At 62.1% G+C, this 57,671-nt stretch carries 48 protein-coding genes and 1 pseudogene; 24 read left to right on the forward strand and 25 right to left on the reverse strand.

The window, feature by feature from the left end; genetic code table 11:
* Positions 1–796: 796 nt before the first annotated feature.
* Positions 797–1,447: a GTP cyclohydrolase II gene (gene ribA, locus OKW35_RS42040; RefSeq protein WP_090805969.1), complete on the reverse strand. Its 651-nt coding sequence runs from the start codon at positions 1,445–1,447 to the stop codon at positions 797–799.
* A gap of 338 nt (positions 1,448–1,785) precedes the next feature.
* Here ribA and OKW35_RS42045 point away from each other — a divergent pair, with 338 nt between their 5' ends.
* Positions 1,786–2,229 carry a CBS domain-containing protein gene (locus OKW35_RS42045; RefSeq protein WP_018420894.1) on the forward strand — a complete coding sequence of 148 codons (444 nt, stop codon included), beginning with the start codon at positions 1,786–1,788 and terminating at the stop codon, positions 2,227–2,229.
* Between the two features lie 267 nt (positions 2,230–2,496).
* On the opposite strand, the gene OKW35_RS42050 is transcribed toward OKW35_RS42045, so the two are convergent.
* Positions 2,497–2,838 carry a DUF4148 domain-containing protein gene (locus OKW35_RS42050; RefSeq protein ID WP_184067221.1) on the reverse strand — a complete coding sequence of 114 codons (342 nt, stop codon included), beginning with the start codon at positions 2,836–2,838 and terminating at the stop codon, positions 2,497–2,499.
* Between the two features lie 302 nt (positions 2,839–3,140).
* Positions 3,141–3,770, reverse strand: a complete 630-nt coding sequence (locus OKW35_RS42055) for a DNA-3-methyladenine glycosylase (protein WP_184067218.1) — start codon at positions 3,768–3,770, stop codon at positions 3,141–3,143.
* Between the two features lie 369 nt (positions 3,771–4,139).
* On the opposite strand from OKW35_RS42055, the gene OKW35_RS42060 reads away from it, so the two are divergent.
* Both OKW35_RS42060 and OKW35_RS42065 read left to right on the forward strand, forming a co-directional pair.
* Positions 4,140–4,499, forward strand: a complete 360-nt coding sequence (locus OKW35_RS42060; RefSeq protein WP_184067215.1) for a BON domain-containing protein — start codon at positions 4,140–4,142, stop codon at positions 4,497–4,499.
* Positions 4,500–4,817: 318 nt separating this feature from the next.
* A complete protein-coding gene (locus tag OKW35_RS42065; RefSeq protein ID WP_429555167.1) occupies positions 4,818–5,900 on the forward strand; it encodes a calcium:proton antiporter in 1,083 nt (360 codons plus the stop codon).
* Positions 5,901–5,935: 35 nt separating this feature from the next.
* Here the strand turns inward: OKW35_RS42065 and OKW35_RS42070 are convergent, their stop codons facing one another.
* A complete protein-coding gene (locus OKW35_RS42070; protein WP_090805978.1) occupies positions 5,936–6,829 on the reverse strand; it encodes a LysR substrate-binding domain-containing protein in 894 nt (297 codons plus the stop codon).
* A 491-nt stretch (positions 6,830–7,320) separates the two neighbouring features.
* Here OKW35_RS42070 and OKW35_RS42075 point away from each other — a divergent pair, with 491 nt between their 5' ends.
* From OKW35_RS42075 to OKW35_RS42105, 7 genes are all read left to right on the forward strand, one after another.
* Positions 7,321–8,415, forward strand: coding sequence for an ABC transporter substrate-binding protein (locus OKW35_RS42075; RefSeq protein WP_429493819.1), 1,095 nt, complete (start codon positions 7,321–7,323; stop codon positions 8,413–8,415).
* Between the two features lie 5 nt (positions 8,416–8,420).
* Positions 8,421–9,404 (forward strand): ABC transporter permease, encoded by a 984-nt coding sequence (locus tag OKW35_RS42080; protein WP_429555251.1) that lies wholly within the window; start codon positions 8,421–8,423, stop codon positions 9,402–9,404.
* The gene (locus tag OKW35_RS42085; RefSeq protein WP_429555168.1) at positions 9,401–10,294 is read left to right on the forward strand and encodes an ABC transporter permease; all 894 of its coding nucleotides are present in this window, start codon (positions 9,401–9,403) and stop codon (positions 10,292–10,294) included. The genes OKW35_RS42080 and OKW35_RS42085 overlap by 4 nt, the downstream gene beginning before the upstream one ends.
* 26 nt (positions 10,295–10,320) lie before the next feature.
* Positions 10,321–11,415, forward strand: a complete 1,095-nt coding sequence (locus tag OKW35_RS42090; protein ID WP_429555169.1) for an ABC transporter ATP-binding protein — start codon at positions 10,321–10,323, stop codon at positions 11,413–11,415.
* 62 nt (positions 11,416–11,477) lie between these two features.
* On the forward strand, positions 11,478–12,299 hold the full coding sequence (locus tag OKW35_RS42095; protein ID WP_090805986.1) for a transporter substrate-binding domain-containing protein: 822 nt from the start codon (positions 11,478–11,480) through the stop codon (positions 12,297–12,299).
* A 62-nt stretch (positions 12,300–12,361) separates the two neighbouring features.
* Entirely contained in the window at positions 12,362–13,129 is a 768-nt protein-coding gene (locus OKW35_RS42100; RefSeq protein ID WP_184067205.1) for an amino acid ABC transporter permease, read from the forward strand.
* A gap of 2 nt (positions 13,130–13,131) precedes the next feature.
* Positions 13,132–13,788, forward strand: a complete 657-nt coding sequence (locus tag OKW35_RS42105) for an amino acid ABC transporter permease (protein WP_184034006.1) — start codon at positions 13,132–13,134, stop codon at positions 13,786–13,788.
* Between the two features lie 25 nt (positions 13,789–13,813).
* On the opposite strand, the gene OKW35_RS42110 is transcribed toward OKW35_RS42105, so the two are convergent.
* From OKW35_RS42110 to OKW35_RS42125, 4 genes are all read right to left on the reverse strand, one after another.
* The gene (locus OKW35_RS42110) at positions 13,814–15,136 is read right to left on the reverse strand and encodes an MFS transporter (RefSeq protein WP_429555170.1); all 1,323 of its coding nucleotides are present in this window, start codon (positions 15,134–15,136) and stop codon (positions 13,814–13,816) included.
* Positions 15,137–15,410: 274 nt separating this feature from the next.
* Positions 15,411–16,715, reverse strand: a complete 1,305-nt coding sequence (locus tag OKW35_RS42115; RefSeq protein WP_429555171.1) for a c-type cytochrome — start codon at positions 16,713–16,715, stop codon at positions 15,411–15,413.
* A 17-nt stretch (positions 16,716–16,732) separates the two neighbouring features.
* Entirely contained in the window at positions 16,733–18,985 is a 2,253-nt protein-coding gene (locus OKW35_RS42120) for a molybdopterin cofactor-binding domain-containing protein (RefSeq protein WP_429555172.1), read from the reverse strand.
* A gap of 1 nt (position 18,986) precedes the next feature.
* Positions 18,987–19,442, reverse strand: a complete 456-nt coding sequence (locus tag OKW35_RS42125; RefSeq protein WP_018420878.1) for a (2Fe-2S)-binding protein — start codon at positions 19,440–19,442, stop codon at positions 18,987–18,989.
* 361 nt (positions 19,443–19,803) lie between these two features.
* On the opposite strand from OKW35_RS42125, the gene OKW35_RS42130 reads away from it, so the two are divergent.
* On the forward strand, positions 19,804–20,202 hold the full coding sequence (locus OKW35_RS42130; protein WP_184034018.1) for a hypothetical protein: 399 nt from the start codon (positions 19,804–19,806) through the stop codon (positions 20,200–20,202).
* A gap of 250 nt (positions 20,203–20,452) precedes the next feature.
* Here OKW35_RS42130 and OKW35_RS42135 read toward each other — a convergent pair whose 3' ends face one another.
* Entirely contained in the window at positions 20,453–21,400 is a 948-nt protein-coding gene (locus tag OKW35_RS42135; protein WP_429555173.1) for a peptidoglycan DD-metalloendopeptidase family protein, read from the reverse strand.
* A 1,321-nt stretch (positions 21,401–22,721) separates the two neighbouring features.
* On the opposite strand from OKW35_RS42135, the gene OKW35_RS42140 reads away from it, so the two are divergent.
* On the forward strand, positions 22,722–23,726 hold the full coding sequence (locus tag OKW35_RS42140; RefSeq protein ID WP_429555174.1) for a hypothetical protein: 1,005 nt from the start codon (positions 22,722–22,724) through the stop codon (positions 23,724–23,726).
* Here OKW35_RS42140 and OKW35_RS42145 read toward each other — a convergent pair.
* Entirely contained in the window at positions 23,642–24,208 is a 567-nt protein-coding gene (locus tag OKW35_RS42145; RefSeq protein ID WP_429555175.1) for a hypothetical protein, read from the reverse strand. The two genes, OKW35_RS42140 and OKW35_RS42145, sit on opposite strands and share 85 nt — an antisense overlap.
* 560 nt (positions 24,209–24,768) lie before the next feature.
* Here OKW35_RS42145 and OKW35_RS42150 point away from each other — a divergent pair.
* Positions 24,769–25,425: a DUF4145 domain-containing protein gene (locus OKW35_RS42150; protein WP_429555176.1), complete on the forward strand. Its 657-nt coding sequence runs from the start codon at positions 24,769–24,771 to the stop codon at positions 25,423–25,425.
* Between the two features lie 30 nt (positions 25,426–25,455).
* Positions 25,456–26,388, forward strand: a complete 933-nt coding sequence (locus OKW35_RS42155) for a hypothetical protein (protein WP_429555177.1) — start codon at positions 25,456–25,458, stop codon at positions 26,386–26,388.
* Positions 26,389–26,573: 185 nt separating this feature from the next.
* Here OKW35_RS42155 and OKW35_RS42160 read toward each other — a convergent pair whose 3' ends face one another.
* On the reverse strand, positions 26,574–29,294 hold the full coding sequence (locus tag OKW35_RS42160; protein WP_429555178.1) for a P-loop NTPase fold protein: 2,721 nt from the start codon (positions 29,292–29,294) through the stop codon (positions 26,574–26,576).
* Between the two features lie 1,323 nt (positions 29,295–30,617).
* Between OKW35_RS42160 and OKW35_RS42165 the strand changes: the two genes are divergently transcribed.
* Positions 30,618–31,190, forward strand: coding sequence for a hypothetical protein (locus OKW35_RS42165; RefSeq protein WP_429555179.1), 573 nt, complete (start codon positions 30,618–30,620; stop codon positions 31,188–31,190).
* A gap of 261 nt (positions 31,191–31,451) precedes the next feature.
* A complete protein-coding gene (locus tag OKW35_RS42170; protein WP_429555180.1) occupies positions 31,452–32,423 on the forward strand; it encodes a hypothetical protein in 972 nt (323 codons plus the stop codon).
* A 338-nt stretch (positions 32,424–32,761) separates the two neighbouring features.
* Here OKW35_RS42170 and OKW35_RS42175 read toward each other — a convergent pair whose 3' ends face one another.
* Positions 32,762–33,721 carry an SOS response-associated peptidase family protein gene (locus OKW35_RS42175; RefSeq protein ID WP_429555252.1) on the reverse strand — a complete coding sequence of 320 codons (960 nt, stop codon included), beginning with the start codon at positions 33,719–33,721 and terminating at the stop codon, positions 32,762–32,764.
* A gap of 278 nt (positions 33,722–33,999) precedes the next feature.
* Positions 34,000–35,049 carry a hypothetical protein gene (locus OKW35_RS42180; RefSeq protein WP_429555181.1) on the reverse strand — a complete coding sequence of 350 codons (1,050 nt, stop codon included), beginning with the start codon at positions 35,047–35,049 and terminating at the stop codon, positions 34,000–34,002.
* Positions 35,050–35,393: 344 nt separating this feature from the next.
* Here OKW35_RS42180 and OKW35_RS42185 point away from each other — a divergent pair, with 344 nt between their 5' ends.
* Together OKW35_RS42185 and OKW35_RS42190 are read left to right on the forward strand one after the other, a co-directional pair.
* Positions 35,394–35,855, forward strand: a complete 462-nt coding sequence (locus tag OKW35_RS42185) for a hypothetical protein (protein ID WP_429555182.1) — start codon at positions 35,394–35,396, stop codon at positions 35,853–35,855.
* Positions 35,852–36,598: a response regulator gene (locus OKW35_RS42190; protein ID WP_429555183.1), complete on the forward strand. Its 747-nt coding sequence runs from the start codon at positions 35,852–35,854 to the stop codon at positions 36,596–36,598. Before OKW35_RS42185 ends, OKW35_RS42190 begins: the two co-directional genes overlap by 4 nt.
* A gap of 130 nt (positions 36,599–36,728) precedes the next feature.
* Here OKW35_RS42190 and OKW35_RS42195 read toward each other — a convergent pair whose 3' ends face one another.
* The 3 genes from OKW35_RS42195 to OKW35_RS42205 form a co-directional block, all read right to left on the reverse strand.
* Entirely contained in the window at positions 36,729–37,721 is a 993-nt protein-coding gene (locus OKW35_RS42195) for an IS5 family transposase (protein WP_429555184.1), read from the reverse strand.
* A gap of 328 nt (positions 37,722–38,049) precedes the next feature.
* On the reverse strand, positions 38,050–39,228 hold the full coding sequence (locus OKW35_RS42200; RefSeq protein WP_184067193.1) for a porin: 1,179 nt from the start codon (positions 39,226–39,228) through the stop codon (positions 38,050–38,052).
* 73 nt (positions 39,229–39,301) lie between these two features.
* Entirely contained in the window at positions 39,302–39,544 is a 243-nt protein-coding gene (locus OKW35_RS42205) for a hypothetical protein (RefSeq protein WP_143037192.1), read from the reverse strand.
* 211 nt (positions 39,545–39,755) lie between these two features.
* Here OKW35_RS42205 and OKW35_RS42210 point away from each other — a divergent pair, with 211 nt between their 5' ends.
* Both OKW35_RS42210 and OKW35_RS42215 read left to right on the forward strand, forming a co-directional pair.
* Positions 39,756–40,865: an OpgC domain-containing protein gene (locus OKW35_RS42210; protein WP_429555185.1), complete on the forward strand. Its 1,110-nt coding sequence runs from the start codon at positions 39,756–39,758 to the stop codon at positions 40,863–40,865.
* Positions 40,866–41,077: 212 nt separating this feature from the next.
* Positions 41,078–41,950, forward strand: coding sequence for an alpha/beta hydrolase (locus tag OKW35_RS42215; protein ID WP_429403210.1), 873 nt, complete (start codon positions 41,078–41,080; stop codon positions 41,948–41,950).
* 57 nt (positions 41,951–42,007) lie between these two features.
* On the opposite strand, the gene OKW35_RS42220 is transcribed toward OKW35_RS42215, so the two are convergent.
* Positions 42,008–43,102, reverse strand: coding sequence for an AI-2E family transporter (locus OKW35_RS42220; protein WP_429555186.1), 1,095 nt, complete (start codon positions 43,100–43,102; stop codon positions 42,008–42,010).
* Between the two features lie 343 nt (positions 43,103–43,445).
* Here OKW35_RS42220 and OKW35_RS42225 point away from each other — a divergent pair, with 343 nt between their 5' ends.
* On the forward strand, positions 43,446–43,733 hold the full coding sequence (locus OKW35_RS42225; protein ID WP_013091570.1) for a DUF3331 domain-containing protein: 288 nt from the start codon (positions 43,446–43,448) through the stop codon (positions 43,731–43,733).
* Positions 43,734–44,016: 283 nt separating this feature from the next.
* Positions 44,017–46,602: an adenosylcobalamin-dependent ribonucleoside-diphosphate reductase gene (locus tag OKW35_RS42230; protein WP_429555187.1), complete on the forward strand. Its 2,586-nt coding sequence runs from the start codon at positions 44,017–44,019 to the stop codon at positions 46,600–46,602.
* Positions 46,603–46,659: 57 nt separating this feature from the next.
* Here OKW35_RS42230 and OKW35_RS42235 read toward each other — a convergent pair whose 3' ends face one another.
* The 5 genes and pseudogenes from OKW35_RS42235 to OKW35_RS42255 form a co-directional block, all read right to left on the reverse strand.
* The gene (locus OKW35_RS42235; protein ID WP_184067176.1) at positions 46,660–47,613 is read right to left on the reverse strand and encodes a dimethyl sulfoxide reductase anchor subunit family protein; all 954 of its coding nucleotides are present in this window, start codon (positions 47,611–47,613) and stop codon (positions 46,660–46,662) included.
* Between the two features lie 19 nt (positions 47,614–47,632).
* Positions 47,633–48,403: a 4Fe-4S dicluster domain-containing protein gene (locus OKW35_RS42240; protein WP_429403213.1), complete on the reverse strand. Its 771-nt coding sequence runs from the start codon at positions 48,401–48,403 to the stop codon at positions 47,633–47,635.
* A 21-nt stretch (positions 48,404–48,424) separates the two neighbouring features.
* Positions 48,425–51,376 carry a molybdopterin-dependent oxidoreductase gene (locus tag OKW35_RS42245; RefSeq protein ID WP_429493802.1) on the reverse strand — a complete coding sequence of 984 codons (2,952 nt, stop codon included), beginning with the start codon at positions 51,374–51,376 and terminating at the stop codon, positions 48,425–48,427.
* Positions 51,377–51,596: 220 nt separating this feature from the next.
* Positions 51,597–51,960 (reverse strand): annotated as a pseudogene (locus OKW35_RS42250) (Ldh family oxidoreductase); the annotation flags it as partial.
* 7 nt (positions 51,961–51,967) lie between these two features.
* Positions 51,968–52,309 (reverse strand): UxaA family hydrolase, encoded by a 342-nt coding sequence (locus tag OKW35_RS42255; RefSeq protein WP_429555188.1) that lies wholly within the window; start codon positions 52,307–52,309, stop codon positions 51,968–51,970.
* Between the two features lie 269 nt (positions 52,310–52,578).
* On the opposite strand from OKW35_RS42255, the gene OKW35_RS42260 reads away from it, so the two are divergent.
* Positions 52,579–53,337 carry a GntR family transcriptional regulator gene (locus OKW35_RS42260; RefSeq protein WP_429403215.1) on the forward strand — a complete coding sequence of 253 codons (759 nt, stop codon included), beginning with the start codon at positions 52,579–52,581 and terminating at the stop codon, positions 53,335–53,337.
* Between the two features lie 123 nt (positions 53,338–53,460).
* Positions 53,461–54,939 (forward strand): diguanylate cyclase domain-containing protein, encoded by a 1,479-nt coding sequence (locus tag OKW35_RS42265; RefSeq protein ID WP_429555189.1) that lies wholly within the window; start codon positions 53,461–53,463, stop codon positions 54,937–54,939.
* A gap of 46 nt (positions 54,940–54,985) precedes the next feature.
* Here the strand turns inward: OKW35_RS42265 and OKW35_RS42270 are convergent, their stop codons facing one another.
* From OKW35_RS42270 to OKW35_RS42280, 3 genes are all read right to left on the reverse strand, one after another.
* On the reverse strand, positions 54,986–55,288 hold the full coding sequence (locus tag OKW35_RS42270) for a putative quinol monooxygenase (protein ID WP_090806017.1): 303 nt from the start codon (positions 55,286–55,288) through the stop codon (positions 54,986–54,988).
* Between the two features lie 101 nt (positions 55,289–55,389).
* Positions 55,390–56,790, reverse strand: coding sequence for a heavy metal sensor histidine kinase (locus OKW35_RS42275; protein WP_429555190.1), 1,401 nt, complete (start codon positions 56,788–56,790; stop codon positions 55,390–55,392).
* On the reverse strand, positions 56,787–57,458 hold the full coding sequence (locus OKW35_RS42280; RefSeq protein ID WP_090806021.1) for a heavy metal response regulator transcription factor: 672 nt from the start codon (positions 57,456–57,458) through the stop codon (positions 56,787–56,789). The genes OKW35_RS42275 and OKW35_RS42280 overlap by 4 nt, the downstream gene beginning before the upstream one ends.
* Between the last annotated feature and the right edge of the window lie 213 nt (positions 57,459–57,671).

Consider the following 57,671-nt stretch of genomic DNA (forward strand, 5'->3'; position numbering starts at 1 on the left):
TTCAGTGCGGCCTTCCAGTCGCGGATCGGCATCGTCCACTTCTTGCTGATGTTGTTCAGGAAGACGACCAGCATCAAGCGCGTAATGCCAGGCGCTACCCAGTTCCATGCGAAGGCGCGAGGCGAGCACCGGCGTCGACCGGTACGACTCGAGGAAATCGAAAGCCTGGGCGCGTGTGACGGCTGTGACGCGCATATCCCCTATAGGCCCCAGCTTCGCCTTGAATATACGTGCGACCTCGACCGCTCCCTTTGTCTTCCGATTTACTTCTACATACCCTTCCAGATAGTCGCGGCACCGCTGTCTGACGGTGTAATCGCCTGGGTGCGCAGCCGCTGATTCCCGTTCTCCGCAGTGTCGAAGGTTCGGCTCCGGAATCGCGTTCGACGCGCTTCGTTTGCCACGCAGCGATCGCTGCAGCAAATGAGGTCGACGGCCACTCACGAGCTTCACCTGTCGCATGCGACCGTCGATCGGCGACTTATAGCGATACGTCCATGACTTGCGGCTCGTTGAAGCCTGGTAGGCGTAGGCCTGGAAATCCCTCAAACGTCATGTGCTTGCCGCTCGGCAGCTTGGCCACGGCACGTGCATCAAAGCGCATTCTTCCCTCGGCGCAGGTTTTCTGCATAACGGCACAAAAACCTATGCCAGCATCACAAGTTTGGGTAAGCGGAGACACGCGTCGACACACCAACCGACGGGCCTGAAGCGTTAATATTTTTCTTAAAATTCAGTTACTTGCGGTATATCCTGGGAAGGCTTTTGGCTTACCGAGACAAGCCTGAAAACATGGCTACTCATTCTCGTCGAAGTAATGCCCGAACTTCAGCTGCTTCGTGCGGATATACCGCTCGTTTTCCTCGCGCATCGGAATCGCGAGCGCGACACGCTCGCACACCGGAATGCCGTGCTTCGACAGCGTGTCGAACTTTTCGGGATTGTTACTCATCAGCCGCACCGACGTGACCTTCAGCGTGCGCAGGATGCCCGCGGCCGAATCGTATTCGCGTGAATCGTCGGGCAGGCCGAGATCGAGGTTGGCTTCGACGGTATCGCGCCCCTGCTCCTGCAGCGCATACGCGCGGATCTTGTTGGACAGACCGATGCCGCGTCCTTCGTGGCCGCGCAGATACAGCAGTACGCCGCAACCCTCTGCCGCGATATAGCGCAGCGCGAGATCGAGCTGCTCGCCGCAGTCGCAGCGATAGGAGCCGAGCACGTCGCCCGTCAGACATTCCGAATGCAGGCGCGTCAGCACCGACGACTGGTTGGCGACATCGCCCATCACGAGCGCGAGATGTTCGGCGCCGCTGTCGACCACGCGAAACACATAGGAAGTGAACGTGCCGTAGCGCGTGGGCAGCGTGGCGGTGGCGTCGAGCACGACGCATTCGCCGGTGACGGCGCCGTCCGCTGCGGGCGATGGATCCTGAGACGTGAGCATGGCGTTGAACAATGGTGCTGGCATGAACCCGGTCGAGCCGGGGATAAGGTGTGGATTGCGAGTTTACCGCTAATCCGCATGCAGCACGTGGATGCCCCTTCGCTTGCACGGGACGCTGCCCCGCGACAAGCCGCACCCGGCAGACGCGCATCACGCGAAACACGAGCCCGAGACCCGAAACAAGCCCGCGCGGACCGCGTCAATCCAGCGCGCATCGTCCGGCGCGCCCGAGGTATTCCCGGTGTACCGCGGGCGCACGTCGCGCCTATACTGGTATCGCCTGTCCCTCACGACAGTGCGCCACTTCGGCGTGCTGCATTGCGAAACGGAGCCGCTCCATGACAAGCGTTGCACAGCTTCTTAAAACGAAACCGAACCCCTCCGACGTCTACACGATCGGCGCCGACGATTCCGTCTACGAGGCGATCCGGTTGATGGCCGAGAAAAGCATCGGCGCGCTGGTGGTGACGGACGGCGACAGCATCGCCGGCATCATCACGGAGCGCGACTACGCGCGCAAGATCGTGCTGATGGACCGGTCGTCGAAGGCGACGCCGGTGCGCGACATCATGAGCAAGGCGGTGCGCTTCGTTCGTCCGGACCAGACGACCGAAGACTGCATGGCGCTGATGACCGAGCGGCGCATGCGTCACCTGCCTGTCATCGACAACGAGAGGCTGGTCGGCATGGTGTCGATTGGCGACCTCGTGAAGGACATCATCGCGGAACAGCAGTTCACGATTCAGCAACTCGAGTTCTATATTCACGGCGAACGGCTCTGACAGGCAGCACGGTTTTCGCTGAGCGACACCGCATCGATCATCCGCGCGGGACCAGGCGCAAAAAAAGCCCAAACCTCTAAGAGCTTGGGCCAAGCTACCTTGCGGCAGCGGAGGTTCCTTCGGAAAGAGGAACGCTACGCGCGCGGATCACACGCTCTCGGGCGCATGAGTGCGGCGCGCTCGTTTGAAACAGTACCGGGTATGAAACGCTGTGTGCGCCGTCAAACGACGCGCACACAGATTCTGCTGCCTGCTTAGTTACCGAAATTAGTTACCGAAATAGACGCTCTTCGGGCCGCTCATCGGCTGCTTCATGCCGCCCGCCTGGGTCGATCCGCTCATCGGCGCGCCGTAACCGCTGGTATCAGCGCTCGGCTGGGTTTGCGCGACGGTCGGATTTTGCGCCTGCACGCGCTGCTCGGCGGCCTGGATGTCGGCCGGATATTTCGGGTCGCTCGAGGTCGCCGGGTTGTAGCCCGCGTGCTCCAGCTGGATCAGTTCGCTGCGGACTTCCGCGCGGGTGACCGGCTGCTGGCTCGACTGCGCGAACGATACGACTGGCGCGGCGACAAGGGCCGCAATGGCAACTGCCTTGATCAGCGATTTCATGGTGACTTCCCTCCAATGTGGTTTTATCTGCATCGCCGACACCTCGGTGTCCAGCGAATGACTTGAGTCTAGTCACCGCACTGCCAAGGGAAAACCCTTAATTTCGAGATAGAAAATTGCTCAGTTCGCAACGATCTCGGGAAATATCGTGGAACCGCCTCCGTTAGCATGATCTTCGGGGTAACAATTGCCCGGATCGTCACCTTTGCGTCTGATGTTTCCGAAATACGTCTGATCGAAGAAAAAATTCGCCCGCACGCACGCCGAAACGTCTGAATCGATGTACGCGCGTAGCTGCGACGTCATGCGCCCGAATGCGGAATCGTCAGTAGCTTGCGCGGGCCGCTGACGAACGCGCTGCCCGGCTCGAAAAATCGCAACGGACGGTGCATCTCGCGCGACAGGCCGATGCGCGTCGTCACGCCGATCGGCGCGTCGCCAGTCTCGATCACGCCGATCCATAGCCCCCGCCCCGTACACAAATCGCGGCCGTCGAGCGCCTGGCCGATGCCGAACGCCACCGTCAGCCGGCCGGGTCCGCGCGCAAGATCGCGCAGCGGCACGCCGGGACGGCGCGCTTCCATCAGCGCGAGTCCTTCGAGCGGTTCGATCGCGCGCAGCAGGATGCCGGCGCCGACCTCCTCCGCTTCGGACGACATGTTGAGCATGTAAGACACGCCGTAGGTGAGCCGCACATAAGCATGACCGCGCGCGAGGAACATCGACCCGTTGTACGGACGACGTCCGATGAACGCATGGCTCGTCGAGTCGCCGAGCGGATACGCCTCGGTCTCGACGATGCGTCCGCTCAGGCGTCCTTCGGGCAGATCGTGCACGAGATATTTGCCGACCATGAAGCGCGCGAGTTCCACGGTATCGATCGGCAGATCCTCGCGGCGCAACGGTCGGATCGGAAGAGCTTCGTTTCGCATGCGCTGGGTGTCCTTGAGTCGGTGCTGAAATCGGTGCTGAAACCTACGGCCTCGCGACAAGCGCGCAGTCGCCCCACTCCCACGTCATCGACCGGTTACGCTCGACAAATTCGTTGTACCGAAGCCTCATTTTCTGCGCCATGGAAGTCAACATGGCACCAATTGTTGTATTGTGTTCATCCGGCCGGTCACACGGCCGTTTGCATGTTTCGGCGCGCGCTTCGCGGCTCGCTGAAACTGCGTGTCGGCTGAAAGCGTTCGCAGACTGCTGTACCTGTTCCATTGGCATTGAATCCCGCCGTACCCGCTGGTGTAAAAAAATCGACCCCATCCGGGGATCGACGTTCTACGACAACAGGAGATGGTTGAATGAAAGCATTCTCGGCAATCAAGATGATCGGCGGCGCACTGGTCGTTCTCGCTTCCCTCAACGCGTACGCGCAAAGCAGCGAGGCGGCCGCGACCGCAGCGCCGGCGGCAATGGCACCGACCGCCAAGCAGACTCGCGCGGCTAATCGCGCGCTGCAGAAGAAGGTCCGCGCGACGCTCGCACGTACGAAGGGCCTGACCGTCGGCAACATCACCGTGCGCGCACGCGAAGGCGCCGTCACGCTGGAAGGCTCGGTGCCGGAACAGGCTCAGATCGAACTCGCGACGAACGCCGCTCAAGGCGTGGCAGGCGTGACGTCGGTGAAGAGCGCGCTGTCGATCCGCGCGATGGGCCAGTAATCCGGTCGAACGGCCGAAGAAGTTGCGGTAACAGCAGCAAGCTGGCGTCGACGGCGGAAAGCTCCGCCGCGACGCCAATTCCCCTCCGATCCAGCGCTCGACACCATTGCCTCACGGTGCGGCCATCGCACCATCCGACGCGGCGATTCCCCGCGCCCCCGAAACCGCGATATTTTCAATGCGCTACGCGCGTCGCGATGACGACCCGACCGCGTGGTGACGGCTTCTCGTAACGAGTTATCCCCGATAATTTAATAGCTTAACGTCACTTGTTAAGATATTACTTCAAGTTCACACACGCACCGAAAGGAAGGCCGCATGACTTCGTCCGCGACCGTCTTGCCTCGTTGGACTCTCGTCGCGCCGATCGTTAGCTGGATCGTGCTCGCCGCCGCCTACGCGATGCCGGGCAACACGCTGCTGCTCGCACTGGCCGGCATGTCGCTATGCGCGGCCGTGTTTGCTGCAGTGCATTATGCCGAAGTGGTCGCGCATCGCGTCGGCGAGCCGTTTGGCACGCTGGTGCTCGCGGTCGCCGTCACGGTGATCGAGGTGGCGCTGATCGTCTCGGTGATGCTGACGTCCGGTCCCGAGAAAGCCGGCCTCGCGCGCGATACGGTATTCGCGGCCGTGATGATCGTCTGCAACGGGCTCGTCGGGCTGTGTCTGCTGGTGGGCGGCATCCGCCATCTGGAACAGGACTTCCAGAGCCGCGGCGCGGCGGCCGCGCTGGCGGTGCTCGCGTCGCTGTCGGTACTGACGCTCGTGATGCCGAATTTCACGACCACCAGCCCCGGGCCTGTCCTGTCGCCGTCGCAGCTCGCGTTTGCCGGCGTGTCGTCGCTGGTGCTGTACTGCGTGTTCGTGTTCGTGCAGACGGTGCGCCATCGCGACTACTTCCTCGCCGGCGTGCCCGACGAAGACGTCCATGCCGAGCCGCCCGGCGCGCGCCTCGCCGCCATCAGCGGCGTGCTGCTGCTCGTGAGCCTCGTCGCGGTCGTGCTGCTCGCGAAAGTGCTGTCGCCGGTGGTCGAGTCAGCGGTGCTGAGCGCGGGCGCGCCGCCGGCGGTGGTCGGTATCGTGATTGCGTCGCTGGTGCTGTTGCCGGAAGGACTCGCGGCGCTGCGCGCAGCGCGCGCCGACCGTCTGCAGACCAGTCTGAACCTCGCGCTCGGCTCGTCACTGGCGAGTATCGGCCTGACCATTCCCACCGTCGCCGGCGTGTTCCTGTACATCGGCCAGCCCATCGTGCTCGGCATCGATGGCAAGGACATGGTGCTGCTCGCGCTCACGCTGGTGGTCGCGACGCTGACGCTCAGCACCGGGCGCACGACGATTCTGCAAGGCGCCGTGCATCTGTCGCTGTTCGCGGCTTATCTGTTTCTGTCGTTCGCGCCTTGACGCGATGCCTTATCCGGCACGGGCGGACGGCAACCTCACTCTTCCCAATGCTCGGCGATCCAGTCGCGGAACAGATTCAGCTTCTGCTGTTGCGCGACTGAGTCCGGATATACGAAGTAATAGCGCCAGCCGGTCTTCAGCACGGTATCGAACGGCCGCACGAGGCGCCGGGCGGCGACGTCCTCGTCGATTAGCGCGAGGTCGCTGATCGCGACGCCGAAGCCCTGCGCGGCGGCGTTGGTCGCCATGTCGAGCGTATCGAAGCTCGGGCCGAGCTCCGCGTCGATCGTCGCGGCGCCCGCCGAATCGGCTTCCGCGACTTTCGCGAGCCACATCTTCCAGTCGCGGTGATCGCGCGTCGGATGCAGCAGCGTGTGGCGCCCGAGATCGGCCACCTGCGCGAGCGGCTTGTCCTTCAGCAGCTCGGGCGTGCAGACCGGCGTCAGACGCTCCTCGAACAGCGACACCGCCTGCACGTCCGCACCGGGCGACGAACCGTAGATGATCGCCGCGTCGAACGGCTCGCTCTGGAAATCGACGTCGTGCTGCCAGGTGGTCGTGATCTGCACGTGAAGATCGGGATAGTCGGACTGGAAGCGCATGATCTTCGGCAGCATCCAGCGCATCACGCAGGTCGGCACCTTGAGCGCGAGATCGGTGCGCTGCCTCGTCAAGCGCAGCGACATTTCCTCGATCCGCGCGAAGCTCTCCTTGACCGCCGGCAGCAGCATTTCGCCCTCGGCGGTCAGCGTCAGCCCCTTTGCGTGACGCTTGAACAGCGGAAACTTGTAGTACTCCTCGAGCGCGATGATCTGCCGGCTGACCGCGCCTTGCGTCAGGCACAGATGGTCGGCGGCACGCGTGAAGCTGCGATGGCGCGCGACGGTTTCGAAAATCTGCAGCGCGTTGAGCGGCGGTAGGCGTCGCATCGGATGTCCAGGATCAGAAAAAATCATTGCGTGGCTGCGGCAGCGCCCCTCGCCGCCCTGCCCGTCAAGCCCACAGCATACGCGATCGGCTATGCGCGCACGAGTGGGCGCGCAGGCAAACCCGCATGCGTTCGACTCATGGCATGCGTGAAAAACGCCCGTACCGAGGAATGTCGCACCGGCGCGGTGCAAAACAACCTTCAGCAATCGCACAGAACCGAGCTTTCCTCATACCTCGACGCACGCTGGGATTCCTCGGGCAGATCTGGACGTTAACCCGCATAAGCCATCGCCCGTAGCTTCCCGGCGCGTCGCCAAATCGCTCGCCACCGCGTTCGCCGGCGGCGAGCCATGAGCGTACGTCATGCGATCCATGCGCATATTTCGATTGTTGCGTGATTTTGGCAAACCTACAGTGCATCCACGCACGGTAGATCCGGCAGCGGTCACGGCGAATCATGGGCAACGGGCGTTCAACACAGGAGACCGCCATGCAGCAGATCAAACGGGGTAGAAGGCAGGCCATCAAGACGATCGGTACGGCGCTCGCGGCATCCGCGCTGCCGATGCCGTTCCTCAACCTGCGCGCGCAGGAGCACAACTTCAGCGGCAAGACGCTGCGCATCCTGACGTGGTCGGACGATACCGGCACGGCCGCGCTGCGCAACATCGCCGCGACCTTCACGGCGAAGACCGGCGCGAAGGTCATCGCCGATCGCGCCGACGGCACCTCCGGCATGGTCGCCAAAGTCAAGGCAGCGGGCGAGCGCCCAACCTATGACGTGATCACGCTCGCCGGCGTCGGCGCCTCCGGCCTCGCCGACGCGGGCCTGCTGATGAAGCCCGACCTCGACCGCCTGCCGAACCTGAAAGAAGTCGCGCCGCCATACCGCACCGGCGCGAACGGCTTCGGCGTCGGCTATCTGCTGTGGTCCGACGGCCTCATCTACAACACCGCGACGGTCAAGACGCCGCCTTCGTCGTACGAGGCGCTGTGGGACCCGAAATACGCCGGTCGCGTTTTCCTGCCGCCGCCCGAGTGGGCCGAAGCGGTCGATCTCGCGATCATCGCCGCGAAGATGAACGGCGGCTCGCAGCAGAACATCGAGCCCGGCTTCAAGAAGCTCGCGCAGCTCAAAGACCGCGTGATGACGCTCGGCGAGAACCCAAACCAGGTGGCCGACCTGTTCCGCACGGGCTCGCTCGACATCGGCGGCATCTACTCGCCCGCGTTTTTCCCGGATCAGATCCGCAAGCCCGAATACAAGATGGGCGTGACCTACGGCATGAAGGAAGGCTTCGCGACGCAACTGATGTTCACGGTGATTCCGAAAGCGCATCCGGGCGACACCGACCTGATCCACGCGTTCATCAATCACTCGCTCGACGCCGGCGTGCAAGGCCGCATGGCCGCCGATGTGCTGAACGGCCCAGTCAATTCGAAAGCGATGATTCCGGCCGAGAGCCGCGCGTTCGTGCCGAGCCCGCAGCAGATCGCCGAGAAAGCCGTGCTGCATGACGACAAGGCGCTCGCCGCCGTGCAGCCGGCATGGATCAAGCGCTACACCGAAATCTTCTCGGCGTAACCACGATGCTCGCGCGCTTCCCGCGGCGTGCCGCGATGATGCCGGACGAAGCCGCGCCGGGCCCAGCGCCCGGCGGCGGCGCCTCCGCTTCCGCAGTTGTTGCGACGGCCGTGACCGACCGCGCTGCTGGCGCAACGACGCTCGCGAAAGCGCGCCCGTGGCTGCTACTTGCGCCGATCCTGCTGTTTCTGGCGATACTCGGCGCGGCCGCACTGGTCGTGCTGCGCATGAGCTTCGGCACGTCCGGCAATGAATGGCGCAGCTTCACGCTGCAGAACTACGCGGACCTGCTCGACGGCTACTTCCTGAAATCGTTGTGGCTGACGCTGCGGCTCGCGTTCCAGAGCATGCTGTGCGCGGTCGTGCTCGCGATTCCGGTCGCGCTCGCGATGGCGCGCACGACATCGCGGCTCGCGCGCCGGCTGCTGCTCGCGGGTGTGCTGCTGCCGCTGCTCGTCAATCTGCTGCTGCAAGGCTATGGCTGGCTCGTGATCCTCGGCCCGGCGGGTCTGCTCAATCACGCGCTGCTCGCGAGCGGACTCGTCGAGCGTCCGGTGATGTGGCTGTATCGCGAGCATGGCGTGCTGCTGGGGCTGATCCAGACCGCGTTTCCGCTCGCCGTGCTGCCGCTGTCCAGCGCGATGCGCGCGGTGTCGCTCTCGTACGAGGAAGCCGCCGCGACGCTCGGCGCGACGCGCTGGCAAACGCTGCGTCACGTGCTGCTGCCGCTCGCGATGCCGGGCCTCGTGTCGGGCGCGCTGCTGGTGTTCGCGTACAACGCGAGCGCGTTCGCGGTGCCGCTGCTGCTCGGCGGCCGGCGTGTGCCGATGCTCGCGGTGCTGGTGCACGATCAGGTCGCACCGCTCTTGAACTGGCCGGCCGCCTCCGCTTCCGGCGTGGTGCTGATGATCGCGACGCTCGCTGTGATGGCGCTGTCGCAACGGCTCGTGCGCCGCACCCAACGTCTGAGCGGGGAGCCTCACGCATGAGCACGCCGCTGCCGACCTCGCGCCTGCCGCGCATCGAACCTCGTTCGCCACGCTTCCCGCGCCTGCCTCAGACGATGCCCGGCCAGCTCGGCCGCGCGACCGCGCTCGTCGCGGGCGTGGTGCTGTTTCTCGCCGCGCTGCCGATCCTGACGATGATCGCGATGTCGTTCAGCGCGGCCGACACGCTCGAATTCCCGCCTCACGCGTACAGCCTGCACTGGTACCGCGCGGCGTGGCACAGCTTCGTGTCACCGGACGCGACCGATACGCTGTCGATGGGCGCCGCGCTGAGCACGAGTCTCGTCGTCGCGCTATCGACGATGCTGATCGCGACGCTGGTCTCCGTGCCCGCCGCGTACGCGCTGTCGCGCTACCGTTTTCACGGCAAGCCGGTGGTCGAGCAACTGGTCGCGCTGCCGCTCGTCTATCCGCTCGTGATGCTCGGCCTGTCGCTGCTGCTGGTGTTCAACGTGCTGCCGGTCGAGCTGGGCGTCGGCCGTCTGATCATCGCGCATGTGATCCTGGCGCTGCCGTTCACGGTGAAGAACTGCGCGGCGTCGGTCGCGTCGATCGGCCCCGAGTTCGAGGAAGCCGCGCTCGTGATGGGCGCGAGCCCCGGCCGCGCGCTCATCGACGTGGTGCTGCCGCTGATGCGCCCCGGCATTCTCGCCGGCATGCTGTTCGCCTTCATCGTGTCGTTCAACGAGTTCACGGTGACGTTCTTTCTCTACAGCATCGACACGATGACGCTGCCGGTATGGCTCTATAGCCGCACGGTGTCGTCGCTCGATCCGACCGTGTTCTGTTTCGCGGTGGTCATCGTCGCGATCGACTTCGCGCTGATCTGGCTGCTCGAAAAGCTGATCGGCGACGAAGGCGTCGCGCTGTGAACCCGCCACCTTTGCTGGAGCCTCCGATGACCCATCTGACCTTGCAGGCCGTCACGCGGCGCTTCGGCGCCGTGCATGCCGTCGACGACGTCGACCTGAGCGTGCCCGACGGCAAGCTCGTGTGCTTTCTCGGCCCATCCGGCTGCGGCAAGACCACGCTGCTGCGGATGATCGCAGGCCTCGAAACGCCGACCGAGGGCAGCATTCATTTCGCCGGCCGCGACATCACGCGACTGCCGGCCAATCGGCGCGACTTCGGCATGGTGTTCCAGTCGCTCGCGCTGTTTCCGCATATGACGGTCGCGCAGAACGTTGCGTATCCGCTGAAGCTGCGCAAGGTCGCGAAAGACCGGCAGGCGCGCCGCGTCGCCGAACTGCTCGAGCTGATCCAGCTGCCGCACATGGCGAACCGGCCGGTCACGCAACTGTCGGGCGGGCAACGCCAACGCGTCGCGATCGCGCGCGCGATCGCTTCGGAGCCGCAACTGCTGCTGCTCGACGAACCGCTGTCCGCGCTCGACGCGAAGCTGCGCGAAGCGATGCAGGTCGAAATCCGCCTGCTGCAGCAACGCCTCGGCATCACGACGATCATGGTCACGCACGACCAGCGCGAAGCGATGACGATGGCCGACGAGATCGTCGTGATGGAGAAAGGCCGCATCGCGCAGGTCGGCAAGCCGCTCGACATCTACCGCGATCCGGTCAGCGAGTTCGTCGCCGACTTCATCGGGCTCGGCAACATTCTGCCGGTGAGGTACGACGGCGCGGGCGTCGTGAGCCTGCCGGGCGGACGGCGCATCGCGGTGACGCCGCACCCGAGCGCGCCGCTCGCCGACGCGCGGCAGCCGGGTGCGGCCGGCGACGCGATCCGCCTGCTGATTCGCCCCGAGGACATCTGCGTGAAGGCGGCCACGGAAGCACCGAACCCGAACCGGCTGCCTGGTACCGTCACGTTCATTCGCGACGTCGGCGCCTCGCTCGAAGCGACGATCGATTGCGTGGGCTTCACGCTGACCGCCGCAACCACGCCGCGCGAAACGCCCGGGCTCGCGCTCGGCATGCCGGTGCTCGCCGAGCTGCCGCCGCACGCGTGCAAGCTGATCGCCGCGCGCGCCGCCTGATACCCGAATCCATCACACGGCTTTGCCTGAATAACTACCGTATTACGACAGAGGAACACATCATGAACCAGCGCCCCGCTCTCCAATCGACCCGCCGCGTGTTCGCGACGCTCGCCGCGACGCTCGCGATGACCGCGCTCGGCGCGCTGTGCGCGCTGCCGTCGGCCGCGCATGCCGACGCGCTCGACGACATCGCGAAGTCGGGCACCGTGCGCATCGGCGTATTCGAGGACTATCCGCCGTTCGGCTCGATCGGTCCGGACATGAAACCGGTCGGCTACGACATCGACGTCGCCAATCTGATCGGCAAGGCGCTCAACGCGAAGGTCGAACTGGTGCCGGTCACCGGCGACAACCGCATGGCCTTTCTCGCCGACCACAAGGCCGACATGTTGCTGTCGGTCGGGCAGACGCCCGAGCGCGAAAAAGTGATCGACTTCTCGCAACCCTACGCGCCGTACTACCTCGCGGTGTTCGGCCCGAAGTCGCTGCCGGTGAAGACCGCCGCCGACCTCGGCGGCAAGTCGATCTCGGTCGCGCGCGGCACGCTCGAAGACCTGAGCGTGACGAAGATCGCGCCGCCGTCGGCGAACATCAAACGTTTCGACGATCCGAACGGCGCTATTTCGGCGTTTCTTTCTGGTCAGGTACAGTTGATGGTGGTCGGCAACGACGTCGGCGCGACGATTCTCGCGCGGCATCCGGCGAACGATCCGGAGCAGAAGTTCGCGCTGTTCAGCTCGCCCGATCACGTCGGTCTGAACAAGAACGAGCCGCGCCTGAAGGCGAAGGTCGACGAAACGATTGCCAAGGCCCGCAAGGACGGCACGATGAACGCGATTTCGCAGAAGTGGCTGCGCGCGCCGCTGCCGGCCGATTTTTGAAACCTGTGGCGTGGCGCCGTGAAGGCCGCGCCGCGATCTGATCCTACGATGGGCACGAGGCCATGACTTACGCGTTCGATTTCAGCGGCTTCGGCCTGTATGCGGGGATGCTCGCGCGCGGCGCCGCCGTGACGCTCGGCCTCACGGCCGTGTCGACCCTGGCGGGCGGGATGGTGGGGATCGCCGGCGCGAGCATCGCGGCGGCCGGGCCGAAGTGGGCGCGCTGGCTGGTCGCGAGCTATGTCGAGCTGATCCGCAACACGCCGTTTCTGGTGCAGTTGTTCTTCGTGTTTTTCGGCCTGCCGAGCCTCGGCATTCATATCGACGAGATACAGGCCGCGATTCTTGCGATGACCGTCAATCTCGGCGCGTACGCGATCGAGATCGTGCGCGCCGGCATCGATTCGATTTCGCGCGGCCAGGTGCAGGCCGCCCAGGCGCTCGGCCTGCATGGGCGCCAGGTGTTCCGCTACGTCGTGCTGCCGCAGGCGCTCGCCAACGTGTTTCCCGCGCTGCTCGGCCAGGTGCTGATCGTGATGCTCGGCTCGGCCGTCGTGTCGCAGATCTCGGTGCCCGACCTGACCTATGCGGCGAACTTCATCCAGTCTCGCAACTTCCGCTCGTTCGAGAGCTACGTGATCATCACGGCTGCCTATCTGCTGATGTCGATCGTGTTGCGGCAGCTGTTGAACCGCTTCGGCCGCGGGCTGTTCGCGGGCCGCGCGGCGCGAGGTAACAACCGCAGCAGTAGCGGCAACGACGGCTTGCCGCGCAACTGGCGCAGCCGCCTGATGTGGCGCGGCGCGCGCACCCTGCCGACGGAGCGCTGATCATGGTCGAATTCACGCTGTGGGACATCGCCCGCAACCTGCTGCTCGCCGCGCGCTGGACCGTGCTGCTGTCGCTGATCGCGTTCGTCGGCGGCGGGATCGTCGGGCTCGTGCTGCTCGCGATGCGCGTGTCGCCGATCGCGTGGCTGCGCCGCATCGTCGTGCTGTACGTCGAGGTGTTTCAGGGCACGCCGCTCTTGATGCAGCTTTTTCTCGCCTTCTTCGGCTTGCCGCTCATCGGCATCGACGTGTCGCCGTGGGCCGCCGCGACCGTCACGCTGACGCTCTATACGAGCGCGTATCTGGTCGACATCTGGCGCGGCTGCGTCGAAGCGGTGCCGCGCGGTCAGTGGGCCGCGGGTGCGAGCCTCGGCATGACGTTCGGCCAGCAGTTGCGCTACATCGTGTGGCCGCAGGCGCTGAAGATCGCGGTCGCGCCGAGCGTCGGTTTTCTCGTGCAGGTGGTCAAGAGCACCGCGCTCGCGTCGATCATCGGCTTCGCCGAACTGACGAAGACCGGCACGATGATCACGAATGCCGCGTTCCGGCCGTTTCCGATCTACGGCATGGTCGCGATGATCTACTTCGCGATGTGTTTTCCGCTGACCTGGTATGCTCGCGTGCTCGAAAAGCGGCAGAAGGTGGGACAGCATCGGTGAGGTGAGGTGATTCGCGCTCTGTAGTTCAAGTCACGGATACGTGCTGCCGGGAAGCAATCTTGATGCGCGAGACGAACCACGCCGCGAGCACGAACCACCCTGCTGCGACGACGAACGCGACGACATAGGCGGGTCCGGCACCGGCAAACGCCTTGACCCATGACAGCATCCACCCGGTCGCGGCAGGGCCGAGGATCTGCGGTAGCACCATCGACACTTGCCAGATGCCCATGTCCTTGCCGCTGGACGCATCGTCTGGCAACACTTGCAGCGCGAGTGCCCAGTCGACGGCTTGATAGGTTCCGTAAGCGGCGCAGAAAACCAGCCCGACTGCGATCACCAGCGACAGGTTTGGATGCAACGCCAGCAGGACAAAGCCGATCGCAGCTCCGGCCATGATCCAGCTGGTCAGGCGGACAACGGGAACGACGCCGTGCCGGTCGGCGAGCCGTGCGCCCAGCAGGCTGGCCGGGATCGCTAGCACCACGCCGACGCCAAGCAGCCCATTCAGGAGACTGGTCGGATGACGAATGCCGATCACGTCCTGCAGGTAGTACAACATGAAGGCGAAGATCGACCAGATTCCCATGTTGCCGAACAGACGGGTTACCAGCACCCAGTAAAAGTTTCGGTGCAGGCGTGGATCGAGATAGAACGAGCGCATGAACGTGACGAGCTCGAACCGTTCTCGGGATCTGACAGGTGTCGGCTCGCGCGAGCCGCGAATCGTCAGCCAAAGGCAGAGCAACATGATCGCAATGAACGCGGCAACCGTAGGATACAGGTGGCCCGGAGAATAGAGGGCAACGAGCACCACGTTGCCAGTGATCGTGCCGAGCACGGTCATCACGTTGAGCCACGCGCTCGCGCGGTTGGTTTCCTGTTTTGGCACGACATCGGGCACCAGCCCGGCGTACGGCCCCGCCGCCCAGTTCCACCAGAACTGGAGATGCAGGAACGCGAGTGTATACATCCCCACGCTGCCCCCGCCGTTGAATGAAGCAAGCCATACCAGTGCAACCGCAATGCCGAACACGCCGGTGACGAGAAACGGTCGCCGACGTCCATGTTTTGCAGAGCAGCGATCCGAAAGAGCGCCGGCCAGTGGCGCCACGATCATCGCAATGAATGCGCCGGACGCAATGACGGAGCCGGCCACGCCTTCCTTCAACGCGGCATCGCGTCCGAGCATCTCGGCGACCTGTGCCGGCACGAGCACCGGAACGACCGTCATCCATTGGGTAAAGAGCGCAAACCACAGCGACGCGATCTGTATGTGACTGAGCGTCGACAGGCGAGAAGCCGACGGAGTGACCGACACGTTTCGGGCTTGACTGGATAGGGTCATGTCGGAAGTCCATGAGCTTCGCGCAGAGACTTCGACGCCGCACGGCGGACGAAGGTCGTGGCCAATTCCGAGAGCCGTTCGAACACGACGGGGACTCCCATAGGACCAATGCGCCTGTATCGGTCGTGGTGCAAATGTCGGCATTGGCCGACGGCGAGTCCATCGACGAAGGCGCGGTGTGGCCGCCCCACGATGATAGCTGCCGTCGGTTGGCCCACAACCTGAAACGGCGCGAGGTCGGCAAGCGCGCTTCTGCGCCGCACTTAGCGACCGATCAACGCCCCGCCTGCGTCGACTGCCGCAACTTCGCCACCTCCGCCGCACCGACCGCCGGCGCGCCGTTGTTCCAGCCAGCCCGCACGAAGCTCAGCACATCGGCGATCTGCTGATCGTCGAGCACCGCGGCGAAGCCGGGCATCGGAAACGGCGACGGCACGCCGTCGATCACGAGATCGCCGGTGCCGTTCAACGTGACGTTGATCAGCGACGACGCGTCCTTCGCGAGCACGTTCGGATTGCCGGCGAGAGGCGCGAGCATCGGCGCGAAGCCGTGCCCGTCGACGCCGTGGCAATGCATGCAATACGCCGTATAGACGCGTGCGCCGGCATCGTTCGCGGGGCGATCGAGCGACACCTTCGTCGCCTGCGGATCGTACGTATAGGCCGCCGCGCCGGTGCCGCCGACCGGCGGCAGCGACTTCAGATACGTCGAGACTGCCGCGACGTCCTGATCGCTCATCGCTTGCGTGCTGTTGTTGATCACGCTCGTCATCGCGCCGAACGCCGATGCATGGCGATTCGCGCCGGTCTTCAGGAACGTGCGCAGATCCTCGTCGCTCCAGCGGCCGAGCCCGGTGTTGTGCTCGCCCGTGAGGTTCGACGCGAACCAGCCGTCGAGCAGCGCGCCGCTCAGGAATGCGCTGCCGCTTTCGTCGAGCGCACTTTCCTGGAACGCAACACCGCGCGGCGTGTGACACGACCCGCAATGTCCGAGCCCTTGCACCAGATACGCGCCGCGATTCCACGCGACGTCCTTGCCCGGCTTGTCGCGATACCCACCCTTCTCGAGAAACGCCATGTTCCAGAACATCAGCGGCCAGCGCATGTTCAACGGCCACTTGATGTCGGACTCGCGATTCGCCTGCTGCACCGGCGCGACGCCGTGCATGAAGAACGCGTACAGCGCCTTCACGTCGTCGTCGTCGACCTTCGCGTAGGACGGATACGGCATCGCCGGATACAGGTTGTGGCCGTCTTTCGCGACGCCCTCACGCAGCGCCCGCGCGAAGTCGGCTTCGGTGTAGCCACCGATGCCGGTCCGTGCGTCGGGCGTGATATTGGTCACGTAGATGCGGCCCATCGGCGTGTTCATCGGCAGGCCGCCGGCGAACGGCTTGCCTTTCGGCGCGGTGTGGCAAGCGGCGCAATCGCCGAGTTGAGCGAGGTAAGCGCCGCGTTGCACGAGCGTTTGATCGGCTGCGCCGGTGGCTGACGCAGTTGCGGCATCAGCAGGCGCCTGGGCGATAAACGGCAATGCGACGCATAGCGCCGCGCCAAGACCCTTCAGCATTTTTTTCATGTCGGGCTCCTTTCGCGTCAGGCGTTGTGCAGTTGGCGGCCAACCGGCAATTGCCGCAGCCGCGTGCCGGTGGCCGCATAGATCGCGTTGGTCAGCGCGGGCGCGAGCGCCGCGGTGCCGGGTTCGCCGATGCCGCCGGGCGCCTCGCCGCTCTTCACGATATGCACGTCGATCGGCGGCGTCTGGTTGATGCGCAGCATCCGGTAGTCGGTGAAGTTGTTCTGCTCGACGCGACCGTCCTTGATCGTGATCTCGCTATAAAGCGCCGCCGTGATACCGAAGATGATGCCGCCCTGCACCTGCGCTTCGATCGTGTTCGGGTTGACGAACATCCCGCAATCGACCGCGCAGTTGACGCGCTTGACCGTCACTTCGCCCTGCTCGAGCGCGACCTCGACGACGATCGCGAAGAAGCTGCCGAACGCGTGCATCACCGAGATGCCGCGCCCTTGCCCCTTGGGCAGCGCGCTGCCCCAGTTGCCCGCTTGCGCGGCCAGGTTGAGTACGTTCAACGCGCGCGGCGATTTGCCGAGCAGATCGCGCCGGTACTGCACCGGATCGATCTTCGCGTGCGCGGCGAGTTCATCGATGAAACTCTCGACGACGAACGTGCCGCGCGTCGGCCCGACGCCGCGCCAGAACGCGGTGGGCACCGCGTGCGGTTCCACGCGCACGTAGTCGACCAGCTGGTTCGGCAGGTCGTACGGCAGATCGGCGGCGACCTCCACCGCATCGGGGTCGAGCCCGTTCTTGAACGCGGGCGGCGCGAAGCGCGCCATGATCGACGACCCGGCGATGCGATGCTGCCACGCGATCGGCTTGCCGTTCGCGTCGAGCCCGGCGGAGATCGTGTCGTAGTAGTACGGTCGGTACATGTCGTGCTGGATGTCCTCCTCGCGCGTCCACAGCACCTTGACCGGCGTCGACACCTGTTTGCCGACCTTCACGGCCTGCGTGACCATGTCGGTTTCGAGCCGCCGTCCGAAGCCGCCGCCGATCAGATGGTTATGCACGATGATCTTGTCGGCGGGCAAGCCCGTGACCGCGACCGCCGCATCGACGACACGCGTCGGCACCTGCGAGCCGAGCCAGATTTCGCAGGCGTCGCCGCGCACGTGGACCGTGGCGTTGACCGGCTCCATCGTCGCGTGCGCGAGGAACGGCTGCTGGTAGACCGCGTCGACGCGCGACTTCGCATCGCCGAACGCGCGGCCGACGTCGCCGTCCTTGCGCGCCACCGCGCCGCCATGTTGCGAGGCCGCCGCGAGATCGTCGACGATGCGCTTCATCGATACCTGCGCGCCCGCGCCCTCGTTCCACTTGATGTCGAGCGCCTGCAGGCCGCGCTTCGCGGCCCACGTGTGAGCGCCGATCACCGCGACCGCGTTGTCGAGCTTGATGACCTCGCGCACGCCGGGGATCGTCTTCGCATGCGTATCGTCGACGCTCGCGAGCGTGCCGCCGAACACCGGACAGTTCGCGATCGCCGCGTAAACCATCTCAGGCAAGCGCACGTCGAGGCCGAACTGCGCGGTACCGTCGACTTTCTCCGGCGAATCGAGACGCTTCGCCGGCGTGCCGATCAGCTTGAAGTCCTTCGGGTCTTTCAACGGCACGTTCTGCGGCGCGGGCAGCGCGGAGGCGGCCTGCGCGAGCTGACCATAGCTCGCGCTGCGATTACTGGCCGCGTGGATCACCTGACCGGCCTGCGCATGACAACTCGCCGGATCGACCTGCCACTGCTGCGCGGCCGCGTTGATCAACATCACGCGCGCAGTCGCGCCCGCGCGACGCATCGGCTCCCACGCGAAGCGGATCGACGTCGAGCCGCCGGTCAACTGGCCGCCGAGCAGCGGGTCCATGAAGAGCTTTTCGTTGGGCGGCGCATGATCGAGCGTGACCGTGCCGAGCGGCACTTCGAGTTCCTCGGCGATCAGCATCGGAATCGACGTATAGACGCCCTGACCCATCTCGACCTTCGGTATCACGAGCGTGACCTTGCCGGCGTTGTCGATCTGGATGAACGCGTTCGGCGCGAACACGCCGTTTTGCGGCGCCTCGTTCGCATCGCCGCCGATCACGCTCTTGCCCGCCTTCTGATCCTGGCTCGCGGCCGGCATGCTGAAGCCGAGCAGCAGACCGCCGCCGGCCGCGGCGCCGACCGTCACGCCGAATTTGAGGAAGCCGCGCCGCGAGATGCCGCGCGCATGCCGCGTGTCGGTGTCAGCCGGCTGCGCGCCGTTCTGTGCATCGAGCAATCCCTGGGACATGTCAGGCCCCCTTCGCGGCGTGCTTGATCGCCGCGCGCACGCGGTGATAGGTTCCGCAGCGGCAGATGTTGCCCGCCATCGCGGCGTCGATGTCGGCGTCGCTCGGATTGGGATTGCGCGCGAGCAGCGACGCCGCCGACATCACCTGCCCCGACTGACAGTAGCCGCATTGCACGACGTCGAGCTCACGCCACGCCTGCTGCACTTTCTGGCCCGTGGGCGTGGCGCCGAGCGCTTCGATCGTGACGATCTTGCGGTCGCCGACCGCCGCCGCCGGGAACACGCACGAGCGCACCGCGACGCCATCGAGATGCACGGTGCATGCGCCGCATTGCGCGATGCCGCAGCCGAACTTGGTGCCGGTCAGCCCGACGAGATCACGCAGCACCCACAGCAGGGGCATGTCGGGCGGGGCATCGACGGTATGGGTTTCGCCGTTGATATTGAGCGTTGTCATGAGCGGCTCCGGGTGGGGACGTTGTTGTGGTCACGCGGTTTAGATCGCGACACCGCACCAGACCGCTGACATGCACCGGTTTTGTTCGGCGTGTCGCGCTAATAAGCCATGAAATGCGGCCTGTGAGCGAGCGGGTGTCGCAAGAAAACCGGCCGATTGTAGTCGTGTCGAAAGAAGTTCGCTTTGGCGGTGTCAGGCGGCACATCGCATGCTGTGCGCGGTGGATCGCATGTGTCGGCTGGAGCGATGCGTTACCATCGACGGATCGATCCGTTAGCGTGATCGCGCGACCCGCTGCATCGCACTGCGTGGTGTTGCGACGCACGATTCCGTCGAATCACCTCAGCCGCTGGAGCCGCCGATGAACGACCCGCAATGCACTCAATTCCTCACGGACATTCGCCGACCATTGCTTGCGCTGCACAAGGCGATTCTCGATCACGAACGCGCCGCGTACGAAAAGGAGTTCGGCCCGGTAACGCCGGCGGCATTCCTGCAGGTGCTGATCAACGGCTCGGGGTTTCGTTGGCTGACGCCGCTGTCGACGGTGATCGCGAGCGTCGACGAAGTTCTCGACGACGCGGAAGCCGAGGCCGGCGACCGTCTCGCGACCGCCGAGGCCGTGGTCGGCCTGTTCTCGCCCGATCAACCGCACAATCACTTCCTGCCGCGTTATCTGCCGCTCTTGCAGGCCGATCCCGCGATCCTGCATTACCACGGTGAGGTATCGCGACTGCTGCGCGGAGGGCAAACGACGTAACGGCGATTCGCACCAGGCACGGCGGCGGCGCGTGCGCTGCCTGCCGGCTCCTGCATTGCCTCACCGTTCATAAACGGCTGCGGGTCGAGGCCGCATGGTTGATCGTCGGTATTCTTGCGCAGATCGAGCGGAATGCTCTGACGTGAAGGTACTTTTGCAACGATTCGTCGACCGCCGGAATGCGCGGTCGATCAAATTACCTGGTTTAGCTGAATAAATTCAAGGTGAGCTTTTGCGGGAACGTGGAAGCTCAGCCGCGCCCCTGCGGCAGATATGACAGCGGATCGACCGGCTTGCCGTCGCGCCGCACTTCGAACCCCACCGACACACGCGAGTTGTTCTCGTCGCCCATCTCCGCGATCTGCTGTCCCTTGCGGACAATGTCGCCCATCTTGACCATCAGCTTGCGGTTGTGCGAATACGCGGTCAGAAAATCCTTATTGTGCTGGACGATGATCAGACTGCCATAGCTGTTCAGTCCGGTGCCCGCGTACATCACCTTGCCGTCGGCGGCGGCTCGCACCGGATCGCCCGCGTTGCCGCCGATTTCGATGCCGCGTGTTTCGCCTGGCTGGAACGCTTCGACGACGCCGCCCGCGGCAGGCCATGCGAGCGTCACGCTGCTCGCGTGCCGGCGGGTTTCCTGCGTGACTTCGCGCACTGCGGTGGCATCCGCAGCCGGCGCGGCGGACTGTGTCGAAGCTTGCGCCGACGTTTGCGCTGTCGCTTGTGACGCACGCTGCGCTGCGGATTGCGCCGCCGCCTTCGCGGCGGCCGCCGCATTGGCCGCCTTCACCGCGCGCACCGTTTCCGGCGACGCAACGTGCAGCACCTGCCCCGGCTTCAGCCGCGCCGACACCTTCAACCCGTTCCATGCCTGCAACTGCTTGACGCTGATGTGATGATGCTGCGCAACCCGCGCGAGCGTGTCGCCGCTCCTGACCCGATACACGAGCGGCGGCGATTTTTTCAGCGGCGCGTTATCGCTGGCGTCGATCGACAGCGGCGCGGCTGCCGCCGGGTCGCCGGACGCCGCTCCCGTCGCATTCGCCGCCGGCACGCCGGACGCCGCGTTGGCGCTGGTTGCCGCACCGTTCTGCGCATTGGGCTGCCCGACGTTCGCACAACCGCTGACGGCCAGCGCGACCCACGCGCCAGCGAGACTGGCCAATAACGTTCTGTCGAAACGCTTTCTCATCCTGTTCGACTCCTGCTGTATGAATGCGCAAGCCGGATAGCCCGATGCCGCGGACGAGGTGCGCGATCTTCGGCCGCGCGGCCTTCCCGACGGCACGGCGAAGCCGCCTCGTATGGCGCTCATTTCCTGCCTGCTTACCGATTGAATTTCTCGCGGAATTCTAAAGTGTCGTTTAATAAAAACGCCCTGCCCACACACTCTGATACATATATAACGGCAAGTAACCGATTTTCCTTTACCCTCAATCACTTGCAGGCGGTTCTTCAACCCAAAATCACGGTCAAAAAGTGGTTTTTGCGGCCATATAAATCAAGGACTTACCGCCCCATTCCGCACAGGGTTTCGAACGAGCAATCGGCATCGAGGCGCCGATTTGACAATTGCCCGGCCACGGCGCACGGTTGATACACTGTGTTTTTATACAGTCTTTCGCCGTGAGCCACTTCCGATACCCTGACGCCGCGACTGACCGCCCCTGCCGTCTTTGCGAACATTGGGGCGGCGACGTTGCGGGCGGATCACATGCCCTATGCTCGTGGAACGAGCAGAAACAGGTGCAAGCACAGCCAGAGCGCGGATGCGTGCATTGGCTCAGAGCGATCGGGGCTGATGATGACCTCGACGAGCGTCCATGTCGACGGTAGCCGGACGCGCGACAATTTTGGAGTTGTCCGACTGCTCGCGACAGGCGGAGATAGGAGACTTCACCGCCGGGTTTCCCGCAAAGAAAAACCCTCGCGACCTGAAAAGGCAATGCGGGTTTTGAGTTTCGAGCAATCAAAGGCTGATTCGGGTGCCGGTGACGACGTTCTAAACGCGAATAGCATGAGCCTCGGCTAAGGTCGAAAAGCGATACTTCGCCGTTGCGAATTGAATGGCCGGTTCCTGAGTGGAATCGACGCCTGAATGTCGGAGCAACGGTGTGAGCGAACGACGCTTCCTGGGCCGCCTGCTCCCGATGCGTTTTGGCTCAAGTCGACCCTGAGCTACCCCCTGACCGCCATGAACTTCGTGCGCCTGACCACATATACCGCAATTTTTGCAAAATGGTTACGTTGCGATTTCCTATCGTTATTTATCGAACAGACCGATCAAACGATAGCGGCCCGATAACGCCATCGTTCTCCAAGTGATCAATGCACACTTCCGGCATCTGCCAGTCAAGGTCCTGGAGAAATTCCGGAGAGGTTCTAGCCATGTGAATGCGAACCCGAACATACGTTGTCTCGGCTCTATCCGGGGAACCTGTCCAATCCCGTGTTACGCGTCTGTTGACCAACTAAACATGCTCGCGGTAACCGGATATCACTGGAGGTCGGCCATGAAGAAATCAGCAAACATCAATACGGTAGAATTGGGCTCCCTAGGTCGAAGGACACAGAAAGGCGCGCGACTGTTTCTTCAGGAGAAGTTTAATTCGATCATAGAACGACGTAGAGCGGACCGCGCAAATCTCGCCGCGGCGACCAAGGCCGCAAGCGCAGCTCTCCAGCGTGTTCTCGCTCACGACGAAGAGTTTGCGGCTTCGATCAAGCCAATCGTCGCAGCGTCACGCAAAGAGTTGCTGAAGATCGAACGGACTGAGGGCAAACTCGGTCGGCCGCTGTCTCGCGAAACCGCCCTCGGTCTGCTGTCGGGGAGCGGCATCCGCGGCTTGGGAGGCTCGCCAGGTGGCATCGTTATGACGATGGCAAAGGATATAAAGATTGATGTGCGGGTAGCGCCGTATAACGACGTCTGGACGAACACGAGCGGCGGCGCCCATCAGCAACAAAGCGTATGGGCGGATAAGAACAACGGCAACTTCGGATTCCTGTATACGGTCGGCAAGGAGGGTGGATCGCTGACATGCGGCGCCGGGGTCGAAGTTCTGTTCATGCGCGATTCCCCGGGATTTCCGCCCGGGCAGGGACCAGCCGGATTCGCGCAGGTGCGGGCCTATACACCCTACAATTACATCTGGCACGATAAGTCGTACTTGGGAACCGCCCATCAACACGCAGGGTTTGGCGTCCTTGTCTGGAGTGCTCCCATTGACGGCGGCCCCTCACGAACGGACTTGGATCACGAGTACTGGGTATGGAACGACGGAACCTCTTGGTATGAAGAGCACAACAACGCTAGCTTTCCCGGGCAAGATTCGGACATTGCGTTGCAGTATGGAAATGAAGCTCCGTATTTTTCGATCGAGCCCGGTCGCATATATGGCGCCTGGGTTTGGTGTTTTGCCGACTGCGACGCTCACGGGGCCGATCTTACTTCTGCGGCGTACGGACAAGCTCTCATCGATGCGACGGCAAAGTTTATCGTAGTGGGACAACAGTAGAGGCGCGGCGAACTTCGGGGTTGCGCCACAACTTGCACTCGACGAGTACGAGTCGGCCGTTCGCGGAAACGCCCAGGATGTCGAGGAAGACGCTCGAGGAGCCACAACGCAGTGGAAGCTCGCTCAGCGTCTGCGAGCCGTTCGCGCTGCCTAAACAACTCCTGCTCAAGCGCCGCGGTCTGCTCCAGATTGAATTGGTCGATCAAAGCCTTGATCTCGCGCTCGATTTCGTTCTTCGGGTCGGCAAACGACGCGTCGACAGCCTTGGGAATCTTGACCTTCTTTTTCTTCGAGCGCTCCCAGTACAGCTGTGCGAACTCGCGGAGGCTGACGTCTGCGCCAAACTCCTTCACATACTTGCGATAGTCCGCTTCTATTTGTGCCGAGTAGCACATAGCGCCACCTCGAATTTTTGAGACATGGCCATGATACTGCCGCCGCGCCCAGTCATACTGTATATCCATACACGATGCGTACTTCATGTCCCACATCCGCTACCCGGACGCCGCGACTGATCGCCCCTGCCGTCTTTGCGAACATTGGGGCGGCGACGTTGCGGGCGGATCACATGCCCTATGCCTGTGGAACGAGCAGAAGCAAGTGCAAGCACAGCCAGAGCTCGGATGCGTGCATTGGGTGCGGGCCCTGGGATGACGCCGACGAAGAAAGAAAGCCGCACACCCCTAAGCCGTGGAAGTTTTGACACCGACGGTGTCAGAACGTCCGCCTCAGTTCGTTAAGGTTTATTCGACGCCTGCCGACATGCACGGAGGCATGCACATTCCTGAGGCCGATGGCAGGCGTCGAATAAACCTTAACGACATGAGCCCGACGCGTCGGGCACGCCGTCGCGGTTAGCAGGACGCTCAAACGGCTGTTTGCCCCCAGGGTCGGTCGTTGACCACCGGTGCGCCCGGCGGTCTATTGACCTATGTTGCAATCGCCCCGCACGGGCTTCCTGCATCCACTTCGCTCAACCTTCGGCGCATAATCAGCAGTGCACTTCGTTCAGACTCCCTGAAAATATGGACATGAGGGTAATGTGGCGCTAACGGAAACCTTCAACCGGCGCTTTGCCGAACTCGACGACCACTTTACGGCGATGCCGTACCACCAGTATTTGCACGGCGACGGTCGCTTCGTGCCCAATGGCTTTTGGAGAAAATGGGCGACGAGCGCGGACAATCTTATTCGGGCGGTCTGCGGGGAGAATTCGTCACATTACAGGAGCTTCACTGCTCAGTTCGCAAAGACAAGCGAGACAGAGAAGTCCGTAAAGGAGCTTTACGCGATCTTTGCTGCCGCAAAGGACGACTTTGACGGCGGCTATGTATTCGATGTTGACTTGCGTGTCTCTGGAGAGGTGTTTGGCGACTTCGTCGCGCTCGCGAGGCAGGCGCTGTCGGATGGCCGAAAAGATGTGGCGGCTGTGCTCGCTAGTGCGGCGCTCGAGGACGCATTGAAGCGATTCGCTGTAGCTAACAGGCTCGACGTCGAAGGCAAGGATATGCAGAACGTGGTGAACGCCTTGAAGGGTGCTAGCCTTGTGGCGGGCGCCCAAAAGAGTTTGCTCGACGCTATGCCGAAGCTGCGAAATGCCGCTTTTCACGCCGAGTGGGGAAAGCTCGGCGAAGCCGATGTGGGCAGCATCATCGGATTCGTGGAGCAGTTCCTTCTTTCGAAGTTCAGTGCGCCATGACGTTGGCTAACAACAATCATAGATGGGAAAATGACAAAAACGCTCGGACAAGCCGCTGCCATCGGACTTCTTGCGTTTCTTTTGGCGTTCGTGGCGCTGAATTTTTGGCGTTCGCATAACCGCGCGAATAGTGCAACTACCGCAGTCCCGCACGGGGTCTCACAAGCTTCGTCAGCGACAGATCACGCTGAAGACGAAAAGAACGTTTGGGACAAGGCGACGACCATAACAAGCATTCTGTTAGCGCTCGTGGCACTGGTCCAAATTATCTTGGTGCTTAATGCGAATGAGTCTGCACGAATATCGGCAAATGCCGCCGTTGCGGCAGCTAGCGCGAGTTCGAAGGCTAATGATTTAAGTCGTCAGGCGCTAATCGCTGATCAGAGACCGTGGATCGCGGTATCGATCGAGCCGGCTGGTCCAATCACGTGGCAAAACGGCGGTATGCAGGTGCCCTTTAAGATCACACTGAAGAACATCGGAAAAACTCCGGCGCTCAGGCTACGGCACATCGAAGCGATGGTTCTCGATATAAATGCCGATCTACCGGGAACGCAAGCCACGTTCCGGAAAATGCTTCCTGCTGGGGGCGGCATCGGCGCAATCAACCTGATGCCTGGCGATCAAGTCCAACTAATCATCAATCAGCAAGCCGATGCGCAAAACGTCGCGCGGTCGTCGGCAGCTTGGGCTGGAAAAGGTCCAAAACTAGTGATGCCTGTAATTGTCGGTTCTGCCGACTACTACACCCAATTCGACACCGATGTGCACACCACAGGATTTATCTACGAGATCGGATTCTGGGACCCCGCAAAGGGAATAACGGTGACAGCTATGGACCCCATTGCGGATGGCGATATTTCTCAGGACAGGGTGCGTATTCGCCGACGCCCGACGTCGATGCGCTGGTTGACTAATTCGGACGCCGCCCGGACGGCCGTAGCGCCCTCGAAGCGGCCGTAGACGCCACAAAGGTCTGAATGGCAGCGATGGGTCGCTATGCAGAGGTTTACATAGCGACCCGATCCGGCCCTTCGGGCTGACCTCAGTTCCACCGGCAGTTCACCGAGCCAAAGCAGTCGTTCACCTGATTCCCTTTGAGAACTTGATATTGGGTGACTACACGCGGCATGGTCGGCCGTACTCGACTAGATACCCAAGTCGTATACGCTCGGTGGCGGTCCATCTGGCTCCCAAACGGCAATTTCTGCCATAAACGAATCGTATTGCCTCAAGACCCTCTCAGCAAGATCGTCACCAAGTATGGCATTCAAAAAAGTTGGCATGTCTTGCTCGGACGATACTTGCTCCAACAAGAAGAACAGATCGTCTGCCTTTATCCGGCTAATCACGCATCGAACGAACGGCCGCGAATCGGACCAGTGAATAGCTAAATCGGATAGAACACCTAGGCACGAATTCTCATTTATTTCGGTCGCCAGCACGTTAACGAAGCGAATATACTCATTAGCATAAGGATTCTTCAATATGCCGAAAATGTATTGAATTCCTTTTCCGCCTCGCTCGTCCAAGGTTTTTTCTGACATTTTTGCAACCGTGAGTAGCAGCAGAAACGCTCTGCTATTGTCATCCCACCATCCGCTGGCAATTTCGTCGAGTAGGAACGGCTGGAGCTGATGGTCTGCGAGTGCTAACCGAAGAGATACCACGCCTTGTCGCTTTGCGATTCCACGCAAAACAGATATTGCTCCTCGAAATTCATCGTCTCCGCTCAAATATCGTCCAACCGAATGTAAGAGTGCATTCAACATTGCTTTGACAGAATATTCTGAGAGGTCCTCAAGCGCTGCACGAGTCACTTCGTCGACCTTATGCGCCCGAATTCGCTCTTCGAGCGCGTCTTCTACGTTGCTCCAACCGCTTCGTGGCATGCATTTTTTCAGATGGCTCTCAATGAACTCTCTCGCCTCCGGGCGAACATACGGTCCGCTCACTCGCTTGTAACGAAGCTCAAGCCACTGTTCGCCTGAAATCGGCAGTTCAAGGGGGCTTGATGCCGCAAGGAGCGCGTTGGAAATCGTAGGAACCGACAATATCGCAAGAAAGTTTTCCTCGAAGTCAATCACATTTGAAACTGCATCTGCACATGCGATTGAATCCAATACAGTCTGTCCCGCATCTGCATTCCCGACGATTTCCACATACGCTGCGAAGCCATCAGGCACGTTAGTTGCCGCGTAGTCGTGGCGGGTCAATGACTTCATAGCTTGCCGGCATGCTCCGTCAACGTCGTGGACGAACGTAATCGGCAGCGCTTCGGCAATAGTTGAGTCCCGATCCTTGACCTGGCTTGAAACCTCACGCAATACGATGAAGGCGTTCATTAGTTGCTCCGGTGTGCTGTAAAGCGTACGAAGTTCACTAATGAGCGAATCCAGCACCCACCCGGCACCTTCCTCACGTAGGGCCACAACCACGTCGTCAGCACGGCCCTCGAACAGCGCGTCTCTGATTTGCGTCCGATATTCGCTTGTCATGGCAGCCGTAGCGTTCCCGACGGATAGACAAAGAGTTCTGAACGCTGGCTTGAACTTCCCACGAGGCAATCCCATAAGCGCCTCGAACCGTTCCCATGGTCGCTGGCCTTGCTGGACTTGCATGACGACTTTGTCCCGCGCCCCGGAAAGAGTAAAAGCGGCCAATTCGGTCAACGAAAACTGTTCGCCCCATTGCAGTCGCAATCCAACCAGATCGTTCACGAACCTCACTAGATCGCGAGGACTAGGCGCACGACCGCCCGTCTCGTTTACATACAGGCGCACAATTGCATCCGCGTCAAGCGAAGAGTTAACGAAGGCAGCACGACAAAGCTTTCTCAGAAACTCAGTCCATCTTTTCAGACTAGGGGGCGGCAACTCAAATTTGACCTGAAACACCTTGTCTAAGAATACGGATTTTGGATTGGCGGACTGGGTAAACGACGTTAGAGGATTCGACACGCTTTCTTCGGCTAATTCATCAGAGTTGCTCGAAACACCAATCTGTTTTGCGACCGGCACGAGAACCCAAACCCGTCTAAACCAAGGCTGGGACTGAAATGCTGGATTATCGAGAAATGAACGGAGGAGCGCCCAGACATCATTCGTTTCCTCGGCTCCTACTCGATCGAGGTTATCAACCACAATCAGCAGTTTGCGCCTACCATCCTCTTCGCCAAGTGCTTCAATCATCAGATCAGAGAAAAATTTTTGGAACTCGATGCTGGTGGCAGTAGGCTCATCCTCTTTCTCACTGGTGAACTCTAGTGGCGTACGAGTCAAAAGAAAGGCAACGCTTTCTTCTTTCAGCGACAGCCAGATTGCGAGCGAGATCGACGTAAGTGCGGCAAACAGAGCGAATCGCGGTCCAATACCCATCCCGCTCAACCATGTGACCGGGGTATCGAAAAACTTTTGCGCAACCCAGAATAAAAGCGGTAGCGACCAAGCCGCCCATGGGGTCAATCTGGCGAATACATTCAGAGTTGGCTTCTTGCGTTCGACTGTGACCTTGAATCTCCCAGCCAGCGTCGCTCTGCGCTTTTCCCAGCGTGCAGCATTCGGACCCAACCATGTTTTGCGCTCAAGCGTATCGAGCAGGCTATCAAGAAATACCCGGCGCAACGGATCCCCGACATGGACCCATGCGTCGTAAACGAACATCGTCGTATCTCGATCAACCAGCTTTTTCCCGAGTAGTCGAACAACGGTCGACTTTCCTGCCCCCCACTCACCGTCGAGACGAATGGTCTTGCCGCCACTCTGACAACGCACGACTTCCGCGATTGCTGCTGCAATTAATTCGTGGGGACCAAGTTGGTCGGTTTCTGACGGTTCGTCGTCGAGCAGCTTTTCCGTTTGGTATCCCAAAACGCACCTCGCATATTTTGTCCACCTGATGTTGGTGCCTTTCGGCTCCGGAGCTTGCTCGATCTTCGCTAACAGAACGTACGGCTGCTATCGGCATGAAACCGACGCTCGAGTGATCAAATGATCGCACAGCCGAGTGGCCGAAACGGGCATCGGCCACCGCATTGACCATCGATCCCAGAAATACCGGACGAACCGTTTTGCATCGGCTGCTGCCATCCGCCAGTCCGCCTGAACCGGCATGCCTCCTCGTCACGAGCGGCTGCTTGAAAGACACGAGCCCCAGAAAGGCGAGACGGAAGCCGACAGTAATGAACGGCTCCCCCGGCCAGACGCTTGTATAGCCTGGGCAGATAAGGGCGATCTGGTCAGATGATGCCTCGAGAAGGGTCTCGGTCGACGCACGCTAGGAGGGCGCAAAACTCCGATCCAGCGAGCCCGGCCGCGCGACGATTTCAGAGTTGTCCGACCGCACATCACGGGGCAAAGATAGGAGACTTTATTGACCGGTTGCCTCCCCTGCGACCAGGTTTCGCTGTTGCCGGCGTTCCGCCGCCCTTGGCCGGGCGGCGGTTTTTTTATTTTTCGGGGAATTTCTGGGCCGACCGACAGCGACCCGTTGCGGTCGTCAGACCATGCGCGACCAACGCGGCAGCTTCCGGAGGTATAACGGCCAATCGGCGCTCGGTCCACTTCATTGGCCAGGATAACGGAGCGCCCAATTCGCGGTACGACTGTGCATTAAAGGTAATTCCACTAACACAAGTTAGCGTCATTGAGGACCACGGCAGTCGGAGCGGTTTCCAGCATGTTGTAGTTTGCCTGCGCCCCGGCCGTCTTATATGGACCACAAGAAATGAAGGACACCGCGCGCGTACACCGCGTATGCTTTGCTTAAAGCGGCTCCTGTCTGTCGGGCAAGGGTGCGCAACCAGGAGCGACCATGCGGAGGCTGATTCTCCGGCGCAAGGCTTCAATCGGGCCAATATCGATCGACGCACTTGCTTGATCACGAGCCGTTTCGAAACGAGCTATCGTGTTGCCCAGGTCGGGTCCGCTTGGTTCTCGCTAACTGTTGTAAATGAGCGGTTCCGAAAGCCGTTGCAAAAATGCGCGCGTACCATCACTAACCGTTAGGGGGCGTCGATGACTAGTTGCAGCGAAATATCAGCAGGTGCTCCACGTCGTCAGCCCGAATACTTACGTCGTCGGTCCATCTTTCTTATCTTCGCAGCCCTAGCGGGGTGTCAAACGAACCCGCAAAATGAAGGCAGTCCGGCCCAAGTATCCGATGTCATTGGCCGCATCAAGGCGGACCTTGGGATGTATCAGGTCTATGATGCGGCGGCGGCCGCGGCAAAGCCTCTCGACGACGCTTGCAAGGGTATAGTCGGGTTCTATATTGACAACGTGAAGGTGTCTCTCACCACCCAGACCGACGATACGTTGACCGGAACCGGATCCGCCACTTTGCCGGTAGGACCGGTTGCGGTGGGCCCAAGCGTAAGCGCGTCACAGGAAAACAAGGGGACACAGACTTTGACATTTACGCTCTACCCTAAAGCGGAGCCGACGCCGCCCACTTCCCAACCGGCACCACCCGCAATTGACGCTAGCGTCTATCCAATCGCCGCGAGTCTTCAGCGCCTGCGCGACGGCCTTCTGGCGGCAAGTCAAAAAGGCCCGTGCGTATCTCTTGTCCCGCCGTCCGGCGTTAAAGACGATGGCGGAACCTATGCGTTCGGATTTACGGTCATCAATCAGGCGTCTGTCGGCGGGACGCTGAAGTTTGTCGTTTTCTCCCTCGGAGCGACCAATACGGCGCAGCGTCAAGCTAGCAACACAATTACTGTTAACTTCAAAGCGCGACCGGGAAGTGCCGCTGCGACGTACTAGGTGGTCGACGGTTTGGATGTTGTTTTGCGTTGAGTCCACCAGTGCGCGCGCCGTTTTGCCTTCTGATGTCTTCGTAAACGTGTGTGAAGTTGCCTACTCGTTTGGGCGTTTCCTGTGCCTCGCAAAGGAAGCGGAAAGGTGTTGATGCATTTGCGGGAAGCTCCCACGCGGGAGATGGAAAGTTTCGTGTGACCGAGTCGGTGCCATTGATATTTCTCTCGTGTGACCTATGCTCAGTACACGTTCTTGAGGAGTGGCGAAATGGAAAACAAACCGTTACTGCGACTTTACGAATTCAATACAACGGAAACAGGGCGCTTCATCTTCGCTTCTGACGAAAAACTCAATGAGAATGCCTTTCCTGTCTCGTCGCTCCGCGAAATCCCGTTGGGTGATGAGCCGGTCGTGTTCCTCGGAAGACATCCATACATTTGGCCGTGGGTCATCACTTTGTTGATGGCATTCGGTACAGCAGTCATGAACGAGCTCGGAACAAAGCTCGTCGACTCATTATTCAACTCAGGGAAGTCAACCGAAGAATTCGTTCAAAAACTCGTCGAAGCGATCGCAAACATCGTGAAGCAACAGTTGGACATGCATTTCATCGATCAATACACAGGGCAGCTTGACGGGTGGGCTAAGATAATGGCGGAGTACAACATTTCCCCAGAAACCCATAAAGGCGACCTGCTTCCCCTTAGTGAGCAAGTCGAAGTCATTCTCTCTGAACTTCAAGGTTTCACTTCAACCTACCAGTCGGCGGCTTTTGCTTATGTCAGTGGCGCGTATCTACGAATGGCTGTGCTAGAACAACTGGCTTTGAATAGTAAGAAGAAAGAGGATTGGACGATTCTAAGCAACTTTGCAAAGGACTCGAGTACCTATACAAGCAGCTGCATCGAACCTCTGCACCAATTAAACGAGCAAAGGGTCACGCCGGTAAGGGAAGTCGAGCCGCCAAGATGGGTTCACATTGGTCCTCCGGCGGAGGGCCAAGGATATTACAGCCATATATTGCAGTATTTCTGCGATGGACAGCCTAAAGGAATTACTTTCAACGACGATGACGGTCCGTCCCCCCATGAGAAGGACGAAGATCCCCGACTTCAACAGATGCGCGCGCAGGACTATGCCATGATCCGCGCGGACTTCGATCAGAACGTGGAACAACCGTTTCGCACTGCGATTTCTCTCATGGATCAGATCAATGACAAGTTCGCTGCAAAAAAGTAAAGATTTGCGATAGTCGGACGATGTTGTGGCGCGACCATAATCACACCGCGCCATCTAGATCCTTGAAGGTTTTACTTTGTTTTTTTTCGTGATCTCTCTTCTCTTTTGTCAGCAAGGCTGACCATTGCCGCAATTGATGGATGCTCGCGCGAGCGGCAGATATGGCCAATGAAGCAAGATTCGTCTTCTCGAGTCGAACGGCAGTTTACTGGGCGGAAGGCGACGTCTGAACGTCCGAAGTACGCGACGGGCGATGACGCTTCATGGCCGCCTCCTGCCGCTGGACCGCCTTCCACCCTAGGCGCACGGTCGATGGTTGCACCCGCACCGGTGTCCCGTCACGCCGCCAATCGATGCTCGTAGTACGGTCGATATCGATCATCCAAGATTGCGTGCAGCGCCGCCAGATTCGCGGGATCCGGCGACAACCACGCGTCGATATTTTCTGGTTTGATCGGCACGATACAGCGATCATGTCCCGCTGCGGCCACCTCGGGCGGCGGCTCGTCTGTGATCGCAGCAAACGACAGCAGATCGGGCTCGCCGGATCCCGTCCAGCGCGACCAGAGGCACGCAACGAGCATTTCGCCTCCAGCGCGCGGGCGGAATTCAAGGACAACGCTCTCGTCTTCCTCGCCCTCCTTCAGTACGCGCCCTTCCATCTTTGCGCGGCTGACGTTCTCATAGAACGCGGACACGATCATCACGCCGTGCGAGTAACCGAATAGCTGCTTCCAGAAGCCTTCGAGATTGTCGCGGCGCGCATTGTATGTTCCGGGATACTTCGTATCGTAGAACGCGGGCTTGCCCGCTGGCCGGCACTGATACCGCATCGGTTTGATGACCCGGTGCCCGTCCTCGATGACCATGACGGGCGCATAGCCGCCGGGGAAAATCCGTGAATCCCGGTCTTTCAGTTCGACGCGCCGGATGTCATCCAGACGGCGCCGGGCCGCGTCGATCTTGTCGGTCGCGATGCGCCTGCTTTCCGTGGCCACCTTCGTGGTTTTGGTTTGGAGAGTACGTTCGGTGTCTGCGAGCCGAGCGCGCTGCTTGAACAGCTCCTGCTCAAGCGCTGCGGTCTGCTCCTGATTGAATTGATCGATCAGCGCTTTGATTTCGCGCTCGATTTCGTTTTTCGGGTCGGCAAACGCCGCGTCGACAGCCTTGGGAATCCTGACCTTCTTTTTCTGCGAGCGCTCAAAGTACAGCTGTGCGAACTCGCGGAGGCTGACGTCCGCGCCAAACTCCTTCACGTACTTGCGATAGTCCGCTTCTATCTGCGCCGAGTAACACATAGCGCCACCTCGGTTTTTTGAGATCACTCCATGATACTGCTGCCGGTCCCAGATATACTGTACATTCATACAGTATCGCGCACGCCATGTCTCACATCCGTTTCCCTGACGCCGCGACCGACCGCCCCTGCCGTTTCTGCGAGCACTGGGGGCGACGTTGCGGGCGGAGCGCATGCGTTATGCGTACGTGAGCGCCAGCAGGTGCGGGCTCAGCCAGAGCGCGGATGCGTGCATTGGGTGCGGGCCACCGGAGCGGACGACGCACTTCTTTCAGATCGTTATGTCGCTGCAGGATATTGGCTGGGGTCGTAATGAAACGGAACACTACTATCATTCGGCCATTCATAAACGGCTGACGGTACTACAGTCGTGTCAGGAGACAGATGCGTCGTCGCAAGCGCCTTAATTTCATCTAAATACGTCGAACTGCCGACACCCCTCACAACAACTTCTGAAATCAGCTCGTGCAAATTGACCGGTACGTACGGAAAATTAGTTAGAAAGTGACCGAGATCTGTCTTAGCAAAACGAGCGGGAGGTCTTTCTTTGAGTAGAGCTTGCCGCCGCTGAGGGTCATCGTATTCCCAGACAAATCCTGGATACTCGTAGACTATGCGTAGCTCATTCTCAAAGCTATAAAAGTGAGACTTGCTATAGATGCGCTCGAAGCCACTGGCGCTGGGGTGCCGCTCATAGGAGCCGTTGGAATAGTCGATGTACGCGACCATGTCCGCATGCACGAAACGCTTGCGGGTGTCGATTGCTCGTTTCAACCTACCAACAGTCGATTTAATAGCTACGCCGGACTTTTCCTTCCCGACGTAGATCTGCCACATCGCGTGATTTTCCACAGGGTTCACGTGCCAGCATGAGATACCGCTCATGTAGAGGTACTTCGCGTCGTCGGTCCATTCCTCGAACGCAAGTCGGTGGGCTAGCTCGTCGCGGTCGCTGATCCAAGAAGACAACCGTGCTACTCGGTGCGCTGCCTCAGTCTCCGCCAAACGTACCGGGACGCGCAACTCATAGTCTTCGCGGTTTCGCAACTTGTAGCCAGGTGTGAAGTAGATAGCTTGCTTCTCAAGAAGGTCTAGAAACCGGACGTCCTCCATATATCGCCACACTACCCTGTCGTCAGGAATGTCCCGCAAGAACCGAACAGACCTCTTCAGTTGAGGCGGCAGATCGTCGCCCTCTTCGTAAATGATGTATTCCTTGCCGTTGCAAAGAACGCCTACGATGTTTTCATCGAGCGGCGGCCATGCTTCTCCCTCCGGCCAGTCTGGTCTTCCGATGCCGTCTTTGACCACCACAGGAACCTTTCTCATTTCCCCTCCGAACTGCCACAAAGGCATAGTACGGTCACCCGCTGACCGTCATCTTAGCCCTGCGTGCGGGCCATGGGAGCGGATGACGGCGACGAAGAAAAAAAGCCGCACACTTCTAAGCCGTGGAAGTTTTGACACCGACGGTGTCAGAACTTCCGTCTCGGTTCGGCCAGCTTTGTCGTTAACGCTAGTCACAAGTAGGCGGCGGCCATGGTGCTATAGCATTCGCCCCCGCACAAATTCGGATGTGTCGGCGGCAGGTCTCCGTGTATCATAAAAGACACCCACACTCGCTTTGCGTCTCTAGCAAACTTCTTATCTGATAGCCAGATGTAGGGATGAGTATGGCGCCACAAACAAGGAAGAAGCTCGCAGCGCCGCCGCCTCCGGAAGATCCGGAGGGGCAAAATCCTTCCGGCGTCGCGCAACGATTCATAAAGTTTGTCGGCGATTCGTGGCAACTTATCAGCGTATTGACGGCTCTTTCAACCGCCCTCGTTGGAGCGTTTACTTACTTCGCAACGCGCCAGGAAGTGACCCAAACGGAATGCCAAATGTCCACGAATTTGCTCGTGAATATTATTCCAACGCAGGTCGAACAACTAACCATGGAGATTGAAACTGCTACTGAGAAGAAGTCAGCGTTACTCGCCCGATCAAGCGATGCGGATAAAATACAAAATCAAATCGATGATTACAAAAAAAGAAAAGCCAAGCTCAATGATGAGTATGATGCTGCGCTAGCAAAGCTAACAAGCCATGCATGCTTCAACAAAGAAGCCGGTAAGACTGAGAAACAACCATGACTCTTGATCTTATGGCAACCACTGCTGTCGCGGCCATTCTTTTAACCACGCCGTCTGTAACTTCTCCAAGTCCAGTGAGAGCCTCGCACGCGTGCTACGTCGATGACGTGTGCCATTCTGACTGCGTTCCGCGTCGCGATTGTTCATTACCTGTTGACAATCGCAACTGCACAATCAAATTATTTGGCTCAATATTCAGCGATGACCCCGCTTGCGAAGCGGCGAAGCAAGTTCAAAATCAAGTCTACGCAGTGCAAAAAGGTGCCTGCGAGGCAAGTAAGGCAGACGAGCATGCACAATGCGAGGTACGGAAATCAACATGTAATACTGTCGCCTCTGCATGCAACGCCGTTTTTAAGGGCGCGGCCGATCCAAACCTCGAAGGAAAGCGGATTTTATGGGTAGATGACAAGCCCGATAACAATACCTACGAGCGACAAGTACTCGCTGAATTCGGGGCCGAAGTTTCTCTGGCAACGAATACAGGTGAAGCTTTGCAGCAAATCCAAACCACCCCATATGCGATCGTCATCTCTAATCTTAGTCGAAACGACGACCCCAAGGCTGGTTATACCCTGTTGGCGCAACTCTCCAAACAGCGAAATTATCCACCTTACATAATATATACTGGATCGACGACTCCGAAGTACGTTCAAGAAGCCAAGCGCAAGGGCGCATTCGGCGAGACTAGTACAGCAAAGGAACTTTTTGAGTTGATCGTCGCAGCAATCAAAAAGCACTAGGGAAACGCTGATTAATGAACTGTCGGATCGGCTTGCAGATCAAGACGCGTCAAATTTTCTGGATAACGAATCGAATCGACGCTCATTTCGGTGAATTTGGCTCGCAAACGAGCCCCTCTTCTCTCATTTTTCATACGCATGACGGATTGCTCCCATGAACCGATCGCAACAGATTTCGCGCAGTCACCAGATTCGCCAGAGCGAACAAGCTGAACAGTTGCGCCGTGTTCTTGGCCAAGCCCTCGTATCGGGTTTTGCGATGGTGAAACAGGTTCTTGACGATATGGAACGGATGCTCAACGCGCGAACGGATTTGCGCCTTGGTTCGCTCAAGCGCAGTCACCAGGTCCTTCAGCGGCCCGTCCTGCATCGCCTTGATCTTTCCGCGCTTGGCAGCGACGTGCCAATTTACTGCCTTGCCTTTCATTTCATCACGCTTGTCTACACCAATGTAGCCTGCGTCGGCGAACGCTTCCTCTTCATGGCCGTGCAGCAGCAAATGGGCTTGCGACACATCCGACACGTTGGCCGCCGTGCCAACCACACTGTGGACCAAGCCCGAATCGGCGTCCACGCCAACGTGGGCTTTCATCCCAAAGTGCCATTCGTTTCCCTTCTTCGTTTGATGCATCTCCGGGTCACGGCTCTTCCCGGCGTTCTTGGTCGACGGTGGCGCTTCGATGATCGTCGCATCAACCAGCGTGCCTTCCTGCATCATCAGTCCACGCTCACACAGCGAGATACCGATCTCGTCGAACAGCTTCCGTGTCAGTTCGTGCTCGATCAACAGGCGCCGGAATTTCAGCAGCGTGGTCGCATCCGGAACGTTCTCGACTGCCAGATCGATGCCGGCGAAGGCGCGCAGCGCAATGCTGTCATACAGCGCGTCTTCCAGCCCTTCGTCCGACAGCCCGTACCACTGTTGCAGGAAATAGATCCGCAGCATTCGCTCCAAGCCAATCGGCGGACGGCCTCGCGTGCCCTTCGGGTAATGCGGTTCGATTGCAGACAGCAAACGCTGCCACGGCACAATCTGCTCCATCTCCGCCAGGAAGCGTTGGCGCCTCGTCACGCGCTTCTTGCCCGCAATTTCCGCTTCCGCGAAGCCGATCTGCCTCTTCATCCTGGTGAGTCCGTTCTGTGAGCTGCCTTCTATAACGTCGTCGGCTACGTGAGCGATGACCGCCGAGCTCCATTAATCAGCGTTTCCCTAGTTCAAACACTCTGATACAGACGTTACGAGCCGTATTTCCGCGTTACGACCGCACGTGTATTGGGACGCCAACGACGCACACATCACCGCTTCGCCGCGGCGCGTTCAGACTTGTTGACATTCGACTTATCGGCAGGCGCGAGGGGAACTTGAATAGCCATGCGTCGCGTCGGAGGGCGCAAAAAAGCCAGCCTTCGAAATCCGAAGGCTGGCCGATCTGCGTTTGAAGGGCAGCGAACTAGAACTTATGCCGGATCGCCGCGCGCACGACGACCTGCTTCGACGTCGACGACGGCGACTGCGTGCCGGGGATGAATGCGAAATCGAGGATCGATAGCGTGGAATCGCCGGTGACCTGTTGATAGGCGCCCTGCAGATAGAGGTCGGTGCGCTTGGACAGGTTGTAGTCGGCCATCAGGCCGAACGTATGGATGCGCGGCTTCACGCCGCCGTTCGATGCGTCGTAGGTTTCCATCGTGTACACGTACTGCGCGCCGACGAACAGCACCGGCGAAATCTGATATTTGCCGTTGATCTCGAAGTTCTGATACTTGAGCGAATTCAGCAGCACGCCCGGCGGTGTGACGGGCACGAGCGGCACCAGCGGCTCGATGCCGAGATAGCCGTTTGCGGTCGGCTCCAGGTAGTTCGAGTTGCTATAGACGAAGCCCGCCGTCGCCGGTCCGAACGTATAGGTGATGCCGCCGCCGAACACGCGCAGGCGCGTCGCGACGAAGCCGGCGTCGTTCGCGGTGATCGCCCCGTTCGAGCCGTTGCCCGGATTGTCGGCCTGCAGATAGGCGGCCGCGACCAGCAGCCCACCATACGTGTACTGGCCGCCGAAGCTGTAGGCGCGATTGTTGGCGAAGTTCGTGTCGTTGCTGAAGCTGTAGGTGCCGCCGAACTGGAAGCCCGAGATCGACGGGGTCGTGTACTTGACGGTGTTGTCGAGGCGGAACGTGTTGTCGGTGTTGTCGTTGTCGTACGGATGCGAGAACAGCTCGCCGCCCCAGTTGCCGTTGGCCGTGGTCTGCGCGAGATAATCGACGACCGAGTCGTATTGCCGGCCGAACGTCAGCGTGCCGTACGCCTCTGAACTGAGTCCGACGAAAGCCTGCCTGCCGAACAGGCGGCCGCCCTGCCCGAGCCGCCCGGAATTCAGATCGAAACCATTCTCGAGCTGGAAGATCGCCTTCAGGCCGCCGCCGAGATCTTCGGAGCCCTTCAGGCCCCAGCGGCTTCCCTGCGCAAGACCGCTGGCGAGTTCATAAACATGGCCGTGGCCGACATTGTTCGTGTAGTTGATGCCTTCGTCGATCACGCCGTACAGCGTGACGCTAGTCTGCGCGGCGGCAGGCGCGGCAAGAACGGCAGACGCAGCAATGGAGACAGCCAGCGCGAACACTTGCTTGTTCATGATGATCTCCCTGCACCGCGAGTGATAGGACAACTCGATCCGGCCGCTTTGTTCTCTTTGCTCTTTATTCTCGTCACTTTTCCAGCAGTTCTGAAGACTGCTCCAATGGCTGCGCTTTTCCGGAAATCCTCACATGACATCGTCCGGGCGTCCATGAGTGGATGCGCCAAGCATCGAGAATGTTGCTAATTCTCCACTGCGTGTTGCTGCCTCTTTTTTCGTAACGTCGCTTCAGGTAAACAGCAGCCGCTGCTGCCCGTCTCGCTGCGTCATTGTCATGAAAAGAAATATAATCCTGCGCCTTGCTGCGATGCAACGGAACTCGGCGTCACAGCGAAGGTCATCTTCACAGCCCGCTGACACGGCCGCCTTGCGATACCGGTCGAGCGTGGCGAGATGGGCCACAGGCGACGCCAGCACGGATCACCTCACCGCCGCAGCACCCAATCCCATATTAAAAAGCCTTGTGAGACGCCCGCCGCGCTGGATCAGCGCGCCGTCGCACGGGGCTGCTTTTGACGCAAACAATGGCCAAGTCATCTTCCCGCCTGATCGAGCTCGACTTTTTCCGCGGACTGGTTCTGCTGATCATCGTCGTCGATCACATCGGCGGCAGCATTCTGTCGCGCGTGACGCTGCACGCGTACGCGCTGTGCGATGCCGCCGAAGTATTCGTGTTCCTCGGCGGCTTCGCGACCGCCACCGCCTATGCGACGCTCGCCGAGCGGCGCAATGAGACGATCGCGCGCGGCCGCTTCCTGCGCCGCTCGTTCGAGATCTATCGCGCGTTTCTCGTCACCGCCGGGCTGATGCTGCTGGTCAGCGCGGTGCTAACCGCATTCAGCATCGACGGGCCGAATCTCGCCACGACCGATCTCGACGACCTGATCGACACGCCGCTTGCCGCGCTGCGCGACATCGTGCTGCTACGCCGCCAGCCGTACCTCGCGTCCGTGCTGCCGATGTACGCGTTCTTCGCGCTGCTGGTGCCCGCGATCCTGCCGCTCGCGCGCAGCAGGCCTTGGCTGCTGGTCGCCGGCAGCGTCGCGCTGTGGGCCGGCGCACCGGCGGTCAGCCAGTACCTTCCCGCCGCGCCCGACATGCACTGGGACTTCAACCCGTTCGCGTGGCAACTGATGTTCGTGCTCGGCGTGCTCGCGCGCTGCCAGCCGGTGTATCAGCGCACCAGCGCGCATCGATCCGGATGGCTCGTCAGCGTGCTGGCGTTCGTGGTGGTCGTGGGCGCCGCGTACTACAAGCTCGTTCTGCTGCATGCGCCACTTGCCGCGAGCCTCAAGCAGAACCTGTCCTACCTGCGCGCTGGGAACTTCCTCGCGATCGCGTGGCTCGTCGCCAATCTGGTCGAGCTCGGCTGGGCGAAGAAGGTCGCGCGGCGGCTGCCGTGGGTCGGCGTGATCGGGCGTCAGGGTTTGCTGTGCTTCATTGCCGGCGCGGTGATTTCGCTGGTGATCGACTCGCTGCTCTACGCGGCGACCGATGGTTACCTGAACTATCCGCTCGGACTGCTCGCCGATGCGGCCGCGGTCGGCGCGCTGTTTGCCGTCGCTTTGGCCGTGGAACCGCTGAAGCGGGTCGTCGGGCGGCTCGTGGACGGGCGGCTGCGGACGTCGGGCTGAAGAACTTTTCGGCAACGTTTCGAGCGCCCTTCGAGCGCGTCCCTGACGCGTCGCGATTTTCGGGGCACTTGACGTACCCTTGGCGCCCGAAGAACTTTGCGCGCATAAAGCGCCGTCCTTCTCTGCGCCACTTTCCATCTCAAATCTGGCGCCAATGCTGATAGCATGACGGCCGCGCGCGAGTCCCGCGCCCGCCGTCCTTCCCTACTGACATGCGTCGATTCCTCAGTTTCGCCCTCGCACTGCTTGCCTGCGCCGTCGGCGCGCCCGCATTCGCGAGCACGGTCGCGAGCCGCAGCTTCCATTCCGATGCGCTCGGCCGCGACTGGAACTACACGATCTACCTGCCGGGCGGCTATCGCGCGGACGGTCCGCGCCTGCCGGTGCTCTACCTGCTGCACGGCAATAACGGCGACGCCAACGACTGGCTCACGCAAGGTCATTTGCAGAACGCCGCGGACACGCTGATCGAGCGCAAGGAGATTGCCCCGGTCGTCATCGTGATGCCGCAAGGCGGCACGGACTGGTACGTCGACCGCAAGGAAAAGATGGAGAGCGCGTTCTTCGACGATCTGCTGCCCGAGATCGAAACGCACTACGCGGTCGCGACGCAGCGCGGCGGCCGGATGATCGGCGGCGTGTCGATGGGCGGCTTCGGCGCGCTGCGCTACGCGCTGACGCAGCCCGGGATGTTTTGCGGCGCGCTGCTGCTCAGTCCGGCGATCTACGCGAACGAGCCGCCGCGCGCGTCGGCGGCACGGCGGGTCGGCGTGTTCGGCGAGCGCCGGTTCGATCCGCGCGTGTGGCACGAGCTCAACTATCCGGCGCAGTGGGACCGCTACATGAGCCAGGCGTATCGCCTGCCGATGTTCATCGCATCCGGCGACGACGACCTCGACATCCAGGCCGACGCCTCGCTGCTATACACGCATCTGCGGCTCGCGGGCAATCCGGCGGCGCTGCGCATCATCGACGGCGGCCACACGTGGGACGTGTGGAGCGCGCTGTTGCCCGCCGCGCTCAAATACACGCTCGGCTGCGTGAAGCCGCCGGCGCAGGAGCATCCGTCGAATCAGCGCCCTTGAGCCGGCGCGGCACGCGAGGCGCACGGCCGCCCAGCCCCGCGTCCCCCGACGCCCGCGCTACTCCACGAGATCGGTCCACAGCACCATCAGCACCGTCATCAACGCGGGGCCGATGAAAATCCCCAGCAGCCCGAACGTCTCCGCGCCGCCGAGAATGCCGAACAGCACGAGCAGAAACGGCAGGCGCGTCGAGCTGCCGATCAGCACCGGCCGCACGAAGTGCTCGGCGACGAACACGACGACCGCGCCGAACACCAGCAGCCCGGCCGCCGCGACCATCGAGCCCTGCACGACCAGCCACAGCGCCGCGAGACCGAACACGATCGGCGCGCAGAACGGCAGCATCGCGGCGATCGCCGTGACGAAGCCGAGCAGCGCCGCATGCGGCAGCCCGGTCACGAAGTAGGCGACGCCAAGCAACAGGCCTTCGCCGACGCCGACCACGATCAACCCCGACACAGTGCCGCGCACCGCGGTACCCATATGCGCGACGAGGTCCGCGCCGCTATCGCCGAAACCGCGTCGCGCGGCCTTCAGCAGCGAGCCGGACAACCGCGGCCCCGCCTGAAAAATCACGAACAGCGTGACCAGCATGAACGCGAACACCATTGCCGCATGCGCGGCGCGCGCGCCGAAATGCCGGCCGAGCGTCATCACCGTATTGCTGTGCAAGCCTTTCATCGCGGCCGAGTCGCGCAGCGGCTGAGCAAGATTGGCCTGCCACCAGGAAGTGATCTGCTGCACGCCGAAAGGTAGACGGTTGATGAAGTCCGGCAGCGCGATGCCGTTCTCCTGCACGCTGCGGAACCAGTCGTTCAGATCGTGCGCCTCGCGCAGCGCCTGGGCGATGCCGAGCCCGACCGGCAGCAGCACGAGCACGGCGATCACCAGCGTGAAGACCGTCGCGAGCAAGGTCGCGCGCCCCTTGAACCAGTGGCTGCCCGCCACCTTGTGCAGCAGCGGCCACAGCGCGATCGCGACGACCCCGGCCCACGCCACCACCACGATGAAATCGCGCACCACCCACAATGCGAGCAGCGCGAGACCGATATAGAGCACGATCGATGCGGCCTTCTGCTTTTTCAGGCGCTCGGCGGCGACGGACGACGCTTCGGGAGAGTTGGGGGGGACGGCGGGAGGGCGTGGAATCATGTGAACTCTTGTGTTTTTGAACGGTGTGCGCGCGAGCCGACCTGAAAAATTCAAACCCGCTACACTGACGGCTCAGTTCGCCGCCCGACATTCGACATCTTAAAGGAAGCGTTGCCGCCTCTTTCCCGGCCGCCCTCCCCGTCGCGCCACAGGCAACACAGCGTTGCAAAAATATGCCTTATTAAAAAATCACATAAAAAATGCTTGCAACGCCTGTGGTTTCGGCAAATCGCTAATGTCAAGTCTGATTATTGCTAATTCCGGAACGGTGTTTCAACGGTGACACAATAGCTATCCGGCGCGCGCGGGACTACATTCGGCACTCCACAACACGGAGCCGATGATGACCCTGGAGTCCATCCCCCTCGACGGTAGCAATGGCGTACGCATCGAAATTCTCGAGAGCTCCGACACGACGCTGGTGATCCGCTGGGTCGAGCCGGGCCGCTGCCACTACGGTGAGCAGCGCTGGCGCCGTCGCTCGGCGCATTCTTCCGGCACCTGCGCGGTGTCGCGCCGCAAGATCCGTCGCGGTGACCCGGTGTTCAAGCCGGCCGAGCGCCCGGCGCCGTCGAATGCGTCCGCCATGATCTGCGCGGAAATCCTCGAACCGCTGCTTGAAGCGGCCTGACGCACGGAACGTTCCCGAGTCCCGCGCACTAAGCGCGGTTTTCAACCCGTTGTTCCGGGGGCGATCTCCCTACTGCCCACGTGCCCTTAGCGCGCGCGTGCCCGGCGGCCGCGGCATCGCAAGATGCGGCGCCGCGCCGGCCCCGCTGCCGGTTGCCGCCCCGCGCCTCGTGCGTTAAGGTGGACTCGTTGCGCCCGCCCGACCGCCGGCTCGCTATCCGGTGCCGGCCGCGCGCCTTCCACCACCGCGCCGCGCCCGCCGCGACGCCGTTTGAGGGCCGATCATGGCAGAAGACACGCCGCAAACCCGCGCGGCCAACGCCGCTTCCACGCCTCCCGCCTCCTCCGCTCCTCCCGCTTTGCTAATCCCGCCGCAGCAGTTCTCTCTCGACGTGCTGCTCGAAAAGTATGCGAAAGGCGACGAGCAATCGGCCGACGATGTACATCGCCGCGTCGCGCGCGGCGTCGCCGAGGCCGAGCAGCCCGAGATGCGCGCGTCGGTCGAGGAACAGTTCGTCGACAACATGCGCCACGGCGCGCTCGGCGCGGGCCGCATCATGAGCGCGGCGGGCAGCGGTATCGCCGCGACGCTGATCAACTGCTTCGTGCAGCCGGTTGGCGATTCGATCCAGGGCGTCGATGAACAGGGCTTGCCCGGCATCTACGTGGCGCTGCTGGAGGCGGCCGAAACGATGCGGCGCGGCGGCGGCGTCGGCTACAACTTCTCCGCGATCCGGCCGAAGGGCGCGCGCGTTCACACCACGAGTTCGGCCGCCTCGGGTCCGTGCAGCTACATGGACGTGTTCGACGCGTCGTGCCGTACCGTCGAAAGCGCGGGCTCGCGGCGCGGCGCGCAGATGGCGGTGCTCGACTGCAACCACCCCGACCTGCTCGAATTCATCGAGGCCAAGCATTCGAAGGGACGCTGGAACAACTTCAACGTGTCGGTCAGCGTCACCGACGAGTTCATGCGCGCGGTCGAAAACGACGAGCCGTGGCAACTGGTCCATCGCGCCGAGCCGTCGCCGGCGCTGCGCGCGGCCGGCGACGTGCGGCAGCGCGAAGACGGCCTGTGGGTCTACAGCGAACACCCGGCGCGCGCGATCTGGGACCGCATCATGCGCTCGACGTACGACGTCGCCGAGCCCGGCATCGTGTTCATCTCGCGGATGAACGAGGACAACAATCTGCGCGCCGTCGAAACGATCCGAGCCACCAATCCGTGCGGCGAGCAGCCGCTGCCCGCGTACGGCTGCTGCAATCTGGGGCCGCTCAATCTGACGCGCTTCGTCGTCGATCCGTTTGCGCAGTTGCAGGGCCGCCAGCCGTCGTTCGACTGGGACGGCCTCGCGCGGCGCACCCGCACGCAGGTGCGTTTTCTCGACGACGTGCTCGACGTCACGCTGTGGCCGCTGCCGCAGCAATACGACGAATCGCGCGCGAAGCGGCGCATCGGCGTCGGCTTCACCGGCCTCGGCGATACGCTCGTAATGTTGGGCCTGCGCTACAACTCGCAGGAAGGCCGCGATTTCGCGGTGCGCATCGCGCGGCTGATGCGTGACGAGGCGTATCGCGCATCGGTCGAACTCGCGAAGGAGCGCGGCGCGTTCGAGCTGTTCGACGCCGCGCGCTATCTGGAAGCCGGCACGTTCGCGTCGCGCCTGCCCGATGACATTCAGCAGGCGATTCGCCGCGACGGCATTCGCAACAGCCACCTGCTGTCGATCGCGCCGACCGGCACCGTGAGCCTCGCGTTCGCCGACAACGCGTCGAACGGCATCGAGCCGGCGTTCTCGTGGACTTATACGCGCGTGAAAGTGATGGCCGACGGCGGCCGCGAATCGTTCGACGTCGAGGACTACGCGTACCGGCTCTATCGCGAACTCGGCGGCGACGTGAGCCGGCTACCCGACTATTTCGTCAGCGCGCTGCAGATGTCGGCGCGCGACCATCTCGACATGATGGCGGCCGTCCAGCCGTACGTCGACACGTCGATCTCAAAGACCGTCAACGTACCAGCCGACTATCCGTTCGACGCGTTCGAAAGCCTCTACTTCGATGCATGGAAAAGCGGGCTGAAGGGCCTTGCCACCTATCGCCCCAACGACACGCTCGGCGCGGTGCTGAGCGTGACGCCCGCGCAGGCCGACGACACGCTCGCCGAGATGGACCAGGACCCGCTGCGTATCGCGATCGATCATCGGCCCAGAGGCGAGTTGCCGGCGATCATCGAGAAGGTCGAGTATCTGACCCAGGCGGGCAAGAAGTCGCTGTATGTCGCGGCGTCCTTCATCGAGGTGACGGGGCGGCTCGGCGGCGAGGACGTGACGATCGAGCGGCCGATCGAGTTCTTCATTCCGACCGGTCAGCGCGACGAGTCGCAGCAGTGGATCACCGCGACGATGCGTTCGCTGTCGCTGGCCGCGCGCGGCGGCTTCGTCGCGCGCAATCTGCAGGATATGCGCAAGGTGTCATGGGATCGCGGACAGGTGCGGCTTGGCGACGTGCAGCGTCTCGACGGTCATCGCGCGCCGCGCTGGCACGATTCCGAAGTGGCGGCGCTCGCGTTCGCGATCCAGCAAATCCTGTATCGACGCGGCTTTCTCGACGCCGAGGGCAATCAGGTCGCGTCGCGGATGCTCGCGCGTTTGCCGCGCGGGCACATGAAAACCGACATGGCGCTGTCCGCCGATTTCGGCATCCGTCCGAATCCAGCGGATAGCGGCGACACCTTGCTGCAGCCGAACGGCACGCAAGGACTGCACACGATGCTCGGACGCAAATGCGCTTCGTGCGGCGCGAATGCGGTGATTCGCAAGGACGGCTGCGATTTCTGTACCGCGTGTGGGGAGGTGGGGGCGTGCGGGTAGTGTGAGGCGAGGAGCGCGCTGGCACCCAGGCCGAACGCGCTCGTTGAAGGCTATGCCTCACCCCACCCTCGCGTAGTAAAGATTCTGCGGATGCTTCGCCTCCGCGAAGAAAAACCAGCGCTCCGCCACGAGCCCCGCATACTGCACGAGACAAGCCGCGGCCAGCAAGCCGAACGACCCGCCAGGCGAACGCAGCCCCGCGCCCAGCACGATCAACACGACCGGCACGACGAACGCACCCACGAGAAAGCCCCATTTGACGCCACGCAACGTCCGCGCCGATTTGCCGTGAAAGAACTCGCGCAAATTGAACGCACCGGCGGTGAAGCCTCGTGACACCTGCACGAGCTTCGGATTGCGGATGCCCGTCGCGCTCTGCACCGTCGATTTCGGCCGCAAGCGCGCATTGCGCATGAGCGACGCGTAGCGGCTCGCGCAACCGGCGAGCGTCAGCAGGCACGCGCAGACCGCCAGTCCCGCCGTCAGCGCGGGCGCGAACCATGCGCTCAGTGCGGTCGCGAGCGTCAAGCCCGATGCGCAGCCGAGCAGCACGAAGTTCACCAGCGTCAGCGGCGTCGCCCACTCCTGCAGAAAGCGCAGGCACGCATAGATCATCGCGGAGCAGACGAACAGCGCGGCGCTCGCGAGCACACCGAGCCAGCCGAGCGCGAGCGACCACGGCGAGCCGAGCCAGTGCGCGACGCCATACAGGAACGCGCACGCCAGAAACGCCGGCAGGCACAGGCATTCGCGCGACAGCCACGAGGTGCGCCACATCGCGATCGCGCGCCACGCGCGTTCCGGATGGCCTAGATGGAAGAACGACGCGATCAGACCAAGACCGCCCAGCAGCACCGCGAGCGCCGCGCCGCTCACGTAGAACGCGGTGGCGGCGGGTTGCGCAACGACGCCCAGGCACGCCGCACTCTCGACGCCGACGAGCGCGATCAACAGCCCCTGCGCCGCGCCGCTCAGCGTGGTCAGGAAGACTACGGAAAAAGCCGGATTCATCGTATGGCCTCGTTGTCGTTCAAATGCGCTTCGCGATCGACGCGAGATGCACTTCGCCATGCGCGAGCTGCCCCTCGAGCTGCGAGTCGGGCGAGCCCGACGTGTGCGTGGCATCGCCGGTGGTCGTTCCTGACGATTTGCACGAGCACCCGTCGCCGCCGCAACTCGCGGACGTGATCGGCACGCGCGGCAAATAGTGATTCGCGGGACGCGTGCCCCACTCCGGCATCAACTGATAGCCGCCGCGCTCGCGGATCGCTTGCGACACCACCGACTCCGGATCGTGGATATCGCCGAACAGCCGCGCGGATGTCGGACATGCGAGCACGCAGGCCGGCTTGCGATCGCGCTCGGACAGATGCTCGTCATGAATGCGATCGACGCACAGCGTGCACTTGGTCATCTCCTTGCGCGCTTCGTCGAGTTCGCGCGCGCCGTACGGGCACGCCCACGCGCAATACTTGCAGCCGATGCAGCGATCGAAATCGACCAGCACGAGACCGTCTTCCTTGCGCTTGTAGCTCGCGCCCGTGGGACACACCGGCACGCACGGCGGGTCCTCGCAATGCAGGCACGACTTCGGGAAATGGATCATCTCCGTATCGGGGAAACTGCCCGCTTCGAAACTCTGCACGCGGTTGAAGAACGTGCCGGACGGGTCCGCGTCGTACGGATTGAAATCGGCGAGGCTGCCCGATTCGCCTGACGTGTTCCACTCCTTGCAGCTCGTCACGCACGCCTGGCATCCCACGCATACGTTCAGATCGATCACCAGCGCCATCTGGGTCATTGCAAGCTCCTTGTCGTGGCTTTAGCGGTCGTCGCCGTTATGTTCGGCGCGGCGCAACGTCCCGCGCAGGCGAGCCGCGAATTCTCCGCGTCCCGCGAAATAGGTCTGGACGATGCGCGACACCACACTCTTCTGTGCAACCGCGCCGGGCAATTCGGGCATCGCCTCGAACTGCGGCAGCGTGTGCCGCGCGTCGGCTTCGGCCGGATAGATGCGCACGCGCACGTCGTACCAGGCGGCCTGGCCCGTCACCGGATCGGAGTTCGACATGCGCGCGGGTGCCTCGTCGCAGCCCGGCAGTTCGTCGGTGATCAGGTGATTGAGCAGGAAGCCGCGCTGCGATTCGTTCGCGTCGGGACCGAGATTCCATGCGCCCGCCGCTTTGCCGATCGCGTTCCACGTCCATACGGTGCCCGGTTCGACGGTCTCGCTGTAGCGCGCCATACAGCGCACGCGGCCCCATTGCGATTCGACGTAGATCCAGCTGCCGTCGGCGATGCCGTTCGCGCTCGCCGTTTTCGGATTCACATAAAGGTAGTTTTCCCCATGAATCTGCCGCAGCCACGCGTTCTGCGAATCCCACGAGTGATACATCGCCATCGGCCGCTGGGTGACCGCGGCGAGCGGGAATCGCGCGAGATCCGTCGCCGCGCTTTCGAGCGGTGCGTACCAGAACGGCAGCGGATCGAAGTACCTGTCGACGCGCGCGCGCAGATGGTCGGGCGGCTGCCGGCCGCTCGTGCGTCCTTGCGCGGCGAGCCTGAACTTCTGCATCACGTCCGAGTAAAGCTGGATCAGAATCGGTTCGCTGAATTTGCGGAAACCATTTTTGACCGCCCAGTCGAGATATGGTCCGTTGCAGTTGCGCATGTACTGCAAGGTCTCGGGCAAGCGGTAATGGAATACGCAGTTGTTCTTCGCGTACTGCTCCCATTGATTCGGATTCGGCTCGCCGACGAGCGCCTTGTCGCCATCCTTGCCGCGCCAGCCGATCAGAAAGCCGACCCCGGAACCGGGCGAGGTCGTGTGATTGACGATGAAGTCCGGATAGTCGCGAAAGCGCCGGCCGCCATCCGCATTGGTGAACGCCGGAAACCTCAGGCGCGACGCCAGTTCGATCAGCACTTCCTGGAACGGCTTGCATTCGCCGGTCGGCGGCACGACCGGTACACGCACCGAATCGACGGGGCCGTCGAACTCGGAGATCGGCCGGTCGAGCATCGACATCGCGTCGTAACGTTCGAGGTAAGTCGTGTCCGGCAGGATCAGATCGGCGAACGCGGTCATCTCCGACTGGAACGCGTCGCACACGACGAGAAACGGAATCTTGTAGTCGCCGTTCGCGTGTTTGTCGGCGAGCATCTCGCGCACCTTCATCGTGTTCATCGACGAATTCCACGCCATGTTGGCCATGAAAATCATCAGCGTGTCGATGGGATACGGATCGCCGCGCCACGCGTTGGTGATCACGCTGTGCATGACGCCGTGCACCGCGAGCGGATATTCCCACGAGAACGCCCGGTCGATGCGCACCGGAGCGCCGTGTTCGTCGATGAACAGATCCTCGGGCGCGGCGGGCCAGCCTAGCGGGCCCGTCGCAAGCGGTGTATTGGGCTTCACCGCGGCGGGGTCGTTCGGTGGTTTCGCCGATGGCGGCACCGCGCGCGGAAACGGCGACTTGTGACGAAAGCCGCCGGGCCGGTCGATCGTGCCCAGGAGCGACATCAGCACGGCGAGCGCGCGGATCGACTGAAAACCGTTCGAATGCGCGGCGAGCCCGCGCATCGCATGAAAAGCGACCGGGTTGCCCGTGACCGTCTCGTGCGTTTCGCCCCACGCGTCGGTCCAGCGGATCGGCAGCGTGATGCGGTGCCGGCGGCCCGTCTCGATCATCTCGCCGGCGAGCCGGCGGATCGTCTCGGCCGCGATGCCGGTGATCGCCGCCGCCCATTCGGGCGTGCACTCGGCGACGCGCTCGCGCAGCAACGCAAACGACGGCGTTACCGGCTTGCCGTTGTCGAGCGTGTAACGGCCGTCGAGCGCGGGCCTCACGCCGCTCGCATGATGCGGCACCGCGCGCTGGGTGGCCGGGTCCCACCACAGATGATTCTGCGGAAACAGCGGATTGCCTTCGGCCCGTTCGAGATCGCGCACGAACAAACCGAAGTTTTCGCTCGCTTCGTCGAGATCGATCAGCTCCGCCGCGTTCGTGTAGCGCTGCACGAACTCGTGATCCCACGCGTCGGCGGCGATCAGTTCGTGCAGGAACGCCATGAACAGCGCGCCGTCGGTGCCAGGCTTGATCGGCACCCATTCGTCGGCGATCGCCGCATAGCCGGTGCGGATCGGATTGATCGCGATGAAGCGGCCACCCGCGCGCTTGAACTTCGCAATCGCGATCTTCAGCGGATTCGAATGATGATCTTCCGCGGTGCCGATCATGAAGAACAGCTTCGCGCTGTCGAGATCCGGTCCGCCGAATTCCCAGAACGAACCGCCGATCGTATAGATCATGCCGGCCGCCATGTTCGACGAGCAAAAGCCGCCGTGCGCCGCATAGTTAGGCGTACCGAACTGCTTGGCGAACAGGCCGGTCAGCGCCTGCATCTGGTCGCGGCCCGTGAACAGCGCGAACTTCTTCGGATCGCTCGAGCGAATCGCGGCGAGACGCTTTTCGAGCACGTCGAACGCGGTGTCCCACGAGACCGGCTCGAACTGCGCGCTGCCGCGCTGCGCGCCGGCCTTGCGCATCAAAGGCTGCGTAAGGCGCGCGGGCGAGTACTGCTTCATGATGCCGGAGGCACCCTTCGCGCAGATGACGCCCTGATTGAGCGGATGCTCCGGATTGCCGTCGATATAGCGCACCTCGCCGTCGCGCAGATGCACCCGGATGCCGCAGCGGCACGCGCACATGTAGCAGGTGGTGGTCTTGACATCGAGCCGTTCGTTCTGCGTGCGGGCGTGGTGCTCCATGGCCATCTCCGTCGTTGCTTCTGGTGGGCCGAAGCGCGCGTCATACGCGCTGCTCATACGATACCGACCATCGTATTCGCACCTGCCTCACAAGGGAAATCGCGATTTGCGAGCAAAACTATCTGGCGCACCGATAGTTTCGGTTTCGCTTTCAGCTATGCGCTTTTTTCGACGGCGTGTCCAGCCGGGTGAGATCGGTTGGGTGCGCTGGGACGCTCGTTTAAGCGCGGCCCTCCAGTTGCGCGATCAGCGCATCCGGAATTTCGACGCCCTCCTCGTATGCCGCCTGCGCAAGCTGCTCCCGGCGATAACCGGGCAGGTGCACGTCGTCATCCATCAGCATCATCTCGATCAGCGCCTCGACACGCGACAGATACGCGTCGTCGCCGGCCAGCGCGCCCGGGTCGATCACCCAGAACAGGTGGCCGATGCGCGAGCGCTCGCCCTCCTCGGTCAGGAACGAGCCCGCTTCGCAGCCGAAGTTCGCGCCGCTCAGCGCGCGCGGCCAGCAGTTCGACCACCAGCGCCAGCATCGCGCCTTTCGCGCCGCCGAACGGCAGCATCATGCCGTCGAGCGCGGCGCTGCTCTGCCTACCAGCGCTTCGTCTTGATGTTGTGCACGTGGGCGTGCTCGCCGGCCTTGATCGGCGCGACCACCTTGCCGATGTCGACGCCGTACTTGAACACCGTGTCGCCAACGGCCATGTCCTTCAGCGCGATCTTGTGACCGATCGGAATGTCCTGCTTCGCCGGCACGGTGACGATTTCGTCGTCGTCCATGATCCATGCGTTGAGCAGCGTGCCCGCCTTGATGCCCTCGACCACCGCCACGCCGACCGTGTCTTTCGCCTCGTGCAGCACGATGTGGATCGTTCTGCGCGGCGCCGACGCGCCCGCTGCGGTGTCGTTGATGTCTGCCGTGGGCTTGCTCATGAGCGTCTCCATTCGTAGTTTGAATGCGGTGAGGGTGCCGCCGGGGCAGCGCAGCCAGGTGCGCCGCGGTGAATCGATATTAGGCGGCGACTTACCCAATGTCAACTAGGTCATATATATGTGTTAGACGACTGGGCGAGAACCGGGCTGTTGTCGCGATTCACCGACAACATACGATTCATCCAGATGGATTAGATGATCTGGTCGTTTAGAATCAGGGCAGGTTCAACCCCGGCGAGCGGCACGACTCGCGTATCCCAGAGGTTTTCATGAGCACGCTCGCGATCAATGCGCCCGCAGTGGGAGGCACACGGTACAAGGAGGTCAAGAGCGCGATTCTCGCGGCGCTCGCGGCCGGCGAATGGAAAGGCGGCGAATGCATTCCTTCGGAAAAGCGCCTCGCCGAACGCTTCGGCGTGTCGATCGGCACGCTGCGCAAAGCCATCGACGAACTGTGCGCCGAGAACATTCTGATCCGTCATCAGGGGCTCGGCACGTTCGTGGCGATGCATCAGCGCGACCGGCACTTCTTCCGCTTCTTTCGCATCGTGCGGCGCGACGGCGACAAGGCCTACCCGGTCGTCACGCTGATCGGGTTCAGGAAGGCGCGTGCCTCGCGCGAGGCGGCCGCCGCGCTCGGCATCGACACCGGCGCGCGCGTTCTGCAGTTCGTCAACGGGCTCGCGCTGCACGGCAAGACCGTGCTGATCGAACATATCACCGTGCCCGAAGCGCTGTTTCCCGGCTTGACGGAAAGCAAGCTGCGCAACCGGCCGAACACACTGTACAACTTCTATCAGGACGGTTTCGGCATCAACGTGGTCGAGACCGATGAGCATGTGAGCGTTGCGCTCGCCAATGAGCTCGAAAGCACACAACTAGGCGTCGAAGTCGGCGCGCCGCTGCTCGAGATCCGGCGCATCGCGTACTCGTATCGCCGCAGCGCGGTCGAACTGCGCATTTCGCGGCTCAATACCGAGGAATACGAGTACATCGGCACGCGCGCGGCGCGCGACGATCAGAAATAGCGGACCTCGGTCGCCGCCTGCGCTTCATATCACATCTGCGCAAAAACGACAGGCCAATCGTCTTTCATTTTCGGCCGGCGCCAACCTGTCTAAAATAGCCGCACTTCCGCCCCCGAGAACCTCATGCTGGATACCCTCACGAGCGGCTCCGCGCCCATCAACGACGACTCCGGGATGTTCGAACTCGCGCCCGTGTCGCTGTGGCTCGAAGATTTCAGCGGCGTGCGCGCATTGTTCGACGCGTGGCGAGCCGCCGGCGTGACCGATCTGCGCGCCCATTTCGCCGAAGACCCGCGCCGCGTCGCCGAATGCGCTCATCGCATCCACGTGCTCAAGGTCAATCGCCAGACGCTCACGCAATTCGAGGCCGCCGATTTCGACACGCTGACGAGCAATCTCGCCTCGGTGTTCCGCGACGACATGCTGAAAACGCACCTCGAAGAGCTGTGCCAGCTGTGGGCCGGACAGTCGAACTTCACGAGCCACACGGTCAACTACACGCTCGGTGGACGGCGCCTCGACGTACTGCTGAAAGGCGCGGTGCTGCCCGGTCACGAGGAACGCTGGGACCGCGTGCTGGTGTCGACCGAAGACATCACCGAGCTCGAAGGCGCGCGGCGCCGCGTCGCGCAAGCGGAGGAATACGCGCGCGGGCTCTTCGAGCATTCGCCGGTATCGCTGTGGGTCGAGGATTTCAGCGCCGTCAAACGCCTGCTCGACGGCGCGCGCGCGGCCGGCATCAACGATTTCCGCGTGTTTACCGACGTCCATCCTGAGTTCGTCGAACGCTGCATGGCTGAAATCCATGTGCTCGACGTCAACCATCACACGCTCGGGATGTTCGGCGCGAAGGACAAGAAAACGCTGCTCGCGCGCCTCGCCGACGTGTTCCGCGACGACATGCGTCCGCATTTCCGCGAGCAGTTGATCGAACTGTGGGACAACAAGCTGTTCCAGCAGCGCGAGGTGCTCAACTATTCACTCGACGGCAACGAGGTGCACGTACACCTGCAATTCTCGGTGCTGCCAGGCCACGAACAGGACTGGGACCTCGTACTCGTCGCGCTGACCGACATCACCGCGCGCAAGAAGGCCGAGGCCTACCTCGAATTCCTCGGCAAGCACGACGTGCTGACCAAGCTGCGCAACCGCTCGTTCTACGTCGACGAGCTGAACCGGCTCGAACGCAAGGGACCGTGGCCCGTGACGATCATCATGGCCGACCTGAACGGCCTGAAGCGCGTAAACGATCAGCTCGGTCACGCGGCCGGCGACGCGCTGCTGCGGCGTGCCGGCGAAGTGCTCGCGAAGGCGATGGAATCGCCGTTCCACGCGGCCCGCATCGGCGGCGACGAGTTCGCGGTCCTGATGCCCGATACCGACGAGCGCGGCGGCGCGGCGATGATCGACGCGATCCGCCAGCTCGTCGAGATGAACAACCAGTTCTATCCGGGCTCGCCGCTGAGCTTCTCGATGGGCGCGGCAACCTGCCAGCGCGGCGATCGGCTGGAAGCCGGCGTGCAGCACGCCGACCTGCTGATGTACGAGGAAAAGCGCGCGCACTACGGAGCGCAGCCGGGGGCGGACGCGGCGGCGAAGTAACGCTCGCCGGCGTCAGGCGTTCACCACGCCAACGCAACGCTCAACCTCAGCCCGGCAGTTTGGCCGCGAGCACATCCAGCTTGACGATGCTCGGCGGCGACGCGAACAGCTCGCCCGCCTTCTCCATCAACGCGGCCGCGACCTTGCCGTTCAGATGCGCGTCGCGGCCGGCTTCGTCTTCGAACGCATCGAAAATGGCGTACGTCGACGGACCGAGCTTCAGACCGAACCACGCGGCGGTGGCCGGCTCCTGCTCGACGAGCGGCAGGCCGCCGAGCAGAAACGCCTCGACTTCCTTTTCCTTGCCGGGCTTGGCTTCCAGACGGACATACAAAGCGAGCTTGACCATGATGCGACTCCTGGTGAGTTCGGCAGCGAACGGTCCTTTCAAAGCGCTTTGAAAAGTATAGGCGGCAGCTGAAGCGGCGTCGGACCTAACTCGCGGGCAAGTCACGCACCCGGAAAGCGCAGCTCGAAGCGCACGACGCCCGGTCGCGGACACACCACACGCGCACTGCCGCCATGCAGATGCATGATCGCCTTCACGATCGCGAGCCCGAGTCCGTTCGATTCGGTGAGCGCGCTGCGCGCCGCGTCGCCGCGATAGAAGCGGTCGAACAGCCGGTCGAGTTGCACGGCGGGAATCGGCTCGCCCTCGTTTTCGACCGTCACCAGCGCGCCTGCTTCGTCCTGCGCGCCGCGCAGGCGCACGATCGTGTCGCCCGCGCCGTAACGCACCGCGTTGACGACCAGATTGTTGATGGCGCGGCGGCACAGCATCGGATTCGCAGACGCGACGCCCGCCGCGTCGACTTCGAAACGCATCCCGCGTTCGTCGGCCAGGCCTTCGAAATAGTCGGCGATCCTGATGAGCTCGCCATGCAGATCGACCGGCTGCCGCTCGATCGACAACGCCGCATGATCCGCATGCGCGAGAAACAGGATGTTCTCCGCGATATGGCTCAGGCGATTCAACTCCTCGAGATTCGATTCGAGCAGTTGCTGATATTCGTCGGCTTCGCGCGGCTGGGCGAGCGCCACCTGGGTTTGGCCGACCAGCGCGCCGACCGGCGTGCGAATCTCGTGCGCGAGATCGGCGGAAAACTGCTGCAGGCGTTGATAGCCGTCGGCGAGACGATCGAGCATCGCGTTGAACGCGTGTGTGAGTTGACGCAGTTCCACCGGCGCCGCTTCGTCGTCGAGCCGGACCGCCAGGTTCGTCGGACTGATTTGCGCGGCCCGCGTGGCGATCTCGCGAACCGGTCGCAGCGCGCGGCGCAGCACGCCGTAAGCGAGCAGCGTCGCGGCCAGCATGCCGCTCAGCGTCGCCAGCACGATGCGGTTGCGGTATTCGGCCAGCATGCGCATTTCGTTCGTCATCGGATGGCCTGCGATCACCTCGACTTCGGCGCCATCCTCGCGCGCTGTCGCGGTCGCAAACGCCCAATGCACCGGCACGCCGTCGGAGAGGCGCGTCTGACGCATGTCGGCGGCACCCGGCGGATTGCCCGCCGGGCCGGCCGGTAGATCAGGCACCGCGAACCTGCCCGGATTCACGTCGACGAACGGCGCTTCGCCCGGCCGCCGGAAGATCAGCACGTCCTCTTCCGCGCCGAGCATCGTCTCGAACAGCAGCGGGCGCTTTTTTAATTCGCTGACCGAATAAAGGTCGTGCACGATGCGGCTGAAATGCTCGACACGGCCGCTCAGCACGACGTCGGCGCGGCGTTGCAGCGAGACTTCGGCGGAATGATAGAAATACGCGCCGAGCGAGCCGATCACCGCGCAGGCGATCAGCGCGAACAGCAACGTGGTGCGCGCGATCAGCGAGCGTTCGCTCCAGAGTTTCATGCGCCGTCGCCGAACGTGTAGCCAATGCTGCGCACCGTGTGAATCAGCTTCTTCCCGAACGGGTGATCGACCTTCGCGCGCAAGCGCTTGATCGCCACGTCGACCACGTTGGTGTCGCTATCGAAGTTCATGTCCCACACCTCCGATGCGATCTGCGAGCGTGACAGCGCTTCGCCCTCGCGGCGCACCAGCAGATGCAGCAGCATGAACTCCTTGTTGGTCAGCGCAATGTCGACGCCCTCGCGCGTGACCCGGCGGCGCAATACGTCGAGCTTGAGGTCGGCGACTTCGAACACGTCGCTCTCGCGGATCACGCCACGGCGCAACAGCGTGCGAACGCGCAGCACCAGCTCGGTAAACGAAAACGGTTTGACCAGATAGTCATCGGCGCCGAGTTCGAGACCGCGAATGCGGTCGCTGACCTGATCGCGCGCGGTCAGGAAAATCACCCGCAGATCGCGCCGCGCACGCAACGCCCGCATGATTTCCCAACCGTCGATGCCGGGCAGCATCACGTCGAGAACGACCAGTTCGTATTCATGCTCGAGCGCCAGATGCAGGCCGTCCGTGCCGGTGCGCGCGAGGTCGACCGCGTAGCCATGCTCGCGCAGGCCCTTCTTCAGATAGTCGCCGGTTTTCGGATCGTCTTCGATGACCAGAATGCTCATGATGCTCGCTGCTCCTCTCGCGCGATTCGACCGTAAAGGCCGCGCTCGCACGCGCAAAAAAGCCTGATGACAGCGCTCGAGAACAACCGCAGCGCTCCCGGCGGCCATTCTACGTGGCCGCCATCGACCCTTGATGACGTTTTTGTCATCCTCCCGTCACTCTGACGAGCCGATGCGACGGCTAGTCTGAACGCACCGTCCACCACGCTGCAT

The organism is Paraburkholderia sp. MM5477-R1 (assembly GCF_050436385.1).
In the GTDB taxonomy this organism is placed as follows: Bacteria; Pseudomonadota; Gammaproteobacteria; order Burkholderiales; family Burkholderiaceae; genus Paraburkholderia; species Paraburkholderia tuberum.

Excerpts from the sequence above, each read along its gene's own strand:
- OKW35_RS42190 (WP_429555183.1), top strand. The coding sequence starts at position 35,852 with ATGACTCTTGATCTTATGGCAACCACTGCTGTCGCGGCCATTCTTTTA.
- OKW35_RS42085 (WP_429555168.1), top strand. The coding sequence starts at position 9,401 with ATGAGCACGCCGCTGCCGACCTCGCGCCTGCCGCGCATCGAACCTCGT.
- OKW35_RS42095 (WP_090805986.1), top strand. The coding sequence starts at position 11,478 with ATGAACCAGCGCCCCGCTCTCCAATCGACCCGCCGCGTGTTCGCGACG.
- OKW35_RS42245 (WP_429493802.1), bottom strand. The coding sequence starts at position 51,376 with ATGGAGCACCACGCCCGCACGCAGAACGAACGGCTCGATGTCAAGACC.
- OKW35_RS42080 (WP_429555251.1), top strand. The coding sequence starts at position 8,421 with ATGCTCGCGCGCTTCCCGCGGCGTGCCGCGATGATGCCGGACGAAGCC.
- OKW35_RS42175 (WP_429555252.1), bottom strand. The coding sequence starts at position 33,721 with ATGTGTTACTCGGCGCAGATAGAAGCGGACTATCGCAAGTACGTGAAG.
- OKW35_RS42050 (WP_184067221.1), bottom strand. The coding sequence starts at position 2,838 with ATGAAATCGCTGATCAAGGCAGTTGCCATTGCGGCCCTTGTCGCCGCG.
- OKW35_RS42130 (WP_184034018.1), top strand. The coding sequence starts at position 19,804 with ATGAACGACCCGCAATGCACTCAATTCCTCACGGACATTCGCCGACCA.
- OKW35_RS42105 (WP_184034006.1), top strand. The coding sequence starts at position 13,132 with ATGGTCGAATTCACGCTGTGGGACATCGCCCGCAACCTGCTGCTCGCC.
- OKW35_RS42275 (WP_429555190.1), bottom strand. The coding sequence starts at position 56,790 with ATGAAACTCTGGAGCGAACGCTCGCTGATCGCGCGCACCACGTTGCTG.
- OKW35_RS42210 (WP_429555185.1), top strand. The coding sequence starts at position 39,756 with ATGGCCAAGTCATCTTCCCGCCTGATCGAGCTCGACTTTTTCCGCGGA.
- OKW35_RS42230 (WP_429555187.1), top strand. The coding sequence starts at position 44,017 with ATGGCAGAAGACACGCCGCAAACCCGCGCGGCCAACGCCGCTTCCACG.
- OKW35_RS42200 (WP_184067193.1), bottom strand. The coding sequence starts at position 39,228 with ATGAACAAGCAAGTGTTCGCGCTGGCTGTCTCCATTGCTGCGTCTGCC.
- OKW35_RS42135 (WP_429555173.1), bottom strand. The coding sequence starts at position 21,400 with ATGAGAAAGCGTTTCGACAGAACGTTATTGGCCAGTCTCGCTGGCGCG.
- OKW35_RS42070 (WP_090805978.1), bottom strand. The coding sequence starts at position 6,829 with ATGCGACGCCTACCGCCGCTCAACGCGCTGCAGATTTTCGAAACCGTC.
- OKW35_RS42090 (WP_429555169.1), top strand. The coding sequence starts at position 10,321 with ATGACCCATCTGACCTTGCAGGCCGTCACGCGGCGCTTCGGCGCCGTG.
- OKW35_RS42280 (WP_090806021.1), bottom strand. The coding sequence starts at position 57,458 with ATGAGCATTCTGGTCATCGAAGACGATCCGAAAACCGGCGACTATCTG.
- OKW35_RS42195 (WP_429555184.1), bottom strand. The coding sequence starts at position 37,721 with ATGAAGAGGCAGATCGGCTTCGCGGAAGCGGAAATTGCGGGCAAGAAG.
- OKW35_RS42260 (WP_429403215.1), top strand. The coding sequence starts at position 52,579 with ATGAGCACGCTCGCGATCAATGCGCCCGCAGTGGGAGGCACACGGTAC.
- OKW35_RS42215 (WP_429403210.1), top strand. The coding sequence starts at position 41,078 with ATGCGTCGATTCCTCAGTTTCGCCCTCGCACTGCTTGCCTGCGCCGTC.
- OKW35_RS42180 (WP_429555181.1), bottom strand. The coding sequence starts at position 35,049 with ATGAGAAAGGTTCCTGTGGTGGTCAAAGACGGCATCGGAAGACCAGAC.
- OKW35_RS42155 (WP_429555177.1), top strand. The coding sequence starts at position 25,456 with ATGACAAAAACGCTCGGACAAGCCGCTGCCATCGGACTTCTTGCGTTT.
- OKW35_RS42060 (WP_184067215.1), top strand. The coding sequence starts at position 4,140 with ATGAAAGCATTCTCGGCAATCAAGATGATCGGCGGCGCACTGGTCGTT.
- OKW35_RS42255 (WP_429555188.1), bottom strand. The coding sequence starts at position 52,309 with ATGAGCAAGCCCACGGCAGACATCAACGACACCGCAGCGGGCGCGTCG.
- OKW35_RS42185 (WP_429555182.1), top strand. The coding sequence starts at position 35,394 with ATGGCGCCACAAACAAGGAAGAAGCTCGCAGCGCCGCCGCCTCCGGAA.
- OKW35_RS42220 (WP_429555186.1), bottom strand. The coding sequence starts at position 43,102 with ATGATTCCACGCCCTCCCGCCGTCCCCCCCAACTCTCCCGAAGCGTCG.
- OKW35_RS42125 (WP_018420878.1), bottom strand. The coding sequence starts at position 19,442 with ATGACAACGCTCAATATCAACGGCGAAACCCATACCGTCGATGCCCCG.
- OKW35_RS42240 (WP_429403213.1), bottom strand. The coding sequence starts at position 48,403 with ATGACCCAGATGGCGCTGGTGATCGATCTGAACGTATGCGTGGGATGC.
- OKW35_RS42165 (WP_429555179.1), top strand. The coding sequence starts at position 30,618 with ATGTATCAGGTCTATGATGCGGCGGCGGCCGCGGCAAAGCCTCTCGAC.
- OKW35_RS42055 (WP_184067218.1), bottom strand. The coding sequence starts at position 3,770 with ATGCGAAACGAAGCTCTTCCGATCCGACCGTTGCGCCGCGAGGATCTG.
- OKW35_RS42225 (WP_013091570.1), top strand. The coding sequence starts at position 43,446 with ATGACCCTGGAGTCCATCCCCCTCGACGGTAGCAATGGCGTACGCATC.
- OKW35_RS42100 (WP_184067205.1), top strand. The coding sequence starts at position 12,362 with ATGACTTACGCGTTCGATTTCAGCGGCTTCGGCCTGTATGCGGGGATG.
- OKW35_RS42115 (WP_429555171.1), bottom strand. The coding sequence starts at position 16,715 with ATGAAAAAAATGCTGAAGGGTCTTGGCGCGGCGCTATGCGTCGCATTG.
- OKW35_RS42045 (WP_018420894.1), top strand. The coding sequence starts at position 1,786 with ATGACAAGCGTTGCACAGCTTCTTAAAACGAAACCGAACCCCTCCGAC.
- OKW35_RS42120 (WP_429555172.1), bottom strand. The coding sequence starts at position 18,985 with ATGTCCCAGGGATTGCTCGATGCACAGAACGGCGCGCAGCCGGCTGAC.
- OKW35_RS42170 (WP_429555180.1), top strand. The coding sequence starts at position 31,452 with ATGGAAAACAAACCGTTACTGCGACTTTACGAATTCAATACAACGGAA.
- OKW35_RS42065 (WP_429555167.1), top strand. The coding sequence starts at position 4,818 with ATGACTTCGTCCGCGACCGTCTTGCCTCGTTGGACTCTCGTCGCGCCG.
- OKW35_RS42140 (WP_429555174.1), top strand. The coding sequence starts at position 22,722 with ATGAAGAAATCAGCAAACATCAATACGGTAGAATTGGGCTCCCTAGGT.
- ribA (WP_090805969.1), bottom strand. The coding sequence starts at position 1,447 with ATGCTCACGTCTCAGGATCCATCGCCCGCAGCGGACGGCGCCGTCACC.
- OKW35_RS42265 (WP_429555189.1), top strand. The coding sequence starts at position 53,461 with ATGCTGGATACCCTCACGAGCGGCTCCGCGCCCATCAACGACGACTCC.
- OKW35_RS42110 (WP_429555170.1), bottom strand. The coding sequence starts at position 15,136 with ATGACCCTATCCAGTCAAGCCCGAAACGTGTCGGTCACTCCGTCGGCT.
- OKW35_RS42145 (WP_429555175.1), bottom strand. The coding sequence starts at position 24,208 with ATGAAGTACGCATCGTGTATGGATATACAGTATGACTGGGCGCGGCGG.
- OKW35_RS42075 (WP_429493819.1), top strand. The coding sequence starts at position 7,321 with ATGCAGCAGATCAAACGGGGTAGAAGGCAGGCCATCAAGACGATCGGT.
- OKW35_RS42270 (WP_090806017.1), bottom strand. The coding sequence starts at position 55,288 with ATGGTCAAGCTCGCTTTGTATGTCCGTCTGGAAGCCAAGCCCGGCAAG.
- OKW35_RS42235 (WP_184067176.1), bottom strand. The coding sequence starts at position 47,613 with ATGAATCCGGCTTTTTCCGTAGTCTTCCTGACCACGCTGAGCGGCGCG.